This is a genomic window from Rhodopseudomonas sp. BR0G17 (assembly GCF_010907025.1).
Taxonomy (GTDB): domain Bacteria; phylum Pseudomonadota; class Alphaproteobacteria; order Rhizobiales; family Xanthobacteraceae; genus Rhodopseudomonas; species Rhodopseudomonas palustris_H.
Map to the genome: position 1 here is coordinate 340,153 of NZ_QUML01000001.1, position 53,840 is coordinate 393,992.

Below are 53,840 nucleotides of genomic sequence, written 5' to 3' on the forward strand. Positions count from 1 at the left end.
GTCCTGAAGCGCGGTGATGTGACTGGCGATGGCCGAGTGCGTTGCAAAGACGAACATGACGTCGTCGGACACCACCTGGCCTTCGGTCGAGCTCGCGAACTGGCCGCCGTTCTTGGCCAGATCCTGCATCGCTTGCGCATTGTTGTAGAGCTTGGCGCCGGCTTCCAGGATGGCGATGTTGTCCGCGTTGCCCTGTTGCTGCCAGAGCGGCGTGCCCGACAGCACACTGTCCCCCGCACTGGTTTGGTCCTTCGAACCTTTCAGCCCGTTTCCGAGATCGTGGATCTGATCGAAGATCGATTTGTTATTGGACGACGCTTTGTCCGACTGAGCTGAGCCCTTGTTGCTGGACCTGAAGGCATCGACCTGGGCCGCGAGCTTCTTGGCCGCGACCTGATCGGACGCGTTCCTCGCCAGCATTGCCTTGGCGTTGTCTGACAGATCCACAATCGTCGCGGGGCCGGACCGCGAAGACGCCGCTGCGCTCGGAGCCGCAAAGCTCCCGCTGCTGAGCCCGGAGATCACGCTATCACTGGTGGCGTTCTGCACGCCGATCACGGACTTGATCGCCGATAGATCCGGAAGCGTGGGAGCGATCGTCGTCATGATGGGCCTCCCTGGCCGCGCCGCTGACCCGGTAGATGAAACGGGGTCGACTCGCCAAATTCGAGTATCAAATGATATGGGTATCTTCAGGCGCGCATTGTTAAGAATGAATTAATGCCGCCGTTTTCGAACGGCTCGACGCGACCCGGCTTGCCTAAGAATTGTTCTAGATTGGCCTGGGGCCGCGCGACCTAGGACGCTGAACGCACCCGCTTGTTCTTCGCATTCAGCGCATTGACGACGCGGCTGACCGGCGGGCGGCCGAGCAGTGCGGCGACGCTGTTGGTCGCGGCGATCAGCCTGTCCATGTCGACGCCCATCGGCACGCCCATGCCTTCCAGCATGTACAGCACATCCTCGGTCGCGACGTTGCCGGTCGCGCCCGGCGCATAGGGGCAGCCGCCGAGGCCGCCGGCGGCGCTGTCGATCACGCGGGCGCCCTCTTCCAGCCCGGCATAGAGATTGGCGAGCGCCTGGCCGTAGGTGTCGTGGAAGTGCATGGCGAGCGACTGCATCGGGATCGCCTCGGCACAGGCGCGCAGCAGCTCGCGAACTTTCTTCGGCGTGCCGACGCCGATGGTGTCGCCGAGCGAGATCTCGTAACAGCCGAGGTCCCACAGCGTGGTCGCGGCATCGACCACCGCCTGCACCGGCACGTTGCCGTCGAACGGACAACCGAGCACGCAGGAGATGTAGCCGCGGACCTTGACGCCGTCGGCCTGCGCGCGCGTCAGCACCGGCCTGAACCGCTCGATCGACTCCGCCACCGAGCAATTGATGTTGGCGCGCGAGAATCCTTCGGAGGCCGAGGCGAACACCGCGACGACCTGCGCACCGACGGCGCGGGCGGCCTCGTAGCCCTTCTCGTTCGGCACCAGCACGTGGAATTCGCCCGGCAGCTTCAGCGATGCGCGTAGCACCTCGTCGGAGCCGACCATCTGCGGGATCGCCTTCGGCGACACGAACGCGCCGACCTCGACGGTCGACAACCCCGCCGCCACCAGCGCCTCGACGAAGGCGATGCGGTCGGCGACGCTGACCGGCGTCTTCTCGTTCTGCAACCCGTCGCGCGGGCCGACTTCGACGATGCGGATGGTGTCGGTCATGGACGAACCCCAAAGTCGTTCGTCATGGCCGGGCTCGTCCCGGCCATCCACGCCTTCGGCATCGCGCCGCAAGAAGGCGTGGATGCCCGGCACAAGGCCGGGCATGACGGAGAATGAACTATTCTTCCTCGGCCTCGACTTCCGCGAGCTCGGCGCCTTCCTGAACGATGTCGCCGACCTTGCATTTCACCGCCGTCAGCCTGCCGGCGAACGGCGCGCGCAGGGTCTGCTCCATCTTCATCACTTCGAGCGTGAGGATCGGCGCACCCTTGTCGAGCTTGGCACCGGCCTCCGCAAGCAGCGCCACCACGGTGCCGGGCAGCGGCGCGACGATCTTGTCTTCGCCGGTCTGCTCCTCGCTCTCGCCGCCGAACGGATCGACTAGGTGTAGCTCGAACCGGCCATGGCGCGTCCGCACGTACAGCTCGGCACCATCGACCACCGCCTGCACGCGCGAGCGCGTTTCGCCGAGGGCCACATCGATGCCGTCGCCGGCAGCGGTCCAGGCGAAGGCAAGCTCGCGGCCCGCGATGTTCAGCGCCGACCTGCCGCCGCCATAGGTGAGTTCGATCTTGTGCTCGGTGTGCTCATGCCCCTGCCCGCGGCGGAACAGGAACGCGCGCTTGCGCCGGCCGACCGGCATCCAGCCGGATGTCCGCCACGGCGACGCACCCTCAGCTTTGGCGGCTTCATCCTCGCCGCGCAGGATCGACGCGACCGCGGCGGCGAGTTCGAGATCGCCGAGCGCGTTCGGGGCCGCGGTGAGCGCTGCGAGATGGCGCTCGATGAAGCCGGTGTCGATCGCGTTGGCGCGCACCTCGGGATGCGTGATCAACGCCGACAGGAACGGAATGTTGGTGACGACGCCGCGGACGTCGGTCTCGTTGAGCCCGCGGTCGAGCCGGTCGATCGCCGCCTGACGGGTCGGCGCCCAGGCGATCACCTTGGCGAGCATCGCATCATAGTACGGCGATACGCTGTCGCCGCCGCGATAGCCGGCATCGATCCGCAGGCCATCGACCTCCGCCGGCGTACGCCAGGTGGTGATCTTACCGACCGATGGCATGAAATTCTTCGCCGGGTTCTCGGCATAAACCCGCGCCTCGATGGCGTGGCCGTTCAGCTTCAATTGGTCCTGTGTCAGCGGCAGCGCTTCGCCGAATGCGACGCGAAGCTGCCATTCGACCAGGTCGACACCGCTGATCAGTTCGGTCACCGGATGCTCGACCTGCAGGCGGGTGTTCATCTCGATGAAGAACACGTCCTTGCCGTCGGAGACGAACTCGATGGTGCCGGCGCCGACGTAGTTCACCGCGCCTGCCGCGCGCCGCGCCGCGGCACACACCGTCTCGCGCTGTGCGGCGTCGAGCGTCGGCGACGGCGCCTCCTCGATCACCTTCTGGTGGCGGCGCTGCAGCGTGCATTCGCGCTCGAACAGCGACACCAGATTGCCGTGGCTGTCGCCGACGATCTGCACCTCGATATGGCGCGGATTGTCGACATAGCGCTCGATCAGCAGCGTATCGTCGCCGAACGCCGCCTTGGCCTCGCGCTTGGCGCTGACGATCGCGGCGGACAATTCGTCGGCTTTGCGCACCACCCGCATGCCGCGGCCGCCGCCGCCGGCCGAAGCCTTCACCAGCACCGGAAAGCCGATCTTGTCCGCGGCCGCGGCGAGCGTCGCTTCGTCCTGCGCCGCGCCGTGATAGCCCGGCACCAGCGGCACGCCGGCCTTTTCCATCAGCGCCTTGGAGCCCGATTTCGAGCCCATCGCGGTGATCATCTGGGGCGTCGGCCCGACGAATACGAGACCAGCATCCGCGCAGGCCTGCGCGAACTCGGCACTCTCGGACAGGAAGCCGTAGCCGGGATGCACCGCCTCGGCACCGGTCTGCTTGGCAGCCTGGATGATGCGTTCGATGTTGAGATAGCTGTCGCGGGCTCGCGCCGGGCCGAGCAGCACGGCCTCGTCGGCCTCGGCGACGTGCTGGGCGCCGGCGTCGGCCTCGGAATACACCGCGACGGTGCGCAGGCCCATCGCACGCGCGGTGCGGATGACGCGGCAGGCGATCTCGCCGCGGTTGGCGATCAGGAGCGTGCGGAAGCGACGATACAGTGCGGTGCTGGTCATCATCAGATCCTGATCATCACATCCGGAACAGGCCGAACTTGGTCGGCTCGATCGGCGCATTGCTGGAGGCTGAAAGCCCGAGCCCGAGCACCAGGCGGGTATCGGCGGGATCGATCACGCCGTCGTCCCACAGCCGCGCGGTCGCGTAGTACGGACTGCCTTGCGTCTCGTATTGCGCGCGGATCGGCGAGCGGAATTCCTCCTCCTCCTCCGTGCTCCACGCGCCACCTTTGGCCTCGATGTTGTCGCGGCGGAGCTGGCTCAGCACCATCGCGGCTTGCTCGCCGCCCATCACCGAGATGCGCGCGTTCGGCCACATCCACAGAAAGCGCGGCGAGTACGCGCGGCCGCACATTCCGTAATTGCCGGCGCCGTAGGAGCCGCCGATCACCACGGTGAATTTCGGCACATTGGCGGTGGCGACCGCGGTCACCAGCTTGGCGCCGTCGCGGGCGATGCCGCCGGCTTCGTACTTCTTGCCGACCATGAAGCCGGTGATGTTCTGCAGGAACACCAGCGGAATGCCGCGCTGGCAGCACAGCTCGATGAAGTGCGCGCCCTTCAGCGAGCTTTCGCTGAACAGGATGCCGTTGTTGGCGATGATGCCGACCGGAAAGCCCCAGATATGCGCGAAGCCGCACACCAGCGTCTGGCCGTACAGCTTCTTGAATTCGTCGAACTCCGAGCCGTCGACGATCCGGGCGATGATGTCGCGCACGTCGAACGGCTTGCGGCTCTCCGCCGGCACGATGCCGTAGAGCTGCTCGGCAGGATACAGCGGCTCGCACGGGGTGCGCATGTTCAGCGGCGGCCGCTGCGGCGGCTTCAGGGTGCTGACGATCTTGCGGGCGATGCCGATCGCATGAGCGTCGTTCTGCGCGTAGTGATCGGTGACGCCGGATTGCCGCGAGTGCACGTCGGCGCCGCCGAGTTCTTCGGCCGACACCACTTCGCCGGTCGCGGCCTTCACCAGCGGCGGGCCGCCAAGAAAGATGGTGCCTTGATTACGGACGATGATGCTCTCGTCCGACATCGCCGGCACATAGGCGCCGCCCGCGGTGCATGAGCCCATCACCACCGCGATCTGCGGAATGCCTGCAGCCGACATATTGGCCTGGTTGAAGAAGATCCGGCCGAAGTGCCGCTCGTCGGGAAACACCTCGTCCTGCTGCGGCAGGAAGGCGCCGCCGGAATCCACCATGTAGATGCACGGCAGATTGTTCTGCCGCGCGATGTCCTGCGCGCGCAGATGCTTCTTCACCGTCATCGGGTAATAGGTGCCGCCCTTCACCGTCGCATCGTTGGCAACGATCATGCATTCGCGCCCCATCACGCGGCCGATGCCGGTGACGATCGAGGCCGAATGCACGTCACCACCGTAGAGGCCGTTGGCGGCGAGCGGCGACAGTTCGAGAAACGCGGTGCCGGGATCGAGCAGCAGGTCGACGCGCTCGCGCGGCAGCAGCTTGCCGCGCGCGGTATGTTTGGCGCGGGCCGCCTCGCCGCCACCGGCAGCGACCGCCGCCAGCTTGTCGTTCAATTCGGCGACCAGTGTCCGCATCGCATCGGCATTGCGCGCGAAATCGGCCGAACCGGGATCGATCTTGGAGTGCAGCGACATGGCGTTTCCGGCAGGTTCTGACTCGCTTCGGGACCGAAGCGTTGAAGACATCGTGTCATCGCCAGGCCGCCAGGCGCAACCCTAACCTGACCCGGCGCAGCGCAGGACGCGCATAGCCGTTCGGCGCAGCCTCAGGCTTGCGCCGAGCGGTCGTCGAGGCCGCCGCAGCACCTCACGGAGCCACGGCGGATGCCGGATCAGTGGGTCCAGGGCTCGGGACGGCGGAAGGCAAAATTGTCGGCGTAGGCCGCGCGGCGGCGCGCCGGCTCCTTCGGCTCGATCACCTGATACGGGATGCCTTCCCGCTCGCAATAGGCCACCGCCTCGTCGCGGGTGTGGAAGCGCAGGCTCACCTGCTGCTGCATATCGGACGACGAGGTCCAGCCCATCAGCGGCTCGATCATGCGCGGTTTCTCGGGCTCGTAATCGAGCTGCCATTCCCGGGTCTTGGCGGTCCCGGATTGCATCGCGTTCTTGGCGGGCTTGTAGATCCGTGCGGTCATGGAAGGGTCGAGCCTGTCGGGGTGCGGCGCTGCGCCGGTTTGGTGGAAGCGGCGATCTTGGTGTATTGTTCCGCCGCGTAACGGATCAGGTCGGGATCACGTAAAGTTTTGAGGTTGGTCCCGGCCACTTGTGATTCCGTCGCCTGCGGTTTCGTTTCCTGATTTCCTATATTCCGTCCCCGGCACCGTGACAATCGTGGGGCCCGGCGGGCGACCTTCGCAACAACACGGACGATCGGCTCCATGGAAATTCAGGCCATTCTGCCCAGCAAAGGGCGCGATCTGCGGCTCGACCTGTTCCGCGGCGTCGCCAACTGGGCGATCTACCTGGATCACATCCCGAACAACGTGGTGAACTGGATCACAACCCGGAACTGGGGATTCAGCGACGCCGCCGATCTGTTCGTCTTCATCTCCGGCTACACCGCCTCGTTCGTCTACGCCAAGATGATGCTGGAGCGCGGCTTCATCGTCGGCGGCACCCGGCTGACCAAGCGAGTGTGGCAGCTCTACGTCGCGCACATCGTGCTGTTCGTGATCTATATCGTGGCGATCGGCTACGTCGCGCAGCGCTTTTCCGATCCCGAGATCATCAACGAGTTCAACGTCGCCGGCCTCGTCGCCAATCCGATCGAGACGCTGCGACAAGGCCTGCTGCTGAAGTTCAAGCCGGTCAATCTCGACGTGCTGCCGCTGTACATCGTGCTGATGGGGCTGTTCCCGCCGGTGCTGTGGCTGATGCTGCGCCGGCCGGACGCGGTGATGATCGGCTCGTTCGTGCTGTATTTCGCCGCGCGCTACTTCGAATGGAATCTGCAAGCGTTTCCGGAAGGCACCTGGTACTTCAATCCGTTCTGCTGGCAGCTGCTGTTCGTGTTCGGCGCGTGGTGCGCGCTCGGCGGCACGGTGCGGTCGCGCTCGATCATCGACTCGCGCGGCATGCTTTGGTTCTGCCTGGCTTATCTGGTGTTCGCGCTGGTGATGACGATGGCCGGCCGCTTCCAGGAGTTCGGCGACCTGTTCCCGCGCTGGCTGTACGACGCCTTCAATCCCAACGACAAAACCAACCTCGCCCCGTACCGCTTCCTGCATTTCGCGGTGATCGTGGTGCTGGTGATCCGGTTCGTGCCGAAGGACTGGAAGGGGCTGGAATGGCGCGGCTTCGATCCCTTGATCAAATGCGGTCAGCAGTCGCTCGCCGTGTTCTGCGTCGGCGTGTTCCTGTCGTTCGTGGCGCATTTCGAGTTGACCATGAGCTCCGGCTCGCTGCTGGCGCAGATCCTGGTCAGCGTGATCGGCATCGCTCTGATGACGCTGGTCGCCTACTACATCTCCTGGTCGAAGCAGCAGGACAAACCCGCCCGCCCCGCCGCCAAGCCCGCCACTCAAGCAGCTCCCGTTGCTGCTCCGGTCGCAGCCTCAGGTGCCGAGCCGCAGCCGGCGCGGTCGCAGCTTCAGGACAGCGGCGTGCCTGCCGTCTCGCCGGCGATGATCGCGGCGGCGCGGTCGAGCCCGGAATAGAGATCGTGGCTGGCGCCGTAGCTGGCGCCGTTCTCGCTCCATGACGCGCGGCACCCAGGCGCCGACGCCTGACGCAGCGCCTCGATCAGATTGCCGGGACCGAACGGCTCCGGCAGCACCACGCCGGCATCGGCCGCCGCAACATGGCGCGCATAGCCGCACACCGCGGTGGTGATCACCGGCAGGCCGTTGACCACCGCCTCCAGGATCGCGGTGCCGGTGGTGTCGACCCGCGCCGGATGGATCAGAACATCGGCCCCCGCCATCAATTCGGGAATGTCGCGGCGCATCCCGAGCAAGCTGATCCGGTCAGACACCTTCGCATCGCCGGCGAGCCGGCGCATCAGCCGCCCCTGCTTGCTGTCGTCGGCAACCCCCGCCACCACCAGCCGCGCCTCCGGAAATGCCGCCAGCGCCGCCACCGCGCGGTCGAGCCCCTTGGTCAGCGGATGCGCTGCCACCGCGAGCCAGACCACGGGATCGCCGACCACACCGAGCTCGCCGCGGATGCGCTCGCGGGTGCCGTCGGTGCGAAACTCCGGATGCCGGCGGCCGGGATCGATCGTCGGCGGCATCAACGCCAGCCGCTCCGGCTCGGTGCCCCAGGCGAGTTGGAAACTGTCGAGCTGGTTCTGGCTCAGCAACAAACACTGCGTCGGCCGGCCGGGTGCGAAACTCGCCGTCTCCAGCTCAAGCTTGATCCGGCGCCGCGCGGTGAAGCGATCGGACCACCGCGCCGGCCGCGCCTTGTCACAGCCGTCGGCGCAGTACAGCACGTCGAGATCGATCAGCTTGCCGAAGCCGGCGAGCCGGTCGAACTCGGATTTGCGCTGCGCCGCCGCTTCGGCAAAGCGCTGGTCGCGGCCGTGATTGCTCCAGGCGCTGACCGGCAGCAGCTCGATACTCAGGTCGGTCGGCAGCTCACCCTGCAGCCGCGAGGCCAGAATGGTGACGTCGTGGCCGCGCGCCATCAGCCGCCGGGCGATGCCCATGCAGTCCCGCTGCAGCCCGCCGCTCGGGAACAGCGACACGATCGCCAGCGCGATCTTCATCGGCCAAGCTCCGCAGCAGCCTCAGATACGGCGCAATCTGCACCGGCCGCGCGACCTGGGAGCCCGCGGCGAAACCATCGTGAAATGAAGGAAGACGGGTGGTCGGGGCAGCTGGATTCGAACCAACACCAAGTCATTGATTTCGCTTATCCTGATTCTGACGATCTACCCACAACCTGGGCGAGTCCCGCGCATTTGTCCCCGCGATTCTGACCTGCTCAAGCCCTGCCATCGCCGGGCTGCATTGTGCTGCGTGCCGCGTTCCCAGCGCCCGGACAGTGGCGGCTCGAAGGACCATCAATGGCAAAACTCCCTTTCCCGCGGAAAGTGCTCGAGCAGCACACGATCGTGCTCGGCAAGACCCGATCCGGCAAATCGTCGACCATGCGGCTGGCGGTCGAGGATCTGCTCGATCGCAGCGAGCCGGTCTGCATCATCGATCCCAAGGGCGACTGGTGGGGCCTGAAATCCTCGGCCGACGGCAAGAGCCCCGGCTATGAGATCGTGATCTTCGGCGGCAAGCACGGCGACGTGCCGATCAACGCCGCCAGCGGCAAGGCCGTGGCCGAGCTGGTGGCCCAGGGAAATCGCCCCTGCCTGATCGACCTCGGCGGCTGGATGGTCGGCGAGCGGACGCGGTTCTTCATCGACTTCATGTCGGCGCTGTTCAACACCGCGCGCGGCAGCCGCTGGATCGTCATCGACGAGTGCCACAATTTCGCGCCGCAGGGGAAAGCCTACGACGTCGACACCGGCAAGATGCTGCATTGGGCAAACCGGCTCGCCAGCGAGGGCGCCGGAAAGGGCATGATCCTGATCAGCGCCTCGCAGCGACCGCAGAAGGTCCACAAGGACTACGTCACCTCGCACGAAACGCTGATCGCCAAGCGGGTCATCCACCCGCTCGATCGCAGCGCCATGAAGGACTGGATCGACGGCTGCGGAGATCCCGCACTCGGCAAGGAGGTGCTCGATACCCTCGCCGGCCTGCAGCGGAACCAGGGGTGGGTCTGGTCGCCGGAAATCGGCTTCGGCCCCAAGCTGGTCGAGTTCCCGATGTTCGCCACCTACGACAGCTTCGCGGCGCCGAAGAATGGCGCCTCGGACAAGAAGCTGAAGGGCTGGGCCGACGTCGACCTCGAAGAGGTCAAGACGAAGCTCGCTGCCGCGATCGCCGAGCACCAAGCCAACGACCCCAAGAGCCTCAAGGCCGAGACGGCAAAGCAGAAGACCGAGATTGCAAAGCTGACGGCGGAACTGGACCGTCTCAAGAACGCGCCGAGCCCGGCGCCGGACAAAGCCGATGTAGCCGCGGCCGAAGCACGCGCCAAGGCTCAGGGCAAGGTCGAAGGATATCGCGAAGCTGTTGCCGCGCTTAAGCCGGTTCTCGGCAAGCTCAGCAAGTTTGTTGTCCCGCTGAAGGACGCCTCCGACATGATCGACGGCGTGACGATGATGGCCGAGGCATGGGGCGAAAAGGCAAACCAGCTGCAGCTCCTGCTCAATGCAGGCAGGCTGCCGTCCCAGGCCATCGCGGCGCCCCGAGCCGCATCACCGCCGCCTTCGCGGCAAGCCCCCCCGCTCAACAAACGTCAGAGCCCGCCAAACCGCTCATGGGCAGCGGGCGTCGACGTGCCGCTAACCGGCCCACAGCGCCAGCTCCTCGAGGCGCTTGCCTGGTGGAAGACAATGGGACACGACGCGCCGACGCGGCCGCAGGTTGCAGCGATTGCCGGTTGGAAGCCGAAAGGATCGAACCTGCGCAACCGTCTGTCGGAGCTGTCGAGCAACGGGCTCGTCTCCTATCCGGCAGACGGTAAGGTCAGCCTCACCGCGATCGGCGAGGCTTCGGCTCCCGCACCCGACACCAGCCGCACACTGATCAATAGCATTCGCGCAGTCTGCACCGGCCCGCAGCAGGCGATCTTCGATCAGTTGCTCGCCTTCCGCGATCAAGGCCACTCGCCCGTTACGCGTGCCTATCTCGCGCAGGCACTCGGCTGGGAGCCCGGCGGCAGCAATCTTCGTAACCGTCTGTCCGAGCTGAGCGCGATCGAGGTCGTCGAATATCCGGCGAGCGGAATGGTCCAGCTGCAGGATTGGGTCGTGGGATGAGCAAGATCTCCCTCACCTCACAAATCCAGGAAGTCGCGAGCGAGCTGAACAAGCGCCGCTCGGTCTATCCGCGGATGATTGCCGCCAGGCGCATCAAGCAGGACCTGGCCGACTACCAGATGAAGCGGCTCGATGCGGTTCTCGCAACGCTGCAATGGCTCAAGGAAAACGAGGCGGCGATCAGGCGCAAGGTCGACGTGATGACGACACTAACCGCCGCGGCGCACGCGCTGCGGTCCTATGAGCACGGCAATGCTTCGCCCGAGCTCGCCCGCGAGATCGCGGAGAAATGCGAAGCCCTCATTGGAAAGGACGCGGCATGACCGTCGCACTGCCATTGCCCGAGACGCTCGCGCGCCATCGGGACGTTTACCAGGAGATCGCCGCCAGCCACCCGTCACTGTTGAACGGAAAGGTCTGGTGCCCCAGCTGCGGCCGCTCCCGCGTCGTCGATGCCGCGCGATGCCTGCGCGAGGGCTGGCCGAAGTGCTGCCACGGCACAATGTCGCTCGACCAGCTCCGCAACGAAGTGGTGAAACCGTAAGGTTCGCGTCGATGGTCGAATCGACTGCGGGAATTATCCCGCTTGGATTGATGTCGCGGGCAAGCCCGCGACATTTGGTCAAATCTTTTCTCTAACCGCAGTCTCTCCGCGGCGATCAAGAAGCTCGATCAACTTTTCGTAGCGCACATTCAAAGCTGCCAGAATCTGCTTGGGCGAGCTTCCTTTGTAGACTGCTTCGGTGATGGCTGTGAGGATCAATATTCTAGCACCCAACAACACAACTTTGACTGCCGAAAAGTTGCCCTTCAGCACGTTGCGCGAAACGCTTGGCAATAGAGTGGCCCCAACTGCACCCCACAGAACTACTTCTGCAATCATTGCACGAGTTCGATAATCCGACCTCGATTTAAATCGCACTCGCCGGATCGATCGTGCGGCTTTGAAGTAACATCCTGCGCTGTGGAGAAGTTTACTGAGTTGCCCGGGAAGCTCATCGGAGTGAGCCTGCCACTCCTCTCGATAACGCTCCTGATCGCCCGCTGGCAGCTTCCGAACGGCCCCGTCTAGCAACCGCTTCGTCACTTTAGGAAGATGCGCTGCTAGCTCATCAGCCGCGAGTGACGTGACTAATGTCCACAGTAGATCTGTCAGACCTGCCATGCTGGGGTACCTCCCCACTGCAGCGGCTCCAGAGCTTCTCGCGCGGCGCGTTGTCCCTCCCCGGTAATGCTGTAGTACCGACGACGCGGTCTTCCTTCAGCGGATGGATCAATAGTCTCCCATTCGCTCACCAGCCATCCAGCTTGCTCTAGACGCGCCAGTAGCGGGTACAGCGTGCCAGAACCGATCTTCGTCTCAAGATGTATTTCGGCGCCTGATCGGGCGCGTTTTACGTCAGCCATGTAGAGCCTCAACACTTTAAGCGTTGGTCCAGAAATTCTGACAGATCCCATGCGCTGCTTCTCCTCACGCTCTTCGGGGCCTTACCGGCCTCTATTGAAAATCGATATAGACCCTATGTCGACTTTCGTCAATCGGGTGAGTGACAGTGCGGCTTCTCCCCTTTCCCTAGACCGCGGGCTGTAAAATGCCCCATGGCCGATTCCCGCACGGTGGCCCAGCTTGAGGCCGAGAACTATCACCACATCTGCTGCGAGTGCTGCAAAGGCTACGTGTGGGTGCCCTTCCGGATGATCCGCAGCAGGATCCCGAACCTCGACTCGATGACGCTCGACGAGCTGGGCGCCCGCATGCGGTGCGATCGCTGCGGCGGCCGGCCAGAGCGATACTACGCCGAGCGGCAGAGCGACGCGCCCGGCTACGCCAAGACGTTCACCCGGCTCGATTAAGGCCGGCCTGAAACCTCCCGTTAAGACAGATTATGGAACATTTCGTTCCGCGCGCGGGCCCTTGTATCGCATTCCCGCGCCGTCAGGAGCGTTATGGCCGCCATCGCTGCCGTCCGTAAGTCCGCCAAGCCGGCGAAGCCGCCGTCGCGGCGCGACCTCTGCCAAGAGCTGCTCGACATCGCCCGCAAGCCGGAGATCGCCGAGGCGCTCAGCCGCATGGAGGCGATCAAGAGCCTCCTGAAAGAGCAGTCGAAAACCGACGGGAAGTTCCGAGAGGAGTTTCCCGGCATCGGCTACGTCTCGGCGAGCCCCCCGGCGCCGTCGCAGATCAACGGCGAAGAGCCGAAGCTCTCGGTCGCAAACTGGATGCTGATCCGCGAGTCGCAGCGCGTAAAGCTCCTCGAACAGGGCTTGGTGACGATCGAGCCGATCGTGAAGGCCGCCTTCTACGGGCGCGTCGACGTCAAGCTGCACACCACCCCCGCGAGCTGACCATGTCCGATTCGAACATCATCCTCCCGTCGATCGGCCGCGTGGTCTGGTTCCACCCCGCTGCCCAGGCAAACCCGAACGGTCAGCCCCACGCGGCGCTGATCGCCTACGTGCAGAGCGAGCGGCTGATCAACTTGGCCGCCTTCGACGAGAACGGCACCAGCTACAGCGCCACCTCGGTGCCGCTGCTGCAGGGCGATGAAGCGCCACCGACCGACGGCACCGCCTACGCCGAGTGGATGCCCTTCCAGAAGGGCCAGGCCGCCAAGACCGACAACGTGGCCGCCGGTGTGCGGGACCGCCTCGACGCGTTCGAGAAGTCGGTCGACGATCGTTTCCGGCAGACTGGCGACTTCTTGACCAAGAAGTTCGCCGAGGTCGACGGGAAGCTGGCTCAGCCCGCGGTCACTGTCACCGGCGATACGGCTGTGGAGCTCGTAGGCGTTCCGTCGCCCATGCCGGCCGAGCTGGCGCAGCCCTCCGCACAGCCGTCTGGACAGTGACCACCGCCCTCGATCTCATCCGGACCAAGCGCGATGCGCTGGTACTGAAGCGCGACCAGATGTCGGCCGGCGTCAACGTGCTCGCCGGTGCGATCTCAGTGTGTGAGGAACTGATCGAGCAGATTGCGTGCGTCTCGACGGAAACGAACCCCGTGCCGAACCCGAATGCTTCGAATTCGGAGGTCCGCTAGACGCTCAGGGCAAGGTAAGTACCTGACTACCTTGGCAATACTCCACCCCCTGTGCAATATTGATCTGCATCAACTTTATTACTCGCAATGGTTGTATAGTTCCTTTTTCAAGCTCAGGGCTTGCTGTGCCGTCATTTCAGTCAGCCGATTACTACTTCCACCCCTGCCAGGCGTGCGGTGGCGCGGCCAACCTCACTCGACGATCGCCCTCGGCCGATGGCGGCGAGACACGAACCTATGAGTGCCGGAAGTGCGGCCAAGTGGACGTCTATGACGTAAGTGCGGCCCCTCAGGCCGAATGGACCCGGAAAAATCAGCTGCCGGTCAAATAGCGGATCACCGCGATCGTCGCGCCGACCGTTGCGGCCATGGTGCCGACGAAAGTCAGCAGCGCGACAAACAGCATCTTGATGCCGGTCAGGCGTTCCACGATCGCCAATAGGCGCTGCAGGCTTTTCTGGATCTCGACGAGCTGCTCGCCCTGCTTGTCGGCGCGCTCATCGTTACCGACCTGCTGCTGCTCGAGCGTCGCCACCCGCTCGGCCAGTGTAGTGCCACCGTCGCGGATCTGCCGCGGGAGCCGTGCCGCCCGTGCGCTCATTGTGCGTCCCCCTGCCCTGCATAAGCCTCGCGCTGCTGGACGACGCACGCCCGGCCGGCCTTGATGCGCTCGTTGCCGATGATCACCTCGGCGTCGCGTTGCAGATACGCGGTGATCGCGTCGTCGTCGGGCCCGAACGGCCGCGCGTCGACCGGCTGCAAGATCTCCTCGCAGATCTGCGACGGCAGCTCGGCGCGCAGCGGCGCCGGCAGCTCACCGCTTCTGTGGACGCAGCTGGTAAGCAGCATCGCCGAGACGGCACACATTGCCGCCGGCGGCAGCCTTCGGCCGGGCGGCCGCGGCCGCCGGAGGATGTTTCGCATAGTGGTCCACCTTCTTCTGCAGGGCTTTGGCCTGGTCGGCCAGGCGTGCCAGCCTCGGCCGATAGTCGCTTTCGAGATCCACGCGGATTTCCCTGTCACGCGTGACGCGCGCCTGTTCGGCCGCCGCACGATCGGCGGCGCGCTGCGCCTCGCAGGAGTCGCCGGCGAGCCGCAGCGTGAGCAGCGCCGCCAGCGCGCCGAAGCTGAGGAAGGCGACGAACCGTGCCGGGATCACATAGGGGCCGATCACCGGCAGGCGGCTGCCGAACGGGATGTAGCCAACCACCAGGCCGACGATCAGCAGCAGGCCGGCAACGCCGATCGCGAGGGTGAGCGCCACCGCCTGCAGGCCTTCGAGGATCGCGCCGAGCGTGGCGGCCGCGCCGCCGAACAGAAAGCCGCTCATCGCTGCCACCACCGTTTGGTGGTCGCTTCCGCGACGCCTTCGAGGCAGAGCTGGCGCTCACTCATGCGGTAGTCGCCAGGACCACGCCGCTTGATCAGCCCAGGTCGGACCTTGCCGGCACCGGTCACGCGCCAGCCATCGAATGCCTCACAGGCACCGCGCAGATCACCGGCGTTGATCTTGCGCATCATCGGCGATCTGCAGACCGCTGCCGCGCCGGCGTTGTAGCTGGCATCGAGAAAGGAGCCGAGCACCTTGCCCGGCACCTTGCTCAGGTCGACCGTGAAACACGGCTCGATCTTCGCCCAATAGCGCGGCAATGACTCGGCCAGCTTGGCGTCGCATTCAACCTTCGTGAAACGCGTGCCGACCTTCACGGTGCCGAACTCGTCGGTTTGGCCGTAGCAGTAGGTCACGGGATGGCCGGTGCCGATCATGTCGCGGCGAGCGACCGCGTCCATGCCTTCCCATTGCGGCGTGATCAGCATCGCAGCAGCAACCGCCGCGGCGGCAAATCCGCCGGTCGCGCCGGCGCCGGCGCCGATTGCAACCTTATTCGTTGTCGACAGAGCCATGACCGCGATCCTGTTTCACGAAGCGAGCGGCGAGCGCGCACACACTGGAGAGCGTCGTCGACGCGCCCCCGATGATCGAAAGCGTGATGGGGCCGATCGGGAATGCGACGTCCCTCAGCAGCAGAAAGCCGACGAAGGCGGAGACGCCGCCGAACACCGCGCCGGCGACGTTGAAGCGGACCGACCAGGCGCGGCGGGCCACCCAGCCCGCATCGTCGATCAGGCACAGGCGTTTGCGCGGCGCGCGCGCGGGCGCGCCCGCAGAAGCGGGTTCTTCCATCTTGGACTCCTGTGAGGCTTAGAGCTGGGCCTTGAAGTAGATGCGCGCCGAAGCGGACAGCGCTTGGAAGAAGGCGGGATGACCCGCTGTGCCGCCGCTGATCGTGAACTGGAGCTGGGCGACGTCGGGGCTCGAAACGTACGCAGCGAGCGCAGAGATCACGAGAGCGGAAGCTGCAGGATCGTCCGCCTGGAAATGGGACGGTGAGCTGATCGATACTGCAGGCCCGGCGCGCATCGGATCTCCGAGCGGGATCACAGTCCTAAAAATCGTCGGACTGAAGATGAAGCCGAGGCTCAAGTACATCGTGCCGGGAAGATTGATGCCGGTGGTCCGCAAATAGCGCTTGCAAAGCCCCATCTCATCCTGGGCCGAGCGAACCGCAAAAGGCGTAGGTGCGAGCCCCGCCTCGAGCTGGGCCTTGCCGATGTCCAATGTGACGTTCTGGGCCTGCGCCGAGTCCGTCCAAAACAGGACCGCAATGTTCGCCGCCGCGCTGCTCACCGTGCCCGCAAGCGAGATCGAGGCAGCGGTGTTTGCCGTGAGGGTGATTGACCCGGAGGCGGTTATCACCGTCGAGGTCGCGGTGAAGAAATTCCCGGGCGAAAAGATCGAGCTGGTCCAGTCGTTGACGAAATCCTTGGTCGGGACGTCGGCGGTCCCCGTCCATTCGATGATAGCAAAGCGGAGAGTAGTCGCCGCCGACATCCGCACGCGTGCTGACAGGACCACCGACTGGCCGCGCAGATCCGTGCAATTTACGGCTTCGATCACCTGGGCGAGGCCGAACCGCTGCGCGGTCGCGTTGGCTTGGGTCAACCTCATCATGAACGGTGTGCCGTCTTCGACGTTCACCAGAGCAGAAGCGGTCACGCCGGCGCTCTGCGTGAGGCCGTACCATTGATCCCAAGCGTAACTGCCGTCGGTGATGGCGGCCGCGCCCGAGTTCTCCAGCTGCCAGATCTGACCGCTGGGGTTGATCAGCCGGTTGTGCAGCCCCGGATTGCCCGCCCCGGCATTCGCACGCGCCCTCGCCTGTTGCGCGGAGCTGAGCGCCTGCGCCGCGTCGTACCGGAGCAGCGTCATCACAGTGCTCGCCATCGAGCCGCCGTCGAATGTGAGCGCGCCCGACTGCCCGCCGAGAGAAGCGACGCCGGCAACAGCGGCGGCAACGGCATTCTGGACGAACGCCGTCGAAGCGGCTTTGGTGCTGCTGTCGCCCAGCGTCTGGGTGCCGACCACCGGATTGACCAGCGTCGGGCCATTGGCGAACACAAGACTGCCGGTGCCCGTTTCGTCGGACATCACGCCGGCGAGTTCTGCCGAGCTCGTAGCAGCGAACGCAGAGAGCTTGTTGCTGAGGTAGGCGACCGTTCCGCCCGCCCCAAAGGCGACCGAGCTTCCATCGGTGCCGTTCAAGGTCAGCGAATTGTTCGCCACCAGCGTCTTTGCGGCCGCAATCGTCAGAGTCCCGGTGGTGCTGGTGATGGTGAGACCGTTGATCGTCTTACCGGTCAGCGCTTGCACGTCGCTGGTGCCGACGATCGCACCTCCGGGCAACGCCTTCCCGCTGTCCTGAAGCACCGTGCCGCCGGTGCCGTTGAACGTCGGGATGTTCCCCGACACCGACGACGCCGGGCCGGTGACAGCACCGACCAAATTGGCTTGCACGATGTTCCACTGCGCGCCGACTGCCGCCTGCGTCCCCGACGCCGTGCCGTCGGTGAGGCACATCAGAGTGTCGCCGTTCTCGACGCTTACGCCGGAGGCACCGCCGATCTTGCCGCCGACGCTCACCTTGTAGGTCCAGCCTCGATCGGCCGCGGGATAGTTGGGGTTGGCCGAGCAGTCGATGCTCCCCTTGAACACCATCGCGTCGTTGGCGGCGATCAGCTGGTCAGCGTAGGCCTTCACCGCAGCCTGCGTCGGGATCCGGGTCGAACTGTTCGCGGCGAGCGCGCTATCATTGTCGACCACATTGGCGGCGAACATCGCGGCCGTGAGGTTCGAGATCGTGTTTGCCGATGCGTTGATGGTCTTATTGGTCAGTGTCGCAACAGCTGCGTTCTTGGTCGCGTCCGAGGTGTTGTCGACATTGCCGAGTCCGACATCGCCCTTCACGATGCCCGTCGGCGACGAGATCGCCGGTCCGGTGAAGCTACCGCCGGTTACAGTCTTGCCGGTGAAAACCAGCGACGCAGGTAGGGACAGCGTCGGGTCGCCGGCCGCGCCGCTGCCGTTGCTCACCGAGATCTCGTTCGCGGTGCCCGTCAATGTGCGTTTGACGAAGCTGTCGGCAGAAGTCTCGACCAGTAGTCCGGCGCTCGCATCGAGCGCAGCGAGCGCCGTCAACGTGGCGTCCTTCGGCTGCACCGGGGCGAGGAAGTCGGTCACCAGGATGCTACGCACGGTGTCGCCGTCGAGCAGCAGCTTATCACCCGCTGCCGGCGAGGTGACGGCGGGTTCGTCCTTGGGGCGGATCGTGGCCATCGCTCAGGCTCCGGCGAACAGAAGGAAATTGCAGACGATGGTGTGCTGCACCAGCGAGAACGGATTGCCGCCCCCGCCTTGCGGGTCACCGGCGAAGCTGAAGGACGAACCGTTGATCGTTAAGACCTGGGGGGAACCTGGGTAGGACGAGGAATATGCTCCCGCGTCGAACAGGAGTGTTCCACGATCGTTGATTGCAGCGAACGAAGCGCTGCCGCCGATCCTTCCGCTGGGCGTGTAGGGCGGCAGGTGGGACAAACCGATGACGCCCCACTGCGCGCCGCCAGTGGCGCCAATCTTGGTGGCGTCGCCCCCGAAATAGCCGGCGGACAACCGGCCTGCCGCTGCGCCGCCCATATTGTCCCTGCCCGCGAGCACGCGGCCGCGCAGGTCGCCGATACCGAACGTAAGCGCGCCGTCGCCGTTGTTGTAAAACGTGTTCCCGGCTGCGATTTCGGCCTGGGCCAAAGCCCACAGCTCCGGATAGGCCGCGCGGCTGAGGGTCTGTCCGGCGGGGATGACCGTCAGCGGCAAAACGGTCGACGTGGTGACCGGGATCAGTTCACCGATGAACCTGCCACCGCTCTTGAGCCCAGCGCCGGAGAATTCCGCCACCTTGGCGCCGTTGACGCTGACGCCGATCCCGTCCGGGGTCTTGTAAAAGCCGGTACCGGGCCCTGTTGCCCAGGTCAGCCCCGGCAGGCTTTCGGTGCCAGCAACGAGCTTCATCGGACCGGTCATCGGCGCCGAACCGTTCTTCGTCAGTCGGCCGTTCACACCATCGGCGAGATCTTCCAGAGCCGGATTGTGCTGGCTCGGCAAGATCGGCGTACCGGTGATGGCCAGATACCCCGGCGGTAGCGCGTAATTGCCGTTTGCGTCTGTGGGCATGGGTGCTCCAAGTGTCAGGCTGGAACGGGTGAAAAACGGGATGTCCACACGCGCTGAGAGCGCAGATTTGGAACAAAACCGGAATCGCGCTATGGGTGCCGGGCTATGACCCGCTGCAAGCTCTCGACCGGTCTTTTGCTGCTGATCGCGCTCGCGGTCTCGCAGGCCTATTGGTCAGCAGCACGCGCCGATGAAGTCGGCCGGTACCAGCTTGCTCAAGGAACCTATAAGTTCATCAACCTAAAGGGCGAAGCGTTCACCGAGTCGGTGATCTTCAAAATCGATACCGCTACGGGGAAGACCTGGACCGCCAGTGTGATCCAGGTCTGCGCTAGCGGACCATTGAGTTGCCGACAGATCTCACAGTGGTCGGAGTTCGAAGGCGAGGTGAAGTTGCCTCCACCAGGCTCGACAGGCCGATGACCCGTCCCGAGCTGATCATCGCGTCCGCCCTGCTCATCGCGTTCGTCGTCTTCATGCGATGGGCGCTCTCTGGCGTTCTGGAGACGTTCGGGTTCGAAACTTTCATGGCCGTCTGTGGCAGCGGCATCATCGTGGTTCTCACCATCGCTTACGTCGTAGATCGTCGGCGAGGACATTTGCCGCACTGGCTGCAGCCAAAAGACCGGCATCCACCGTCCCGCGACTGACATTGACGTTCTGACCCCGGCGCCGCATCGCGTCCGCGATCGCTTTGACCGCCTTCTCACGCTCGGCCCCCTGCTCCGACAGGATGCGGGCGAGCTCTGAGCCTGCACGAATTCTGTGCTCGCCGGCGGCGACAGCGCCGATCTTGTTCGCGCCCAGCTTCAACCCGGTTGTCAGCATGCCAGCAAGCGTGCTGTTGGGCGAAAACACGTCGCCCGGCTTGAGCACTGTCGGGTCGAGCGCTTCTTTCGCACTGAGCCGCTGCGCGGTCTGGCTGTTGCGCACGATGTCGTTGAAGCTCTCGCGGAACAGAGCGTTTCGGTCGACGGTGTCGAGCAGATCCCGGGTTGCCTCCTCGCCATGAACGGTCGCGAGCTTCTGCGCGTTCCAGGAGCCCTCGCCGCGCAACGCGTCCCGCAGTCCGACCAGGTTGTTTGCCTTGGTGCCGATCAGGCGCTCGATCTCGGCGCGGGAGCCCTTGTTGAGCGCGATCCGCTCGCCCGCCTCGAGCTGCTCGAACTCGTCGAGGAAGCGCCCGGGCGACGGCGTCGTCTTCTGATCGCCGAGATAACCGGTCCCGGTCTTGACCGCGTCCGCACGCCGCGCCAAGCGCGACGATACGGCGTTCGCCTGCGCGTAGCCAGGCACCTGGTTTTCCAGCGCCTCGTTGAGCAGAAAGCGGAAATGCTTCAGCGCGTGCTGCTGGTTCTGCAGCCCGCCCTGCGGCACGCCAAGGGCCGGCGCCTGGTGCTCGATCAGGCCGTCGAGCGCCACCTTGGCCTTGTGCAGCACTGTCGGATCATTTTGGCTGACGTACACCTTGTCGAAGGCAAGGTCGCCGTTGCTGTTGAGAGCCTGTTTGCCCGTCCAGGGATCGATCCGCGGCCGCATCTCTTCGACCACCAGCATTTTGCGCAGGTTGGTCAGCGCCTTCTGCTCGAGATCGACGGACTGGTGAATTGCATCGTCTAGTTCAGTGAGGATAGGCGCCGTCTTGACCGAGCGGACGCGCTCGAGCACGCGCGGGTAGTTGATGCCATCCACCATGCTCCGGTAGTCGAGGATGTTCTTGGTCGCGGTGGCGGCGTCCTCGCCCGGGCCGAGGATCCGATCGACGTCGTCGCGGATCCGCGTGTTGGTCAGATCGTCACGCGCCTGCAACCGAGCAGACGTCAACGCCCGAGCCTCGGGCGCCAGCAGGTTAGCGCCCTGGGCCACACCCTTCAGCGACTGCCCAGCGTCCAGCAGCATCGCCTCCGGCCCCAACCGGTCCAACTCAGCGCGAACCGCCGGGATACCGCCATCGGCCTCGATCGCCCGCGCCAGATGGCCGGTCGCCGCCCGCGTCATGCCATCGGCGCGGCCGCGCAGGGCATCGGCGACGCTGCGGACACCCCACCCGACCGCCTGACCGGCGCCTGGAAGGGTCGCACCTATCAGGCCTCCAAATCCGCCGCCGATCGCCGCGTCCTTCGCGGTCTGCGGGATGTCGGTCCAGTCCTTACTGGAGAGCCCGCCTTGCACTGCGCCGATCGCGCCACCGGCGCCGGCACCCAACAGCGACTTGGCGACAATTCCGGCCCCCTTTGAAGCGGCCCCGATGGCGCCGATCGGCGCCACCGCGCCGCCGACCAGGCCGGACGCGATCGCCGCGGCGGGATGGTCGCGCTCATAGCTGGCGGTCTCGGCCTGCTCCCGCTTGAGGTTGTCGCCGTAGGAGCCGTTGCCGATGATCGCGTCCATGCCGGCGCGCGCGCGATCGCCGAGGCCGAGCAGGATGCCGTTCTCCAGTATGCGCGTCGGCGCGTGCACGGCCTCGCGGATCCGCTGCAGCACGCCCGGATTGCTGGTGGTCGGCGCCGGTTCGGGCGCCGCCGGGGCTTCCTGCGGCACAGCAGCGGCGGACGAAGGCACGGCGGCCGCCGCCTCGCTCGGCTGCGCCGGCGCCGCCTCGGCAGGCTGCGCGCTACCCAGCGACTTGGCGATCTCCTCCACGGTGGCGTTCTGCTGCTCGGGCGACAGCTGCAGGAAGCTGTCGTCGACGCGGATCTTCCGCCCTTCGATGTTGAGCGTCGGCATTTATTCCACGCTCCACTTGATGCCGCTCTTGGTGGCGCCGGCCGGCGGCGCGCCCGGCTGCGGCACCCGGACGCCGAAGAGCGCGCGCTCGCGCTTGTTGGCGACGGGATCCGGATAGATCGCGTCGAGCTGCTCTTGGTGATCCTGCAGACGTGCCACTGAGGCCCGCTCCATGATGTCCAGCAGCCGCTTGATCGAGCCCTCGTCGAGGGTGATCGAGCCGCCGGCCGCGCGCTCGGCGAACTCGCGATCACTGTTGGAAATGTTGGCCGTGCCCACCGTGTTCTTGAGCACCGAGGAGACCTGCGGCGCGATCGCTGCGCGGAACGTCTCGGTGTTCTGGATCGCCGCCGGATCTGAGACCCCGAAGGCAGCGCCGATCTTCTGCAGCATCAGGCGACCATCGGCGCCGGCGCCGGTGATCACCCCGCCCTTGCCCTCGAGCTGCGCCCGCGCGTTCCGCAAGCCGGCAAGGCCCTCGGCCGTTGCCCGGGCGGTTTTGGTGCGCTCGTCCATCGCATCGAAGATCTGCTTGTCCGAGCCGCCGCCGGCATTGGTGGTGACGTTACCGACATTGACGGCCCCCGCCCGCGCCTTCGCGGTCGCCCAGGTGTCGTAGGACATCGGCTCCGTGCGATCACCCACCGGTTTGAAATTCTTCTTGTAGTATTCGTACTCGCGAACGCTCGAAGGCTCCGCCTCGGGCTTGTCGGCCTTCAGAGCAACCGTACGCTGGCCGTTCTGCTTGTTGACGTTCCAGATGTTACCCGCCGCATCCGTCTCCTGAACGAACTGCTCGCGCGGCTTCATCTGGGATACGAGCGCGCTCGCGAGTGCCGGCGGCGTATAGGGGTTGGATAGCACCCGGACGACCTGCTCGATCGACGGCGACACGGCAGCCGCCCGCGGCGTCGCCTGGGCGACGGTTGCGTTCACCGGGGTGATCCCGGCAGTGCCGCTGGCGGCCGCTGCAGGGCCGCTGGAGGCCGTTGCGGGATCCTGGACCGTTGTGCCGGCCGGAGCGAACGGCAGCGCCGACGCCACGCGAACGGGCGCCGCGGGGGCGGCATCGTCCGGGGAATAGAACACGTGGTCGCCGATCGTGGTGCTCTCGCCCTTCGCCCAGGCCGGCATCGCGCGCCCGAGGGCAGCCTGCGCCTTCGGCGCCACGAAATGGGTTGCTCCCTCGGTCGGGTCCTCGCCGAAATACGCGGCATCCAAGGCCTTCCCTGCCGCGATGTAGCGCGGATCGTTTGTCGAGATCGCCGCCATGCGGTCCCGGCCGGCCTGGGTGTTCCAGGGTTCGAAGGCGTACGGCTTCTGGATCACGCCCGGCAGGGTGTCTCCGCCATAGCCACCGTCGACCGCCCGATTGCGCATCACCGCTGCCACCGCCGTCTGCCCAGCAGGAGGCTGATCGCCGGCCTCCGCAATCATGGTGCGGATCGCCATGTCGCGATCGGCGCCGGACGGCGGATCAAGCGGGCTCGGTTCGTCGGCATTGTAGATCTTGCCGCTGGTGTCGATCGGCGCCGCGACAGGCGAGGCCGCTGTCGCAGCAGCGGGCGCCGCGACCGTCGGCGCTCCGGTCACCGAGCCACCGTTTTGCCCCCGCAAAAGCTGTGTGATCTCGGTGATCGCGTCCTTGCGGGCTTGCTCTTCCTCGCGATCGGCAGCACCAGCCTGCCAGCCGCCGAGCAGCGCTTGCGCCACGCGCGCCGCGCCCTGCCAAGGCGACTTGATCGGGCTGTAATCGGTGCCCTGGGCGAGCATCGCCTCGGCGAGCTTGCGCCGGCCGGCGACCTGGCCGGGCGTGAGCTGGGCTCCGCCTTCACCCCAAACGAACGGCGTGCTGACATCGAGCGCCATGGCGGTCAGCCTCCCAGCATTCCGTAATCGACCATCTTGAAGCCGCTCGGGTGCATAAGCACCGCCTCGGGCATCACCCGTTCAACTTCGTCAGCCATGACGCCACGCTCGCGCCGGCCGAAGATCGTGTACTCGTACACCGGCAGCCCGCCGAGCCGATCACCGGTCGGGACGATGTTCGACTTCAGGCGACGGTCCGAGAAGAACGCGGCAAGACTGCCAGCCTTTCCTGCGCCCTGCAGCAGACCGCCACCGAGCGCACCGGCGAGGCCGAACATGCCGCCCATCGCGGCGTTCTGATTGCCGACCTGCGTGTTGTATTGGCTGGTGGCAGCATTGTAGTTGTTGTTGACCATGCCGGAGTAGTCCACGCCGCCGACGCCCGTCGTTGGCGTCGAGGTGAAGGACGGATTCGACACCTGCGATCCGGACAGAAGCGCGGTGATCTCGTTGATCGGCGCGTTGCGCTCCGCCTGCACCTCGGTGTCGGCCAGCTGGCGCCCGCTCAACAGCAGCTGGTTGTAGGCGTCGTTCCTGCCCTGGCCGAATTGCGTCATCTCGGCATTCCACGCCGCCGAGCCCGGCTGGATGCCCTGGTTCGCGAGCCGCGTACGCAGCGCGTCCTCGTCGCGGGCGAACTTCGGATCGAGCCGAGCCGAGCCGAGCTCCATGATACGCGCCTCGGTGGCCTCGTTGCCGAGCTTCAGGTTGCTCCCCAGCAGGGTTCCGATCTTTGCCGATTGGTCGACGCCGATCTGGCCGAGGTTCGCCTTGGTCTTGTTGGTGAGGTCGAGCAGCTGCTGCTGCGCCGGCGTGAGCGACGTCGTCGCCGTGAACCGCGGCACCGTATAGGTCTTGCCGTCGGCGCCGGTGAAGCTGGTGCTGCCGTTCTGGCTGTAGGTCAGCGAGCCGTTCGGGCCGACCTGGTCGACCATGTTCAGCAGCTGCTGGGTGGTCGCGGTGTTCTGGTTGATCTGGCCCTGCGCTTCGGCAGTTTTGACCGGATCGGGCGCGACGGGCGCCTGCGGAGTGTCCTTGCCCATTATTTGCCCCTGTTGAAGCGGCTCGCGCGCCATTCGTCGTCGCCGAGTGTGAGGATGTGCTCGGCTTCGTCGCGACCGAGGAGTCTCGGGATTACGTACTCAGTGAAGCCGTAGGCGCGCGCGATCCGCAGCATGCTCGTGTTGCGCTCGGAAACGCGAAGCACCACCAGCTGGCAGCCGAACACGTCGAACGGGATCTCGAACATCGCGCGCAGCACCGGGCGCGTCAGCCATCGCTTGTCGACCGCAGCGGCGCTCAATTCCATCACGCCGGAGCGGGGATAGAAGTGGTGATACAAAACGCCGGCGATCACGAAACCCGCATCGCAGACCGCCAGCGAGCAGAAGTCACGAAAGCGACCACGCTCGCCGTACACCAGCTCCGACACGAAATTCCCGACAGCCTCGTTGAAGGCCGCATTATGCTTGCTATCTGCGAACTGGACAGTGATCACGAGCCGATGTCGCCTTGATCGTACGTCATATCGATCCGAATGATTTCGACATCGGGCGGCACGGATTTGCCGCTGGTGATCTGCGCCGCCGGCGCGATCGCGTAACCACTTCCGCCGACCGATTGCCAGCGCTGGAAGGTGTTTCTCACCGCGGGCTCACTCCAAAGACTCGTGCCCCAGATCGCGCTTCCCCAGTTGTTGCCCGCACCGACGATCAGATCATCGGGAGACGAAGGCAGATTGACCGAATAGTCCGACTGCAATGACAGCCGCGGCACCACCTCATAGGGAGCCATCAGCGTGGCGCGCATGGTCAGCGATGTCTTGAGCGAGGCCGGCGCCTTCAACGAGTCCATCAGAGGCACCACAACGGCGGTGTAGGAGGATCCGCGATCGGCGCCCGTCACCTCTCCCTCGATGATCAGCCCCTCACGCGATCCGAACAACAACCGATCGCGGAACACCTCGACGCACGTCCCGTCCCATCCGGTGTAACGCCCCCACGCGCCGGTGCGAGCATTGGCGCAGAACATCGCCGGCGATCCGCCGATCGGCGTTGGCGGAGCGACTACGACCATATGCCCCGTCGGCCACACCGCGCAGTGCCAGTTTCCCGTGGCGGAGGTCTCAGCAACCTTCTCGTTCCAGGCCATTTCGATCGGGTACGAGACAGCCGACGGCGAGAGTGCGGTGAAGTCCCGCTGGACCGCCTGGGTGAGCGGAACGAACCCGACGTCGGTACCGATCACCAGGTCACCGCCGGCGCGGATGAAGGCCTTCGGCCCCAACGGGCGCCCAATTCGATACACGCCGACCTTAGACCAAGTCGAAGCGTTCGCTGGATCGGTACCCTGGAAAACCGCAACCTCACCTTCGGTGGTGACGAATACGCATTGCTCAGACAGGCCGCCGGCGCCGCTCTCCAGCGACCAAGACGCGCCATAGAGGAGCGATCCGCCACGTTCAAAGACGCCACCGAACGGCAGCTCGACAGCGGCACCCCCGATGCTATCCGCCGGAAGGTAGTAGGCACTCAGGGAGCCGCCTTTGATGAAGAAGAGGCGTCGCCGGAAGATCCAGACGTGGGACAGCAAGGCGGGATCGACACCGGTGATCGCCGGCGACGTCGACCAGTTCGCACCGTCGAACACCAGCGGTGTATCGACGCCGTTCACCGCCCGAAGAAAGACGCCGCCAGGGGTCGCAAATTGCACGACCGACCACTGACCTCCGAGCAGCTCGTCGACGTCCGGCGTAGGGACCGAAAGCCGCGAAAGAAAAGCCCGGCCCTGATCGTCGACCAGAGTGGTTCCGTTGTGATCAACGAGCACCTCATTCTCGGGCAACACCGGGCTGCTGATGTCGTAAATCGCGGTCGCGGTTGCGGCGAACAGCTTGGCATTGAGGCCGTTGATGTAGGACCACATCGACACCACCGGCTGGCTGCCGTCGACGCCGATCTGGGCAAAGGATTGCGACCCCCTTCGCATCCGCACACCGGTTGCCTCAGGAAAAAAGTTGTCGAGCACGAAAGCACCGGAGACTTTCGATCCGTCCGGCAGCCTGGCGCCAGGAGTCGCAAGGTTCTGGTTGCGGATCCAGCCGCCCACCGGCGCCGGAAATGTCGCCGACTTGGCAACTCGCGGCTTGCTTTTGGTCAGCGCTGCGGGGCGGCGCATCGTCAGGATCCAAGCGTGCCCGGGAACGCCGGCGAAACGCCGGTGGGGAGCCGCGTGCGGCCAACGACCAGCATCTGCGAGCCCTTGTCCGCCGTAATCGCCCGCTGCAGCGCAATCTCGTAGTTCGTCATGTCCTCCGAGTATTCGAGGCGCTTCTGCGACCGCCACCGCCAGATCAGCCCGAGCTCGAGCAGCCGCTGCGGCAGCACGAACTCGTCTGTGTCTGCGGTGAAGGCCGGCTTTGCTGTGCCGCTGGCATCGGTGACGATCCCGTTGCGGATGTAGTAGTAGAGCGCCGCCTCGCCGATCGGCATCGGCGGATTGATCTGCAGCTTGCCGTCGAGCAGGATCCACTGGCCCGGGGCACCGATCAGCGGGTACTGCAGAAAGTAGAGCCACTCGTCGAGATCCCGCGCGAGCCGGAAGTTCGCCGTCTTCCAATGCCGCGAATGGACCTTCTGCTTCTTCGGCATCCGGCCGTAGTCGTCGGCAAGAGCGTGGGCAATGCTCGTCCCGTCGCCCTCGATCGTATGCAGCTCCGTAAGCAACCGCCAATCGTGCGCCTCGGCGATCTCTCGCGCGACGTCGGTCGCCAGCTCCGCCAGCTCCAGCGCGAACGGATCAGACGTCGAGAACAGGCTGCCGGGCTTTTGGCCCAGCAGCCGGAGCCCAGCCGTTTGCGCTGCAGCCAGCACGGTCATGTCAGGCCGCCTGGTCCGACGCGGTGGCTAGCTCGGTGGCACGCTCGATCAGGCGCTTACGGCCGGTGTTCGGCGGCATCGCGGTCCCGGAGGCCTCCTTGATGTAGGCATGCAGCTCGGCGTCGGTGCAGTCCTCGATCGACTTGTCGTTGCCGTCGTTGCCGTGCTCGGCCTGCGGCGAAGCGCCAGCGGCGGCATCGCTGCGGCTGCTGTTGCGCAGCGCCAAGTCGGCCTGCAGCGCTTCGATGGTCTCCCGCATCTTCTCGATCTGCGCGGCCATCGAAACGACGTCGGCCGAGCCGGCAGCGTTCTCGAGGTAGGCCACCGCCTGGTTCTTCAGCTCGCGGCCGCCCATGCCCAGCATCTTGAGATTGGGACCGTCGACCGCCGCAAGGGCCTCGATCGAGTGGACGTTGAGGGCGCGGAGCTCGCGGCGCTTGGCCTCGGTGAGGAACGGCGCCTCGGTGAGCGGCGTGCCCGAAACGGCCTGCTGTTCCTGCGATTTGAAGCGGCGATACTGCTCGGAATAGACTTCGGCGTAGCTGACCGGGAAGCCCTTTTCGCGGGTGGCGTTCGGCTCCGCTTCCAGCGCCGGGAAGACGCAGACGCGCTTAGTGTCGCCGGCGAAGGCGATCACGCAGATCTCGACGTCGTCGAAGATCGGCCGGCTCGCCTTCAGCGACTTGCCTTCGTTGAGAACAGCGTGATTGGCGAAGGTGACGACGGTCAGGTCCTCGGTGCGCGATTGCGCCATGGTGTGTCCTTTCTGAGAGGGTGCAAAGTCAGGGGAAAGCCCGCCGCGGTGACACCGCAGCGGGCCGGCCGGTTATCAGCCGTTGCCGTTGAGCGAGGGCCGGTCGAGCATCGCGAGCGCGAAGCCGGCCGACGGCGTGCCGTCGGCAGTCTTGAAGTTCATGCCGTCGATCTTGTCGCCGGCGACCACCGCATCGTCGATCGTGCCGGCCGTGGCGGTCAGGTACGGCTTGGCGTTGGCCGCGACCGTGCCAGTCTTCACCACCGCGAGACCGCTGATCTGGTACCAGCCGTACTGGCTGGCGACGTTGGCCGACATCGCCACCGCGCACGGACCGCGATCACCGGCCACGGCCCGCTTGGTGGCCATGGCGTTGAGGTCGTAAATCACGGTCTCGCCGACCGCAGTCGCAGCGAGGCCCGGCAGATAGATGAACTCGCCGACGCCGAGAACGGGATCGACGGCCTTGACGATATCGCCGAGCTTCCAGGGCGAGCTGCGGCCCGCCGAGGTCGACGCCGGCAAGGTCGAGGCAATCGGCGGCATGCCGATCGCCGCCTGCTGAATGACGTAAGCCATGTAGGACTCCTGATTGTTCGGGATGGCCAGCACCTGGCGGCCGCGATCAACGCGGCCGCCGGGGACAAGCTATGAGGTTGGTCAGGTGCGCAGGGCCGATCAGGCCGCGGGATTGCTGTCGGTGAGCTTCCACTGAAACAGCGGATTGGTCATCGTCAGCTCGCCCATGAAGCCGATGTACTGGACAACGGCGTCCTGGTTGATCGGCATCATCGAGCGGCCGATCTTGTCGAAGTTGCGCTCGGGGTGGTACCGCATGGTGAGGTTGTCGGTGTCGAGGCCGTAGGTGGTATTCGACGGCATGTTCGAACCGATACCGCCATCCTGCACGATCTCCAGCGAGCGGCCGGCGCCGTAATACTTCAGCGACTGGAAACCGAGCTTGCCGAGCCCGGTCTGGTCGTTGATGCGCTGGATCGCCACGGTGGCAGCGTCATAGGCGCCGTAGTGTTCCTGAGACATCAGCAAAAGGTCCGCGGATTTGCAATCTGTTGCTGGAGCTGCTGCAGTTGCGACTGCGCCGCGCCGATGATCTGCTGGGCCTCCTGCGGATTGGCCTTCGCCAGGCGGGCGATCTCAGGATCTCGGGCAGCAAAAGCAAGCTCCTGCTGGATCTTCGCCGCTTGCTGTTGCAGCGGCTTCATCTGCGCGGCGATCGCCGCATCCGTCGGAATATCCAGCTGCGACATTTCCAGCAACGTCTTCGGCTGGAAGTTCTCGGCCATGATCTCAGCCGAGATCCGGACGATGTCCCGAGCGATGCGGGCCATCTCATCCTGGCGATCGCGGATCCGCACCGAGCCATACTGGCTCTTAAGCTGCTGGGCGCCGAGCGTCTCGCTCGCCTCGGTCTGCCCGCGCATGATGTCCGACAGACCGGTGATCTGGTACACGTCCTCGATCAGTTCCTTACGCAACGCCACCAGCTGGGTGATCGTCGTCGCGACTTGGTCGAGGGGCAGCCAGACGATCGTGTCCTTTGCGGCGCCGTTGCCAAACGCCGCCCAATTCGAGATCGGGACAAGGACCTGATTGTCATCGACCGCCTTGATCGCGGTCTCGATTGCGTCGCCGATATCGCCGGCGCCGGCGGGATAGAACCCCCTCACCCGAAGCGCGTCAGTCAGCGCAGCGATGCGCGCCGTCGCCTCGTTAATCTCCTCCAGCTGATCCTTGTAGAACATCACGTCCGGCACCGGGATCAGCGTGCGGCGCTGCACGGTGGCATAGGCCGGCCGGGGGCACGGGAAAAACCCCTCGAGTTCGAGATGCGGCTTGTCTTCGTCGAGGACCGTCACGCAGCCCTCGGAGACCCACAGCACCTTGCCGAGCGACTTCGACCAGATCTCCCAAACGCCCGCTTTCAGCCGTCCGTCATCGGCGTCCTTGTCGTCCTTGCGCTTCGAATAGGCGCAGTCGAGATAGGCCAGGCCGGAGATCGGCTTGAACCGCTTCGACATCTGGCGCTTGGTCAGCCAGGAGCGCTTGGCGACCCAATCGACCTCCTTCCACTTCCGCGCAGGATCGTGGACGAAGTCCCTCCGGTCCGTGTGTTCGACGCAGACCTTCTCGGTGAACGAAGCCCCCTTCCCCTTCGCCTCGTATCTGAGCCACGGGACGCCCCGGCCGACGATCGCCAGATCGTCCCGGATCAGCTTCATCTCGCCGTCGATGTCCTCGGTCTCCAGGCCGACAGCCGCGCTGCGCTCGAGCAGTTCGGACGCGACGCGCGGGAGAGCTTTGCGGTCCTTGAAGCGAGGCACCACCACCGGAACCGGCGGGCGCGAGTAGATCGACGGTGCGACGACGCTGACATTGGCCCAGAACAGTTGGTATTGCCGGTCGCGATTGAGCTGGGCAAGCGCACTGAGATTGGCATACAGCCGATCGATGTTGTCGCACCGCGTCTGATAGTCGTCGTAAATGCGCTCGGCTTCGGTGATCAGTGCCAACCAATTGCGCGACGACGACAGCCGCCGGCGCGCACCGCGCGGCTTCTCGGCCTCATCATCGGCGTCGTTGTCGCCGGGATCGAGATGCCGATCATCTAGATCGTCGTCGTCGGGTTCGTCGTGCATCAAACTCTGATCCTCACGCCGCTCTTGGCGGCCGCCGGCGGAAGCGGCAGCGGAACTTGTCCAGGCTTCGGCTTCGGTCTTTCAGCCTCTGGCGGCTTGCGCACCCAGGGCCGCGAGTTGCACGCGTAGCGGACCTCGTCCGCTGCATGGTCCTCGGCGCTGGTGTCGAGATCTTCGGGCCGTGTTTCGTCGTGCATCAGCGCCGGGATCGTGCGCAGCGCGTGAATGCAGATGTCGAAGAACACCAGCATCGGCCGGCCGTCCTCGTCACCGATCAGACGATCACGCATCTGCGACCATCCGCTTATTGCGCCTCGGCCGGCTACGCGGGTGTTGTCGGCCGGGGTGAAAGTCGCACCCTTGCCACCGGCCTGCATCTGTTCGGCGATCGACGGGCCGCCCGATACACTGAAGCATGCAGGATCGAGCTTGGCGTAAGCGATCGTGTCGTCGCCATCGCGAAGCCGGACGCCGCGGCCGATCGCTTCGTTGCTCATCTTCAGGCCGACGTTCGGCTTGTACTTCCCCTGCCCGTCGGTCTTGATCCCGTACCATTCGCGGTAACGGACGAGGCATCCGCGCGGAAGCAAATGACCATCCGGCGTCAGGAAATCGTCGTCGACAACGGCATACCAGCCGAACGAAAACGGCTTTGCTGAACCCCAATCGCCCGTCCGGAAGCGCAGCCAGTGCGCCGGCAGCGTGAACGGCTTGACGACGTGCCGCTTGCGGTCGAAGCAGTCGAAAAACGCGCCCTCGATGATGTCCCAATCGCCATCCCGCATCGCGCGGACCAGCGCCTCGGATCCCAGGCCGGACAGCCTCGCCTCGTAGCCAGGATCCTGCTCGGCCATCGATGGATTGTCTTCGAGGCGCGCCGGGATGTACTGCCGCAGCATTCCGCCTTCATCCGGCGGGGTCCGGTAGATCTGCAGCGGCTGCACGCCGTCGATGAAGGTCGTCTTGACGAACTGGTGTCCGACGTGACCCGGGTTCGCACCGCAAATGATCCGCGGGAATTTGCCGACGTACTGCGGTGGCAGCGTAATGCCGACCATGCGAACGCGGTTGCGGAGAAACCGGTAAATCACCTCGGTAAAGTGCGTCAGCTCGTCGATCAGCAGCACGTGGATCTCGGCGCCCTGATACTTGAAGCGATCCTTCTCGTCTTTGCAGTGGCAAAGGAAGATCTTCGACCCGTTCCAGAACCTGATTTCGTTCTCGATGATGTCGACGAAACCGCAGAGCACCCAGCCGGCGAGCAGCGCGCGAAATCCGTTCGGGCCCTCCATGTGGTTCTTGATCAGATCGTCCCGCAGCCGGCGGAACAGATAGACCTGCAGGCCCGGGATCATCGAGCACCAGACGATCGCGGCGAGCCGCATCAGGTGCGATTTGCCGCCGCCGGCGGCGCCTCCGTACAGGATCTCGGTGGCCGACGAGTTGAAGGCCAGCAGCTGCTTTGGATGCAGCTCGGCCCTGATCTCCGCGTCAGCCGGGACCGGAAGCCGAGCCATTGATCGTCACGATCGGCACCAGGTCCTTGCCGTCCTTGCCCGTGACCTCAACCTTGCTCTTGAACATGCCGAGATGGTTGCCGATGTCGACCAGGGCCGCCCGCTTGTCGTGCAGCTTGAAGGTGACTTTGCGGACGTCTCGCGCGTCATCGCCGCGGCCATCCTTGAAGTCCTCGACCACCACCTGGGCGATCGCCGCGGCCTGCTCCCGTGTCACGCGTGACAGGTCCACGAGCGGTGATCCATCGACCATCTGGACGTAGTCCAGCATGTTGGCGAAGCCGATCTTGGCGAGCTCGGCGAGGACGCGGGCGATATCGATTTCCGCCCTTTCCGCCCCCGCAGCCTGCAGCTCTTCAACTCGGGCCGCGACCTTACCATTACGGGCCAAACGAGAGGCGTGGCTGTCGTTGCGGGCATACCCGGCGGCCACGTAGGCGTCGCTCTGCGATGCGCCTTTAGCCAATTCCTGCGCATATTTCTCGTGTCGGGGGTTGTCCAGAATCGGCATTGGTCCCGCGGGGTCTGAGCCCGCGCCCCCTGGTGTCGGTTCTTCCGGAAATCACAATTGCGGAAGGGAAAAACCGTCGATCGAGGCCTCGGTGAGATCCTCGATGTCGACCTGGGCGAGCGCGACATTCCGCGTGATCTCGGTGCAGCGGCTGCTGTACGCGGTGTAAGCCTCGATCGCCTTGGCCTGCGCCGGCGAGCGGCGTTCCTCGGGCACGGTCATCGCCTCGCCGGCATCCAGGGCCAGCAGTTGGGCCCGCGCCGGCGAGACAATCGCATCGCGCGCAGCCTGCGCGGCCGCGTGCAAATCCATTACCAGGAGCGCCTTGCGCTGCTCCAGTGTCGGCGCCGGTACCGGTGGCGCCGCCGGCGGCGTGTCGTCGACGATCTCGAAGTCGAGGACGACGAACTGATCCGGTCCGCGGGTCGCCACCGGCCCTTCCTGCGGAATACGCCGCACCACGGCTTCAACGGCCTGATCGTACATCGGCACCGGGGTGTTCGCCGGGCCAAGGCAGTGCGCCTCCAACGCGTCGCGGCACTCGATCACCGCGCGGCGAAAGTCGTCTTCGCTGGCAATCCGAGGGCTAAGGATCGTGCTGCGCGGGATCTGGATCATGAGGCCTCACGACAAAATGCCCCCGCGCGATCGACCGCGCGGAGGGCAATTGGCTGGGATTGTTCTGGTGTCCGTGAAGGGCGGTTATCGGACGCAAACAGTGCTAGGATCGAGGAGACAATAGACAAGGGACCAATCGTGACATCCCGCCAATACCAACGATATCTCCAACGCCAAGCGGAAAAAGCCGCTCGCCGCAAGGGATTGCGAGAAGATGAACCAACGGCGATGCCCTGGAATCTTGTAAAATCGTACCTGAAGCTCGTTCTAATGATGGCTTCCATCTGCGGCGTGTTATTTTCGATCTACACCCATCTGCCAACGCTTGAAATTAGCACTCGACCTTGGGATAGCAGCAGTGGACCGGCAGATGCCCGCTTTGAATTTAGAAACCCTGGACTGTTGACCATCCGGAATGTTCGCTTCGATTGCGAAATCGAAACTAATTACAACAAGCAACTGAAAACGGATGGAAATTCAACAACCGAGAACGTCATTGGAAAGCGAGGCCAAGTACTCGGAGATATGGCCCCGGGTCAGTCTGTCACGAGGACGTGCTTCGGTGCTGCTGGTCAGGTGAGCCTTGGTCCTCACCCCTCAACCATCCGATTGGTAGCAACGTTTCTGTGGCCGATCTTCGACCGGCAAGGAACCGTGTCGGCATATTTCGTCAGCGAAACCGATGGCCGGCGGTGGTGGATGGTACCCGAAAAGTCGCCCCCTTAGTTCACAAGAACTCGTTGCGGGAATTGTCCTCACCGTATCGAGCCTCAAGAGGTCATTCGACTCGTTGGTCGCGGCAACCATTAGCCAGCTATGGGTGAGCTCGAAAGGAATAACCCATGCTGACCGCAAGCAAATTCGAACTCATCGTCAGGTTCTTCGAAGCTATCCGCGATCTGCTGATCTTGGCATACTTGCTGCTTCTATAGAAACTCCCCGCCGGCGTGATCGTCGAAGCCGTTTTCGCGGCGGTCGTAGTCCTTCACCGTGTCGACCTTCACGTGGCGCGTCTGCTGCATGATCTTGAACACGTCGGTGCCGTGCTCGAGCGACGTGGTGACGAAGCCAGCCCGCATCGAATGCCCGGAATACAGCATGGCATCGAAGCCGGCGGCCCCCAGCACCTTCTTCACGATCCGCGCCACCGACCGGTCGGACAGGGCCGCGGTACCGAGGCGACCGTGGCGGGTGATCTCGCGGAAGATCGGCCCCTCGGTGATGCCGGCGGCCGACAGCCAGGCCTCCAGCGCCGCGACCGGCCGGAGCTTTCTGCCGCGGGGGATCGGCAGCGTCGCGCCCTCGCCGTCCTGATCCGTCTTCGAGCTCCGGATGCAACAAAAGCCCCTTCGGACGCCATTCCAGGTCCGAGATCTGCAACGCAACCAGCTCCGAGCGCCGCAGCGCGCCAGCAAAGCCGGTCAGCAGCAGCGCGCGATCGCGCAGCGCCGTCAACCGTTCGGGTCCGTCCGTCAACCGCGCGAGCTGATCCGACAACCGGCCGACGCAGACTGACAACACGTCCGCCGTCGCCGGCGCCTTCTGCGTCTTGGCCTGGCGCTTGGTACGGCGGATGCCCCGCATCACCGCCTTCACGCCCTCGGCGCCGGTCGGCGGCTCGTGGCCCGCGCTCCTATGCACGTAGCGGATCGCTGCGACGCGCCGCTCGATCGTTGCGACCTTCCGTCCCTCGTCGGCCAGCTGCGCCAGGTACCGCGCCACATCGACCGGACTGGCCGGCAGCTCGAGCACGCCGACTCGTCCGCACCACTGCGAGAAGTCAGCCCAATCCGAAGCGTAGGCGCGCCGGGTGTTGGGCGACTTCTCCGCGGCCAAATACGCCCGCACCGAGGCCATCGGATCGACGATCTGGGTGGACACCAATTGTTGACCCTATGTCGACGCTCCGATATAGCCTATGTCGACATCGCGACATAGGAGTCTTGCAGCGTGCCCGGCAATCTAAAACTCAGCACCACGGGGCTCAAATTGATGCGCCAGTTCGTGAACGATCCGCGCAAACGGTGGTCCGGGACCGAGCTAACGAAGACGACAAAGATCGGCTCAGGCACGCTTTACCCCCTCCTGGCGAAACTGGAATCTGCGGGGTGGCTCTCTGCCGAATGGGAAGTGCTCGATCCGAGCGAAGCCGGGCGACCTCGGCGTCGATACTACAAGCTGACCGCACTCGGTGTGAGGAGCGCACACGGTGCTCTGTCGGAATATCAGGTAGCTCCGGGCTTGGGAGAGGTCGCATGGACTACCTGATCAACCTCGGGCTTGGCGTGTTGGGAAGTCTCCTAGCGGCAGAGCTCGTGTTTCGCCATAAGCTGTGGTGTACGAAGATCATTCGCGCGGCATCGGATCGGATCGCAGATGCCCCCCTCCGCGCGATAAAGCTCGAAGAATGGAATGCCGCGCTTAACGAGACGGTCGGCCTGACCGCATCCTTTTCGCATGCAATTGGCTGCTGGATCGGTGCCCCTGCGGTCGCGCGGGAAGCAAAGCTCGTGACTGTGTCTGCGGAGGAAAAGTCTGCGGAGGAAAATCCGACTAAATCACAACAGCCTGAACCTAGAGCCTGGCGCATCTACAACGTGATTGGCGTGATAATAGTTTGCTATAAGTATTCTATCCGCTGCGCGATTGATTGGATTGCTCGAGAAGGTAGAGCCATCGAAGGCGAGCGTGGACGAGGCCCGGGAGACGATCAGGAGCGTTGAGAAATGGGCTCTTTTTGCGGGGCTTTCGCTTTTCTTGTCTTTGGTGGCAATCTTACGATGCATAACCGCTGAGCTCGGAGCAACGCTTCGCGCCCAGCGAACCTTGTGCAGGTCCGGATCATGGCAGCGGTCTGAGCGCTGCGCCGGCGACGTCGGCTTGTGATCGCCTCGATCGAGCCAGGCCCGCGCCGGCTCACGGCGCGTTCATCTGAGGCACATCATGGCGCCGCGACGCTGGCATGTGCATCACACCGAAACTCTCCGCAGTTGCTTCGGCTCGACCGACCAGGCGCGCCGGCCGAAAACGTCTTCCTCGAGCAGGATCTCGATCCGCCCGCGCGGATCCTTGGTGGCGCCGATCTTCGCGAGCAGGGGCGAGAAACCCGGCACCAGGTCCACCCACACATCGCCGCCCGGCTGCCACTCGCTCTTCCCGGCCGCCGCAAGGCGCTTCTCGCGCTTGTTGTTGGCGCAGCGCTCGGCGTAGCGCAGGCGTTCCACGCTGGCGTCCGATAATGTGGCCGGGGTCTGGCTCCCGCTCCGGTGCAAAAAGCCCTCGACGCCACGCGTGGCGAGCACCGCGCGCCATGTCCAGTCGAGATCTGGCAGCCCCACCAGCACATAGCCCGGCAGCATCGGCACCTGCACCTCGCGCTTGCGGCCGCGGCCACCTGGGACGCTACGCCACTCTTGTGGGACGTACGGCAAAAGCCCGAGATCCTCCTCGAGGCGCTTCGCCACGGATCTGTCGGTGCAGGGGTCCACCATCACCACATGCCAGCAGCGATGAACGAAGTCGGGAATGTCCAGGCGGAACGAGCTGGCCCGGCCAGCGAAGTCGACGACGTCACCTTTCTTGAGATGCAGCGCGCTTCTCATCCTGCACGGCCTCCAGTCCGAACTCGATCAATTGCCGGGTCTGCTCGGCGATGCTGACGCCGGCGCGCAGCGCGAGCGTCCGCACCTCGTCGAACGTCTCGTCGTCGAGCTGGCCGGTGAAGCGCCGCCGCTCGGGCCGCCGGTGGATCGATCCCATGCCGGGCTTCTTCCATCGCCGCGTCACGCGTGACCCGCCACCAGGCGCGGCGCGCGCAATCGCACGCCGATCGCGACGCCGGCGGCATCCAGCCGCAAATGCTTGAAAGCGGGGCGCGAACGCATGACCATAACCCCTTGCAAGCAAAGGGTTACGGAAACACGCTTAGGGCCGGGTTAATGGCCGGACAACGTCCCGCCGTTTGCCGCAACGCCCAGCTGCTCGGGGGCTGCGATCTCGCTCAGCGGCGCGAAGGTGGTGATCGTGAAAGCGCTGTTCGGGCCGTCGGCGATCCGGATCATCGCAACGCCCTTGGTTCCGGCGATGCGGGCGCTGGTCAGCTCCAGCATAGTGGCGCGAACCAGCACCGTTTCGCCTGGGTGGTACGTGCGATCACTCAAAGGCAGTCCCCCGGTTCAGGAGCCGCCACCATACCCCGAGTTGAAGCCCGGGCAAATACAAGCGCTTAGGCGGATAAACTCGCTTAGACAGCGAGCCTCCTATTCGCCGCGCGCCGCCCTGAGAGCATCCCAGCTTTCGCCAATGGTACTATCGTCCGACAGCTTGTACGGATCGAGGTCGTCCAGCAGCCGCACCAATTTATAGATCTCATGATCGGAGCGCTTCGGCGGATTCTGCTTCGGTGCCGTGACCATCTCGATATGAGTAGCAACCTCGACGTGCGAAACCGTGTTGAGGAGCCTGTGTTCGCGGCTGCCATCCGCGAGATGCAAATGGATGAGAGGACCGAGCTTGTAGTCGTGAAACATTTCAAGCTGCCCGGTCGGCACGCTAACCTTCTCGCCGCTCGTCCCGCCCACAAGCTTGGTGAGCGACGTGGCGTAATGATCGAGCCTCTCTCGATCTAAGACGTCCAAGTGCTTCTTGATGATCTCCTGGACGATTTGAGTGGTATCGGCGCCCTTCCGAGCCATCCGTGCCTTGACGGCAGCTACTACATTCCGAGTTTCAGGGTACCGCTTTCTTCCCATGGCGATGCCACTCCTCAACGAATCGGTTGAGGTAGCATAACGCGCGATCCATGTTCCCTTCAATTTCGTCAACGTTAAAAAGCACGCTTCCCACGGCAATTAGTTCAGCAGGATCGTCCTCATTCTGAGCCAAAGCCGCTATTGCTTGCCTCAGTCTCAGAATTTGCTGATAGCGCTTAGCTGCGGCGCGCTGTTCTCTATCGATCTCACGTCGACGATTGCGCTCCGCAGCCGTAAGCGGCGGCTGCAGGGTACCGTCAGCCGCCCTTACTCGACCTCCGATCAGCTTCCCCATTATTGCGGCAGCTGCCGGCTCGGGTAGCTTTCCGTGTTCCCGCAGGTACTTCGAATACGGGTTAGCTCCAACCCGAGCCTCAATGGCGTCGGCGGATACCAGGATCATTCGCCTTTCGAACGCTCGCTTGGCCGGCTGCTCGAGCACGACCACATCCGCCGATCGCGAATTGTCAATTTCAACCAATCGGAGACTGGTCCCGGCTGCTCGTGGTTTCATGTTCATCTCCAAGGCGTCGCACCGTCTAACGAAACGGCGACGGTCGCTAGTCGTGCCGGGCAACAGCGAACGTCCGTCGCAGCGCTGCACAGCGATGTCCACACCAACGCAAACCGCGTGCCGATAAAACTATCCAATATTTCAATTACTTAACGACGCGATCCCCGCAATTAAGGCGGCCAAATCGTTCTCAGCACCTTTTCTGCCGGGCATTTTTTGCCGCCGGCGCACGCGCATCAGAACGCCTTCGCGATGTCGTTGACGGATCCGTCGATGCTGGTGAGCTGCTCTTCCATCCGGTCGGCCAGCAGCCGCAGCGCCGGAAGGAACTGCGACACCTCGCGGCCGCTGGCCGGCGCCCCGCCTGCGCAGCCCACCACCGGCAGGCCGATCGCGTGTTTGAGGCTCTGCAGCTGGCCGCCGACGATGCCCATGTGCGCGCACACGGCAAGCAGCCGCTCGAGCACCAGCTGACCTTCGGACTTCTCGACCGCCTTCTCGCTCGCATCGTCACGCGTGACATCGGCCGCCTGAGAGCCCAGGCGGGCGTCTATCGTCGTGTTCGCCAGGGTAAGCGCAATCGTGTACTTGCGCTTCTCAGCGAGCGCCGCGATCTCCGCGGGATCGCGCTCGTCCGCTTCCGGCGCCGGCTTCATTTCTGAAGCGGCCTCGTTCGTGTTCGGCTCTGGCATCTCAGCTCCTTGGTGGCTCACGCCGCGCCGCCCGCGCGGCCGGGGATCGGCGTCATCAGCGGCAACTGCGGGCCGCGCGCTTCCTGCTGCCGGCGCTGGATCGCGTCGGCGACCATCACGTGGAAAAGCCCGGGCCTGGTCGGATCTGCCGCGGCGTTGACGGCGCAGAGCAGTTCGACCGCCTCCGCGGCCCCGCCGGGCAGCTTGCGCACCCATTCGGCGATCTTCATTTCGGCCTGGGCGGGGGTACTCCCCATTCGGTCGCGGACGAGTTGCACGCCCGCGGTTGCGAGCCACTGCTCGGCGCCGACGTTCTGATCCGCTTCGCTCGCGGAAGCTGGCTTCGATTGTCCGACACTCCCGGCCACCGCAACGCTTTGCCAGCCAGCAGGATCGACCCGAGCACCGTCCCCGAAATTATCACCGGAAGTAACTATTTTGCTCTTCTCTGGCGTGACGGTCACGATGTCACAATGTGACTTCGTGACGTCACGCGTGACATCTGGAGGCGCCCCGCTCGCAAAATTGTCACGCGTGACATCCGTGACATGACCGCGCCCTGTGGAAAACGGCTGGCCGAGCTCGACCCGCGCCAGGCGCTCCTGCAACTCGCGTAGTTCTTCCAGCGTGCCGCCGATCGCGCCCTCGACCGAGCGCCGCTCGCCCTCGCCGATCTTGCCCTGTCGCGCGAGCTTGCCGAGCTGGTCGCAGATGCTCTCGCGCAGCCGTTGCCGTCGCTTGCGGTCGGCGGCGCCCTCGTCGATCCTGTCCGGGTTGCGATCGTAGAAGTTGGCGACATGGTCGTAGGCGATCCAGCCAACCTCGGGGCGCTCCAGCTCCGCGAAGATCCGCGCCGCGTCCTCCGCCGGCATTCCGAGCGCCATGCCGAACTCTTCGGCGTTGAAGCGCGAGACGTTGCCGCGTACCTCGCCATAGTTCGCTGCGGCGTTCGCGAGCTCTTCGAGGCGATTGGCGAACGCCACCACCTGATACAGCGGCATCGCAAGCCGCGTCGCGACCAGGCGCCACACCGGCAGATCACAGAAACCATTTTCCCGCCGGCACCAGTGGAACTTCCGGGAGCGCGCTGCCTTGCGCGCAGCCTCACCAACCTGAGCGAGGCGCCCGCCACGATTCATGATGTCACTGCCCGCAGCGCCGCGATCGACACGGCCAGCAACACGGCGGCGCAGGCCGCAATCGCTCCCGCTGCCGTTGGCAGCACCACCGCCTTAAGACCCGCGCGCGTGATCATCGCCGTGCTTCCTGCGTCTCGATCCACACCACCGGCGCCGGCGCCGGCCGTGCTTTCGTCGCCGGCGCCGGGATCATCTGCCGCAGCGCCGTGCCGACGCCGATCACGACGGCGAGCACTGCGGCGATCACCGCGATGACTGTCAGAAAGGTCGGAATGAAGAGGCGCCGGTCGGTATCACGCGCGTCGATCGCGGGCGGATCGGGGCGAAACAGCGGATCGCGCAGAGATTGCATAGCGTCCTCATGGACTTGGCGGGTAAGGGACGCAAACGCAACTAAACCAGTGATCCGAGGCACAATCGTTATCCACACACACCAGGACGGCGAAGAGAGCGAACTACTCGTCGTTTTTGACGACGCACTCAACTAATCGGATCACGCACTCAACTAATTAGATACGCTGCTGGTCGGCACCGAGTTATCCACAGGTGCCGAAACCGGCCTTGCGGGAGGATTCGACTCTGAGGCAGCCGCCCCCGCACGGTCGGACCGTGAACAAAACGAGTCCCGTCATGCGGCTTCCACCTTCCGTTGCTGATCAGCGATTGCGGCTTGAAGCGCCAGCTTCCGCTCCTGCGGGGTCACCTGTCCCCAAAGAGCGGGCGGCGCGTTCAATCGGCGCCGCCGCAAAGCATGTGTCATCAGGAGGAAGTAGCGCGCCGGGAAGGTGTCGTCCCTGCCCCACCCGGACACAAGCTTGTAGCGAGCGCCCGTCAGCGCGGACACGGCCCGAAGTCCCCCAAGGGCCTGGATCACGGCCGACGTGCTTTCGAGAGTTTTCGAATCACGAGGCATTCGGACGAGTTAATCCGACTTTGCCGGATTTGCAACGAGACGTATATGCTCGATAGCCTCGAATCCCCTGCCCCGGCAATTTCGCGGCCAATGGCGCGAAAGAAGATTGCATCCGAGGACGACGAGCTACTTGCCGGGCAGGCCGGTCAGGCTGAACGCCTGAAGCTCCTGCGCCGCACGCTCGGCTATGAAACGGCAATCTCCTTCGCCGCCTTCTTAGGGCTGGGGTACACCACCTACCATCCTTTTGAGAAAGGCCAGCCCCTCAGCCGAGACGCTGCTTTCCGACTGGTGCGCAAGATCCCCGGACTGACCCTCGATTGGCTCTACTTCGGGAAGCCTGACGGCCTGCCATTGGAATTTGCCCGGAAGCTGGGCGTGTTCGGGAACGGCAGAACAGACTGATCATCGCGCCCACCCGGCGGCGGAGCCTGCGGAGGCTGGTCGAACGGGATGGTGAGAAGACGAGCGGCATAATCGAGGATCGCCAGGGCGTCGGCTGTCTCCTCCGGCAGCTGGGATGCGATCTGAAACGCTTGTCGTTGCAACCAGGCCTTTGAAGCCTTTGTCATTTTCCGCAATACCTCGAACGCTACTCCATATTTGCTGAGGATAACTCGCCGCCCCATTTGGGCGCCTTGCGTCTAGCGTCTGCACGCAAAATCCGTCTTTTCCGGATTTTATCAATTGCGAATCCGAGTTTTACGGATTAACGTCCTCTTCACCACGCGAGATTCGCGAGGTGACGCGAAGCGGCTACCGGGTCTCCAGCCCCCGCTGCTCGCGTCCGGTTCTTCCCGAACGTTCAACTTGCGCCGCGACCACCGGCGCACCGCGGGGCCGGCTCGGCATCGAGCTTCCGGCGTACCGGCCCCGCGGGATTTTTCGAAAGGCCACGCCCATGGCGACCCGCTGGCAGTTCGGTACTAAGCATCGCGATTACTTATACTCACGCTGCAGGAACGAGGCTGGGATTGACGGCCTCGGCAACTATCCGATCTGCAACATCTGCAATCAGCCCGTTCTGCCGACCGACGCGTGGGACGAAAGCCACGCGCCGGAGCATCCGAAGGCGCTCGGAGGCAAGTCGGTCGCCATCGCGCACCGCACCTGCAACCGCGATCACGGCGCCAAAGTCGTCGCGCCGCTGATCGCGAAGACCGAGGCGGTACGCAAGAAGTATCTTGGCATCACCGGCCCCGGCCTCGGCAAGTCCCCGATGCAAGGCGGTCGCCGCTCTGACCTCTCGCGCGGTGTCGATGGTCGCGTAAAGCCCCGCCTCACCCTCGCGCAGAAGCACGCGCAGTTCCTGCAGCGCCGCGCGATCATCGCTCTTCCCGTCGAAGACTTCTCCGAACCGCTAGAGGTGCATCAATGATGGCTTACTGCTGGGCCTCGGGCCTGATCGAATTTGGCCAGCGCACGCCGAAAGGCGCGATCCTCATCGCACACGGCAAAGCGGGCGCGCTGCGCGAGTACATCGATGGCGTCGCACGCCACGGCTATCAGACCCGTATACACAAGGGCCGCCGGATCAAGATCGAGGGCTCTGACCATCTTCTTGTGCCAGGCGTTGCCGAAGCCGGCACCGCCATCAGCAAGCACGCATCGGGCGAGCTCGCGCTCGCCGAGTGGCTCGACTGGATCAGCAAACGCCCGCCCGCCGGCGTCAGCATCAGCCCACCCGCCCGTTCACTCCCGCCCGAAGGAATTGCCGCATGAGCGCCGTGCATCTTGCTCCCCAGGCGACCAGAGACCGCGCCGTCACCGTGAAATTCGTCGACAGCCGCATTGCGTCACGGCTGCGCATCGCCCGGCACGAAGCCGGAATGTCGCAAGAAGCCGTCGGCAAAGCGATCGGCCTCACCTTTCAGCAGGTGCAGAAGTACGAGAAGGGCTCGAACCGCATCAGTCCTGGCAAGCTGGCGGTGCTGGCCCAGCTCTACGGCAAGCCAATCAGCTGGTTTTATCAGGGCCTGGAAGACACCACCGCGGCAACGCCTCCGGGCCTGATCGAGCTCGTGCTCGAGAACCGCGGCGGCAAGCGGCTGCTCGAGAGCTACCTCGCCGCCAGCCCCGAAGACCAGGTGATCGCAATCGACGTCGTCGAGTGCCTCGCTCGCCGCGCCGCCCGCCGCATGGCGCAGGCCGCGGAGTAGCAGCAATGGCCGCGGCCGACGATGCCCGCACTGCTGTCTGCCGTGCCTTCGTCGCCGGCCTCGCCATCGATGAGACGGCACGCGCTGCTGGTCGCGCGGACGGCGAAGCCGGCCGCCCGTTCCAGCCCGGCGATCACGACATCCTTTCGTATGCGTCCGGATATCAGGCCGGCCGGCCCCTTCGGCCTGGGACTGTGAGCACACCATGACCCTGAAATGTCGCAGCTGCGGCTGCACCAACGATCGCGCCTGCCCGGGCGGCTGCAGTTGGGTTTCGATCGACCCGCCGATCTGCTCGGCTTGTGTCAGTGACGACGAGGCATTCGAGCTCGGCTTTGCCGGCATGTTCGGCGACATCTCCGAGCCGCAGCCCGAAGACGCGCCTCTCTGCAACGCGGGGCCCGTCCCGGCGCCGCACAAGCCGATCTTCACATCCGCCGAAGCTGGCTACTGCGCGGCGTGCAAGAAGCCGTTCTTCGCGACCGAGGCGGCATGAGCGAGTTCGCCGACGATTGGATTCCGCAGAAGCTTCGGCGCGAAGCGAAGGACGTCGCCGAGGCCGTTGCCAGATCGGCGATCGCCGGCCGGATGGTGGTGGCGGCGACCACCGCGGCGCCGCTGATTGTCGCCGCCGTCAGCAAGGCGGGTCATGGCCCTGAACAGCTGCAGCCGCACCAGCTCGCCGAGGCGATCCGCCTCGCCAAGCAGCTCGTGGTCGATCTCGAAAATGCACAGCTCGCGCTCGGCTGGAATGCCGGCGCGAAGGTAACCAATCCCGAAAGGTAGGACAGAATGAGCGACACCACTCCCCGCATCCGCGCAGCCGTCATCACTTTGAAGAACCCGCAGTGTCTGCACTGCGTCGTAAGTTACGCGGTCGGCTTGTGGGCAATCACCTATGCGCCGAAGATCGCCAGCCTGCCGGCGATCGCGCCACGGGATATCGCCACGAGTTTGGCACAGGTGACCGCCGACTTCATACGCGGTGTTCCTGATGCCGCCGAACGGGCAGCGCTGCAGGCACACGCGCGCAACGCGCTCGATGCGGCCTTCATCGCCTATGGCTGCGACGTTGCGCACGGTCAGCCGGATCTCGCGACGCCCTGCCCGCCCTCCGGGCTGCACTGAGGGTCCGCATGGCGCCGGCGCGCAGCCCCACCGAAGACGATCGATCCGGCTGCGCGCTCTACGTCGACGACGACGAACTGCGCCGCCGAATCAATCCCAAGATTGGCCGGGATCGCTTCCGCGCGATCGTGAAGCGAGCCGAGCTGAACGGTTTTCCAAAGGCTAACCCGCTGTGGGGAGGGCGCTACTGGCCCAGCGTCAAGGCCTGGCTGGACAAGGACAACGAGGTCACCAACGATGCTCCACTCATCGGAGGAGCCCAGGACGGGCCGGAGTATTTCGATGCCGCCCCGCGGACGCGCCCCAGGCCTCAAACGCGGCCGTCACAACCTGCCCTATTGGATGGCAAAGCAGGTGGTGCGAGATCCCATGGGATTTCCGGACACTTGCGTACCGTTGCCTCCGGACGCGACTGACGACGAGCTGGCCGAGCTCTGCCGCGATTGGACCGCGCGGCTGAAAGAGCATATCGCCGCTGAACAGCAACGCCTCAGCAATGGCGACGACGAGCGTCTGACCAAGACGCGGTACGACGGCACGATGAAGTCCGCCTGCCAGATCTATCAAGAACACCCGCTGTCGTCGTTCCACGAAGTCAGCCACAAAACCCGGCGCGGCTATCTGGCCGACCTCAAGGTGATCATCGGTTCGGTCGGCGCGCGCCGGATCAAGAACGTCACAGTGCTCGACGTGAAGAACTGGTACCGCCAGTGGCGCAAGGGCGTCGAGTATATCGATGACGATGGCGAGCGCTGGTTTGGTCCGGAGCGCGTCGCCCGCGCCCATAACGCGGTCGCGATGGTCCGCACCGTGCTGCGCTTCACGGCGGCGCTGCGCCATGCCGATTGCAAGCTGCTCGCCGACGAGCTTGCCAAGATCCAGTTCGAGCGCGAAGGCGCGCGGGACCAGGAGCTGAGCTACCGGCATGCCGTCGACTTCCTGCGCGGCGCCAGCGAGATGTCCGCGAAGGGCCTGATCGCGCCGGACCGGGCGCTGGCGATGTCGATCGGAGTGGCGGCGCAGTTCGAGCTGATGCTTCGCCAGGGCGACATCATCGGCAAATGGGAGCCGCGCCGAGCGGATGCGAAATTCCCGGCCGGGGTCTCGGTGCTTCACCTCGAGCAGGAAACCTGGTCCGGCTTCTTCACCTGGGAGAAGATCCCGGGCTGGCGCTGGCGCACCCGCACGTCGAAGTCGAAGTACCGCGCCGCGGTCGAGTTCGACCTGGCCAATTACGACCTACTGTTCCCGCTCCTCGAGCAGGTGCCGATGGATCAGCGCACCGGCGCAATCGTGAAGGGCGAGCACGGCCTCCCGATCCGGTACCGGACCTACGCCAAGACGTTCCGGAAGATCGCCCGCTACGCCAAGATCCCCGACGAGGTCTGGAGCATGGACGCCCGCGCTGGCGGCGCCACCGAGGCCGAGGAAGCCGGTGTCGATATCCAGGTCATCCAGCAGGGCATGACCCACACCAACACACAGACGACGGCGCGCTACATCCGCAAGCGCACCAAGAAGATCGCCACGATCGCCGAGGCGCGCAAGCAGGCTCGCGCCGGCGGCGACGACGGCGGAACAGCGTAAGAACCGCCCGTCAGAATCGCGTCAGAATCGCAGGGAAAAAGTTGAGGAGATTCAACAGATGAAGTGGTCGGGGCAGCTGGATTCGAACCAACGACCTGCAGTACCCAAAACTGCCGCGCTACCAGGCTGCGCTATACCCCGATCCATGACCCGATCCATGACCCGGATCTCTGGGCCGACGGCCGTCGATACACGGTTCACGTCAGCCCAGCAAGCCGGCCTCAGCGCGACTTGAACAACGGATGCGCCACCCGGTCGCCGGCGGCGATGCCGAGCTTCTTGGCGGTGCCGCCTGAGACCTCGAGCACGCCCGCGACTGGGCCGCCGGATGCGATGATCCGGGTCGACAGCGGCTCGGTATTCTCGGCGATCCGCAGGATGGTGCCGTCGCCGCGGATGAAGATCATGTCGAGCGGGATGTAGGTGTTCTTCATCCACATCGAAACCTGCTGCTCGGGGCGGAAGTCGAACAGCATGCCCTGCCCGTCCGGCAGGCTCTTGCGGTACATCAGGCCGACTTCCCGCTCCTGATCGGTGGTGGCGATCTCGACGGTGAAGACGTGCACGCCGGTTTTGCCGACGATCTCGAGCGACTGCATCTGCGCCGCGACCGCGCCTTGCAGCAGAAGGCCGCACAGCACCGCCGCCATCGCGAGCGCACCCAGCCACCGCAGCCGGCGGAATTTGAACATTTCAAAAGCCTGCATGGAATCGAACCTGTGTTTCGCGGGCGCCACGGCGCGCATCGCCGCCGGCGGTCATGCCGAACGCATTTCCGCCGCGCAAACAGCATGCGCGGCGGGCGTCAGCCGATTCACACACTGGCGATCAAGGATGGCGCGATCAAGAACGGCGCACGTGCTGTGCGCCGTTTGCGGTCCGGCGGCGGTTCAGTGCGAGGACAGCCCGGGAGCGCCGTTCTCCGGCTGGATCTCGGCCGCCATCATGCCCTTGGAGCCCGGCCCGAACCGCACCAGCACATACTGGCCCGGCCGCAGCTCGGTCATGCCATAGCGGCGCAGCGTTTCCATGTGCACGAAGATGTCCGGCGTGCCCTCGCCGCAGGTCAGGAAGCCGAACCCGCGCAGCCGGTTGAACCATTTGACCTGGGCGCGCTCGAGCCCGCTGGTCGGCGTCACGCTGACATGGGTGCGCGCCGGTAGCATCTGGGCCGGATGGATCGCGGTCGACTCGTCCATCGAGACGATGCGGAATGCTTGGTAGCCTTTGGCGCGCTGCACGCATTCGACGACGATGCGGGCGCCCTCATAGGCGGTCTGGTAGCCGTCGCGGCGCAGCACCGTGACATGCAGCAGAACGTCGGGCCAACCATTGTCCGGAACCACGAAGCCGTAGCCCTTCGAAGCGTCGAACCACTTGATGACACCGCTGATCTCGACGAGGTTCGCGGCTTCGCCGAGACCCGTAAAGGCATCGCGCGGATTCAGATCGCGGGGAACTGAAAGGTCGCCATGCGCGCCGACCCCGAAGTCCCGCGGCGAGAAATCGCCTGCCGGAAACTCCGCTGCTCTCGGCTTCGCAGCGCTGGCTGCGGGCAAAACGCCCGGCCTTTTGGACTCAAATCCGTCCGACCCCATGACCCCGGACCCCGCACGTCATCAACAAATTCGTCGCATCCGCGACGAGGATGATTCGCCGAGCATTCCCTCAAACTACTCAGGATTGCGCCGCCGCGAATCTGTTGATTCGAAGATAACACCGTGGTCCAAACGGCAAAGACAAAAAAATCGTTACGCGACAACTATAAACAGCCTTGAAAGCCTGCGAATCTTACGAGGTTTCAGTTACCGACGAACGGTCCAAGCGTTTCTCCGATGTCGTGACGGATCACCAGATCGGCCATTTCATCTTGTTCAGTCGGCTCTCTATTGATGATCACGAGCTTGGCGCCGCATTCTTTGGCCAGCATCGGAAAGCCCGCTGCAGGCCACACCACCAGCGACGAACCGATCGCAATGAACAGATCGCAATGCTGCGCCAGATCGGTCGCGCGGCGCATCGCCTCCGGCGGCATCGACTGACCGAACGATACCGTCGCGGTCTTCACCGGCTCGTCGCACGCGGTGCAATGTGGCGCATGCCCAGTGCGGAAGAACCATTCGCGCACCCACTCCAGCTCATGCCGTTTGCCGCAGCCGATGCAGCGCGCGTAGGTGGTGTTGCCGTGGAGCTCGACGACGTCGTGTTCGGCGAAGCCGGACATTTGATGCAGATTGTCGATGTTCTGCGTGATGATCGCCGGCACCTTGCCGGCTTTGTACAGCGATGCGAGGGCACGATGACCGCGGGTCGGCCGCGCCTTCGCAAAGGTCTGCTCCATCGCGAAGCGCCGCCGCCAGGCTTCGTCGCGCGCATCCTGGCGCGCCACGAACTCGTCGAACGGAATCGGCTGATTGCGGCTCCATAAGCCGCCCGGCGATCGGAAATCAGGAATGCCGGACTCGGTCGAAATGCCGGCGCCGGTGAAGGGCACGATCGACGAAGCGTGCGCGATCATGTCGCCGAGCTGTTCGACCCCGCTGGAAAGGCTGGGTGCGATCATGGTTGGATCATTTCAAACTTACCCTGTCGTCGCGCGAGCGTCCGCGCGCCGCGAGCGAACCGGGGCGACAAGGCTGCGCCGACATCGACGCATCCGCCGCGGAGAAGTTGCCGGTTCCCGTGCTCAGATTCGAAGCCACATTTTTTTGAATTGCAAGAGGGCTGGCGTGGTCGGATAGTTGAACCCGTCTCAACGGATGACCTCCTCTGAAAGAGCCCCGCGCGACCTCCAAGGCGGGGCTCTTTTTCGTCGGTCGTCCGCCCGCGATCGGATGCGAAGTCACGATGTTCAGTGCCCTCGCCTCTCGTTCGCCACACCTCCTCGAGCGCGCATAAGGTCCGGAGCCTCGGCTCCGGACCTTCATCGTTTTGACGTCCGGTCCGGACATCATGGCCGGCGCCGCGAGCGCGCCGCCCGCGCTTTTCATCGCGGCCATTCCGTCGCAGAATCCCCGGCACCTTTCTCAAGGAGACCACCCGCACATGCGTTACCTGCACACCATGCTCCGCGTCCGCAATCTCGACACGGCCCTGAAGTTCTTCGTCGGCGCGCTCGGCCTCAAGGAGGTCCGCCGCATCGACAACGATAAGGGCAAGTTCACGCTGCTGTTCCTGTGCGCGCCGGAAGACGAGGAACTGGTGAAGCAGTCGAAGGGCCGCCCGGCTCCGACGATCGAACTGACCCACAATTGGGACGAAGAGACCTATGGCGAGGACCGCTTCTTCGGTCATCTCGCGTTCGAGGTCGACGACATCTACGCAACCTGCGCAAAGCTGATGGAGCTCGGCGTCACCATCAACCGCCCGCCGCGCGATGGGCAGATGGCGTTCGTGCGCTCGCCGGATCTGCAGTCGGTCGAGCTGCTGCAAAAGGGCGACGCGCTGCCGCCGCAGGAGCCGTGGGCCTCGATGCCGAACACCGGCCATTGGTAAGGCGCTGGCGGTCCCCTCCAGCAGAGATCGCCCGCATCCGCGTCGTGATGCGGAACGACGCGCAGGACCTCGCGTTGGTCGAACAACCAACGGAGGACATCAATGGCACGAGGACTGCTGCTTTGGCTGATCGGCGTTCCGATCCCGATTATCATTCTGTTGTGGCTGTTCTTCGGCCACTGAGCTGACGTCGCTCACCACGCTTTTGCCGGTCACAACGGGCTCCGCGAACAGTGGAGCCCGTTGTGGTGTCGGCACTTCAGCGCGTCGACGTGGCCTCAATTGACGAACTTGACGCCGAGCGTCGTGCCGCGTCGCCACACCACTTCGCACTGCCGACCCTGACGCGCGTCGCGCGAGAAACCGAGCCGCAGCCGTGAGCCGAGCGACTCCGCTTCGCCGAGCACCAGCTTGGCCCCCGAACTCGACAGATCGAGCACCTCGCACGGCCGCGCGGCAAAGCCGCCGTCGAGCGTGATCCAGCCGCTCTGGCGTACCGATTTGCGCGCCTCGCGCTTGGTCTTGTCCTTGGCCATGATGTCGTCCTCGGCCTGCTTGGATCGCTCGCCGGAGGGCACAGCGCCGCGGCCGGATCGAAGCAGAAAGTGAGCGTTCGCGAGCCCCGATCGCTCAGGACCGTCTCTGCTCTAGGTCCCGGGCTGTTGAAAAATCGTTGCAAGATTTAGCGAAAAGTCGGGGTATCGGCAGATCGCTGCGGAGAGCGCTTGCCCCTCCGGAAAAACGCCACTATACGTTCGCCCGCTGCTTCGCCGCGGGCCCGTTCCGGCGCCTGCTGAAACAGCCGTTTCGGGTTAGACCGTGCGTTTCCGCCTGCTTGCGATCCTTGAAGGATCGCGCCAGTCCGGCGGCTTCGCTCCCTTCGTCTATCGGTCAGGACGCCACCCTTTCACGGTGGAGAGAGCGGTTCGATTCCGCTAGGGAGCGCCAAAACTAACCTCCTGAAATCATTGAATTTTGAACCACGTTGGCCTGTGAAACGGCAGACGTCCGCGCTGACCGCGTGGAAGCCCTCGTCATCCTTGAATTGGGTGTAGAGCAGATGCTTGGCGAGATTGAAGCTGATCTCGGAGGGGCGCAGCCGCTCCAGCACCTGCGGCGTGATGGTGACACCAGCACCAACGATGCCTTCCATCACGACGGATGTCGGGCCGATGTCCAGCGGCGTGATCTCCAACCGGCTGTCCGGCGTAAAGGCTGCTTCGAGCTTGTCTGACGGAAGGTCGCGCCGATAGCCACTCACCCGAGGGAAAACGATTTCGAGCTCGGATCGCTCCTTGATGGCGTGAACGCGGGTCACCGGCTTCGGTGCGACCGGCTTGGCGACCTGCGGCGATGAAGCGAAGTCGAATGGGATGCCCATGATATCGGCATATTCGACGTCGAACAGGCCCGTCGTCGGGTTGAGATCGTAGGACTGCCGACGCAATCCGCGGCCGACCACCTGTTCGCACAACAGCTGCGTCCCGAACGCCCGGACGCCAAGGATGTGGGTCACGGTGTTGGTGTCCCACCCCTCGGTCAGCATCGAGACCGAGACGACGCAGCGGATCTGTTCGCCGAGCCTGCCGACGCGGCCGACAGTGTTCATCACCTCACGCAGCAGTTCGCTTTCGCTGACTTCGCCCTGGGCGCTGCCCGCCCCCTGACGGTCTGCGAGTTCACGCTTGAACTGCTCAATCTCGGGACCGGCGGCGTCGCGAAACCCCTTGTCCAGCGCATCCCCGGTCTCGATCTGCCGGGAGTCGATCAGAAGCGTTCGTGGCCGCGGCAGCCGCACGCCGTTCTCGTCGTAGTTGCGGAACAGTTCGAGGTGCCCGGCATGGAACGCCGCGCGCTCGCCCTCCTCCGCATCGCCGCGTTCAAAACCGGCGATCCACTCGAACACCAGCTTGGAAATAGCCGTGTTTTGACAGACGACGATGAACACCGGCGGGACGCCAATCCCTTCGCGCTGCCAGCGCTCGAACTCGCCTTCGTAATGGCTGTACAAGGCGTTCAGTGCCGTGCGCAGCATGTTGGGTAGATCGAACGGGCTCAGCTTGGCGGCACCTGCGGCCGTCTTCGGCAGATCCTTGCCGACGTGCTTCCATAGATGCCGATAGACCACGGAATCGGTCTGAACCAGATTGTCCGTCACCGGCACGCGCGGCAGTTTGACGATGCCGCTTTCGATGGCGTCCATCAGGCTGAAATCGGACACCACCCAGGGGAAGAGAACACCTTCATCATAGCCCGAGCCGCGAAGGAAGAACGGCGTAGCCGAGAGGTCGTACACGGCGCGCACGCCCTTCGACAACTTGTTGTTCAACGCCTCTATGCCCGTAATCCACAGACGGGCTGCTTCCTCGTTCTCGGCTGCCTCCTTCTTGTCGTCACCCGTCAATGGACCTTCAGCATCGCCGCCGGCCTTATGCCGATAGCAGTGATGCGCTTCGTCGTTGATGACATTCACACGGTCGAAGTTCAGCAACTTGCCGCAAGCTCTGGCGAGCATTTCGGCGTCGTTCTCGGTCGTGACTACGGGTTCAGGCGCATTGCCCTGTAGGAAGCTGCGCGCGACCTTCGGCAGGGACAACGTCTCGCGATGTTGGAACGCGTGGTAGTTCGTGATCACGATTTCGGCTCGGCGAACTTCCGGCAGCATGTCCGGCGGCACGATTTCGCGTGTTTCGTAGTAGTTGCTGGGTTCACTCGGGAGCAGCACGCGAAGCCGATCCTTGATCGTGATGCCGGGCGTGACGATCAAGAAGGCGCGCGAGAAATCCTTGGAGTCCTTGCGGGCGGCATTCACCGTCTGCCAGGCGATCAGCATCGCCATCACGGTGGTCTTGCCGCTGCCCGTAGCCATCTTCATGGCCAGCCGGAAAAGCTCAGGATTGGCTTCCTTGTTGTAGTTGCGGATCAGATCCAGCAGCGCCTTTCCCTTGGCGTGCTTCGGCGCAACTTCGGTCAGCCAGATGATCGTTTCGACGGCTTCAACCTGACAGAAGAACGGCGTCGGGCCGTTGAACTGGTGATGACGCCAGTGCTCCAGGAGCCGCTGGGTCGTACCGGTGACCTGCCAGTCAGCGGGATTGTGTAACGCCCGCCAACTGTCGACATAGCCCCGGATTTCATTGATCAGGGCGTTTTCGGTGTAGGTTTCGAGGTCAAGGGTCCCCTGATCCTTGGCAGCCTTCTTCCGCGATGCGGGAACCGGGACGATGAATCGGGATGGCCGGCGTCCCGGTCGAGGATCGCCCGGTAGCGGCTGACCGTTGTTATCCAATGGATGGTGAAATTCCGGAGCGCGGTACGGCGAGTTCAGAATCGGCCGATCGTAGAAACTGCTCAATTTCCAAGCTCATGCAGCAATTTGGACGAATGGATCGATTCAACTGACTACACCGGCTCCCGCGATTCCAAAACCTATAGTTGGCCCCTGCCTTCTCGCTGAAGTGTCCCAGGAGCCCGGCGCCGCGGCGGCCAAACCGGCGACTGGCTGTCGCAACTCTAAAGTCGGATTCTTGCGACGCGCCGGGGCCGTTCTCAGGACTTGCGGGTCATTGTGGTTGATGGTTTGTTGAGGTTGTTCGCACAAGTTTCAACACATCGTCCAACACATAGGCCGACGGTTTAATCAGCGATTTCAGTGGTTTAAATGAATTGC

The 53,840-nt window shown here is 64.5% G+C and carries 64 protein-coding genes, 2 tRNA genes and 2 pseudogenes (1 of these 68 running past the window's edge); 23 read left to right on the plus strand and 45 right to left on the minus strand.

Going from position 1 to position 53,840, the window contains the following annotated elements; genetic code table 11:
- The 6 genes from DY467_RS01630 to DY467_RS26670 all read right to left on the minus strand — a co-directional run.
- A protein-coding gene (locus tag DY467_RS01630) for a hypothetical protein (RefSeq protein ID WP_164633770.1) crosses the window boundary here: on the minus strand, positions 1 to 606 show its 5' portion. Its footprint begins 252 nt before the window's first position; the window shows 606 of its 858 coding nt (coding positions 1–606); the start codon lies at positions 604 to 606; its stop codon lies off the left edge, out of view.
- 191 nt (positions 607 to 797) lie between these two features.
- Positions 798 to 1,712 (minus strand): hydroxymethylglutaryl-CoA lyase, encoded by a 915-nt coding sequence (locus tag DY467_RS01635; protein WP_164633771.1) that lies wholly within the window; start codon positions 1,710 to 1,712, stop codon positions 798 to 800.
- A gap of 118 nt (positions 1,713 to 1,830) precedes the next feature.
- Positions 1,831 to 3,843 carry an acetyl/propionyl/methylcrotonyl-CoA carboxylase subunit alpha gene (locus tag DY467_RS01640; RefSeq protein ID WP_164633772.1) on the minus strand — a complete coding sequence of 671 codons (2,013 nt, stop codon included), beginning with the start codon at positions 3,841 to 3,843 and terminating at the stop codon, positions 1,831 to 1,833.
- Positions 3,844 to 3,859: 16 nt separating this feature from the next.
- Positions 3,860 to 5,464, minus strand: a complete 1,605-nt coding sequence (locus DY467_RS01645) for a carboxyl transferase domain-containing protein (protein WP_164633773.1) — start codon at positions 5,462 to 5,464, stop codon at positions 3,860 to 3,862.
- 197 nt (positions 5,465 to 5,661) lie between these two features.
- On the minus strand, positions 5,662 to 5,967 hold the full coding sequence (locus DY467_RS01650; RefSeq protein ID WP_107344521.1) for an ETC complex I subunit: 306 nt from the start codon (positions 5,965 to 5,967) through the stop codon (positions 5,662 to 5,664).
- Complete coding sequence (locus DY467_RS26670) at positions 5,964 to 6,095, minus strand: hypothetical protein (RefSeq protein WP_283811771.1); 132 nt, start codon at positions 6,093 to 6,095, stop codon at positions 5,964 to 5,966. The genes DY467_RS01650 and DY467_RS26670 overlap by 4 nt, the downstream gene beginning before the upstream one ends.
- Positions 6,096 to 6,210: 115 nt before the next feature.
- Between DY467_RS26670 and DY467_RS01655 the strand changes: the two genes are divergently transcribed.
- Positions 6,211 to 7,488: an OpgC domain-containing protein gene (locus tag DY467_RS01655; protein WP_164633774.1), complete on the plus strand. Its 1,278-nt coding sequence runs from the start codon at positions 6,211 to 6,213 to the stop codon at positions 7,486 to 7,488.
- On the opposite strand, the gene DY467_RS01660 is transcribed toward DY467_RS01655, so the two are convergent.
- Complete coding sequence (locus tag DY467_RS01660; RefSeq protein ID WP_164633775.1) at positions 7,422 to 8,540, minus strand: glycosyltransferase family 4 protein; 1,119 nt, start codon at positions 8,538 to 8,540, stop codon at positions 7,422 to 7,424. The genes DY467_RS01655 and DY467_RS01660 overlap by 67 nt on opposite strands.
- Positions 8,541 to 8,840: 300 nt before the next feature.
- Between DY467_RS01660 and DY467_RS01665 the strand changes: the two genes are divergently transcribed.
- The 3 genes from DY467_RS01665 to DY467_RS01675 are packed head-to-tail and all read left to right on the plus strand — an operon-like array spanning position 8,841 to position 11,199.
- Entirely contained in the window at positions 8,841 to 10,655 is a 1,815-nt protein-coding gene (locus DY467_RS01665; protein ID WP_164633776.1) for a helicase HerA domain-containing protein, read from the plus strand.
- On the plus strand, positions 10,652 to 10,978 hold the full coding sequence (locus DY467_RS01670) for a hypothetical protein (protein WP_164633777.1): 327 nt from the start codon (positions 10,652 to 10,654) through the stop codon (positions 10,976 to 10,978). The genes DY467_RS01665 and DY467_RS01670 overlap by 4 nt, the downstream gene beginning before the upstream one ends.
- Complete coding sequence (locus tag DY467_RS01675) at positions 10,975 to 11,199, plus strand: hypothetical protein (RefSeq protein WP_164633778.1); 225 nt, start codon at positions 10,975 to 10,977, stop codon at positions 11,197 to 11,199. Before DY467_RS01670 ends, DY467_RS01675 begins: the two co-directional genes overlap by 4 nt.
- A gap of 78 nt (positions 11,200 to 11,277) precedes the next feature.
- Here the strand turns inward: DY467_RS01675 and DY467_RS01680 are convergent, their stop codons facing one another.
- A complete protein-coding gene (locus tag DY467_RS01680) occupies positions 11,278 to 11,820 on the minus strand; it encodes a hypothetical protein (RefSeq protein WP_164633779.1) in 543 nt (180 codons plus the stop codon).
- Positions 11,808 to 12,113, minus strand: a complete 306-nt coding sequence (locus DY467_RS26825) for a PadR family transcriptional regulator (protein ID WP_205501918.1) — start codon at positions 12,111 to 12,113, stop codon at positions 11,808 to 11,810. The genes DY467_RS01680 and DY467_RS26825 overlap by 13 nt, the downstream gene beginning before the upstream one ends.
- Positions 12,114 to 12,254: 141 nt before the next feature.
- Here DY467_RS26825 and DY467_RS01690 point away from each other — a divergent pair, with 141 nt between their 5' ends.
- From DY467_RS01690 to DY467_RS01705, 4 genes are all read left to right on the plus strand, one after another.
- A complete protein-coding gene (locus DY467_RS01690; protein WP_164633780.1) occupies positions 12,255 to 12,509 on the plus strand; it encodes a hypothetical protein in 255 nt (84 codons plus the stop codon).
- 93 nt (positions 12,510 to 12,602) lie between these two features.
- Positions 12,603 to 13,001: a hypothetical protein gene (locus DY467_RS01695; protein ID WP_164633781.1), complete on the plus strand. Its 399-nt coding sequence runs from the start codon at positions 12,603 to 12,605 to the stop codon at positions 12,999 to 13,001.
- A gap of 2 nt (positions 13,002 to 13,003) precedes the next feature.
- A complete protein-coding gene (locus tag DY467_RS01700; RefSeq protein WP_164633782.1) occupies positions 13,004 to 13,504 on the plus strand; it encodes a hypothetical protein in 501 nt (166 codons plus the stop codon).
- Entirely contained in the window at positions 13,501 to 13,695 is a 195-nt protein-coding gene (locus DY467_RS01705; RefSeq protein ID WP_164633783.1) for a hypothetical protein, read from the plus strand. Before DY467_RS01700 ends, DY467_RS01705 begins: the two co-directional genes overlap by 4 nt.
- Before the next feature lie 313 nt (positions 13,696 to 14,008).
- Here DY467_RS01705 and DY467_RS01710 read toward each other — a convergent pair whose 3' ends face one another.
- From DY467_RS01710 to DY467_RS01740, 7 genes are all read right to left on the minus strand, one after another.
- Positions 14,009 to 14,296 carry a hypothetical protein gene (locus tag DY467_RS01710; protein ID WP_164633784.1) on the minus strand — a complete coding sequence of 96 codons (288 nt, stop codon included), beginning with the start codon at positions 14,294 to 14,296 and terminating at the stop codon, positions 14,009 to 14,011.
- Positions 14,293 to 14,457 carry a hypothetical protein gene (locus DY467_RS01715; RefSeq protein ID WP_164633785.1) on the minus strand — a complete coding sequence of 55 codons (165 nt, stop codon included), beginning with the start codon at positions 14,455 to 14,457 and terminating at the stop codon, positions 14,293 to 14,295. The genes DY467_RS01710 and DY467_RS01715 overlap by 4 nt, the downstream gene beginning before the upstream one ends.
- Positions 14,458 to 14,509: 52 nt before the next feature.
- Positions 14,510 to 15,025, minus strand: coding sequence for a hypothetical protein (locus DY467_RS01720; RefSeq protein WP_164633786.1), 516 nt, complete (start codon positions 15,023 to 15,025; stop codon positions 14,510 to 14,512).
- Positions 15,022 to 15,600 carry a glycoside hydrolase family protein gene (locus tag DY467_RS01725; RefSeq protein WP_164633787.1) on the minus strand — a complete coding sequence of 193 codons (579 nt, stop codon included), beginning with the start codon at positions 15,598 to 15,600 and terminating at the stop codon, positions 15,022 to 15,024. The genes DY467_RS01720 and DY467_RS01725 overlap by 4 nt, the downstream gene beginning before the upstream one ends.
- Complete coding sequence (locus tag DY467_RS01730; protein WP_164633788.1) at positions 15,578 to 15,880, minus strand: hypothetical protein; 303 nt, start codon at positions 15,878 to 15,880, stop codon at positions 15,578 to 15,580. The genes DY467_RS01725 and DY467_RS01730 overlap by 23 nt, the downstream gene beginning before the upstream one ends.
- 18 nt (positions 15,881 to 15,898) lie before the next feature.
- Complete coding sequence (locus tag DY467_RS01735) at positions 15,899 to 18,274, minus strand: hypothetical protein (protein WP_164633789.1); 2,376 nt, start codon at positions 18,272 to 18,274, stop codon at positions 15,899 to 15,901.
- Positions 18,275 to 18,373: 99 nt separating this feature from the next.
- Positions 18,374 to 19,261 carry a phage tail protein gene (locus tag DY467_RS01740; RefSeq protein ID WP_164633790.1) on the minus strand — a complete coding sequence of 296 codons (888 nt, stop codon included), beginning with the start codon at positions 19,259 to 19,261 and terminating at the stop codon, positions 18,374 to 18,376.
- 105 nt (positions 19,262 to 19,366) lie between these two features.
- On the opposite strand from DY467_RS01740, the gene DY467_RS01745 reads away from it, so the two are divergent.
- Positions 19,367 to 19,684 (plus strand): hypothetical protein, encoded by a 318-nt coding sequence (locus DY467_RS01745; RefSeq protein WP_164633791.1) that lies wholly within the window; start codon positions 19,367 to 19,369, stop codon positions 19,682 to 19,684.
- 138 nt (positions 19,685 to 19,822) lie between these two features.
- Here the strand turns inward: DY467_RS01745 and DY467_RS01750 are convergent, their stop codons facing one another.
- From DY467_RS01750 to DY467_RS01810, 13 genes are all read right to left on the minus strand, one after another.
- The gene (locus DY467_RS01750) at positions 19,823 to 21,988 is read right to left on the minus strand and encodes a hypothetical protein (RefSeq protein WP_164633792.1); all 2,166 of its coding nucleotides are present in this window, start codon (positions 21,986 to 21,988) and stop codon (positions 19,823 to 19,825) included.
- Positions 21,989 to 23,761, minus strand: coding sequence for a cell wall hydrolase (locus DY467_RS01755; RefSeq protein WP_205501921.1), 1,773 nt, complete (start codon positions 23,759 to 23,761; stop codon positions 21,989 to 21,991). It lies immediately after the preceding gene.
- A 101-nt stretch (positions 23,762 to 23,862) separates the two neighbouring features.
- On the minus strand, positions 23,863 to 24,900 hold the full coding sequence (locus tag DY467_RS01760) for a tail fiber domain-containing protein (RefSeq protein ID WP_164633794.1): 1,038 nt from the start codon (positions 24,898 to 24,900) through the stop codon (positions 23,863 to 23,865).
- A complete protein-coding gene (locus tag DY467_RS01765) occupies positions 24,900 to 25,289 on the minus strand; it encodes a GNAT family protein (protein WP_349627593.1) in 390 nt (129 codons plus the stop codon). Before DY467_RS01765 ends, DY467_RS01760 begins: the two co-directional genes overlap by 1 nt.
- Positions 25,290 to 25,351: 62 nt before the next feature.
- Positions 25,352 to 27,034 (minus strand): hypothetical protein, encoded by a 1,683-nt coding sequence (locus DY467_RS01770; RefSeq protein ID WP_164633795.1) that lies wholly within the window; start codon positions 27,032 to 27,034, stop codon positions 25,352 to 25,354.
- Positions 27,035 to 27,036: 2 nt separating this feature from the next.
- Complete coding sequence (locus tag DY467_RS01775) at positions 27,037 to 27,735, minus strand: hypothetical protein (protein WP_164633796.1); 699 nt, start codon at positions 27,733 to 27,735, stop codon at positions 27,037 to 27,039.
- A gap of 1 nt (position 27,736) precedes the next feature.
- Positions 27,737 to 28,489: a hypothetical protein gene (locus tag DY467_RS01780; protein WP_164633797.1), complete on the minus strand. Its 753-nt coding sequence runs from the start codon at positions 28,487 to 28,489 to the stop codon at positions 27,737 to 27,739.
- A 75-nt stretch (positions 28,490 to 28,564) separates the two neighbouring features.
- The gene (locus tag DY467_RS01785) at positions 28,565 to 29,068 is read right to left on the minus strand and encodes a hypothetical protein (protein ID WP_205501922.1); all 504 of its coding nucleotides are present in this window, start codon (positions 29,066 to 29,068) and stop codon (positions 28,565 to 28,567) included.
- Between the two features lie 99 nt (positions 29,069 to 29,167).
- Positions 29,168 to 29,530: a phage major capsid protein gene (locus tag DY467_RS01790; protein ID WP_246701425.1), complete on the minus strand. Its 363-nt coding sequence runs from the start codon at positions 29,528 to 29,530 to the stop codon at positions 29,168 to 29,170.
- Positions 29,530 to 31,146 (minus strand): hypothetical protein, encoded by a 1,617-nt coding sequence (locus DY467_RS01795; RefSeq protein ID WP_164633798.1) that lies wholly within the window; start codon positions 31,144 to 31,146, stop codon positions 29,530 to 29,532. Before DY467_RS01795 ends, DY467_RS01790 begins: the two co-directional genes overlap by 1 nt.
- Positions 31,146 to 32,663, minus strand: coding sequence for a terminase large subunit domain-containing protein (locus DY467_RS01800; RefSeq protein ID WP_164633799.1), 1,518 nt, complete (start codon positions 32,661 to 32,663; stop codon positions 31,146 to 31,148). Before DY467_RS01800 ends, DY467_RS01795 begins: the two co-directional genes overlap by 1 nt.
- Positions 32,638 to 33,174: a terminase small subunit gene (locus DY467_RS01805; RefSeq protein ID WP_164633800.1), complete on the minus strand. Its 537-nt coding sequence runs from the start codon at positions 33,172 to 33,174 to the stop codon at positions 32,638 to 32,640. The genes DY467_RS01800 and DY467_RS01805 overlap by 26 nt, the downstream gene beginning before the upstream one ends.
- 51 nt (positions 33,175 to 33,225) lie before the next feature.
- Entirely contained in the window at positions 33,226 to 33,792 is a 567-nt protein-coding gene (locus DY467_RS01810; RefSeq protein WP_164633801.1) for a hypothetical protein, read from the minus strand.
- Positions 33,793 to 33,930: 138 nt separating this feature from the next.
- Here DY467_RS01810 and DY467_RS01815 point away from each other — a divergent pair, with 138 nt between their 5' ends.
- Positions 33,931 to 34,518, plus strand: a complete 588-nt coding sequence (locus DY467_RS01815; protein ID WP_164633802.1) for a hypothetical protein — start codon at positions 33,931 to 33,933, stop codon at positions 34,516 to 34,518.
- A gap of 200 nt (positions 34,519 to 34,718) precedes the next feature.
- Here DY467_RS01815 and DY467_RS26425 read toward each other — a convergent pair whose 3' ends face one another.
- Positions 34,719 to 35,177: a site-specific integrase gene (locus DY467_RS26425; RefSeq protein ID WP_246701435.1), complete on the minus strand. Its 459-nt coding sequence runs from the start codon at positions 35,175 to 35,177 to the stop codon at positions 34,719 to 34,721.
- Positions 35,178 to 35,478: 301 nt separating this feature from the next.
- Positions 35,479 to 35,649 (minus strand): annotated as a pseudogene (locus DY467_RS26430) (integrase); the annotation flags it as partial.
- Between the two features lie 135 nt (positions 35,650 to 35,784).
- On the opposite strand from DY467_RS26430, the gene DY467_RS26830 reads away from it, so the two are divergent.
- Entirely contained in the window at positions 35,785 to 36,060 is a 276-nt protein-coding gene (locus DY467_RS26830; RefSeq protein WP_164633860.1) for a helix-turn-helix transcriptional regulator, read from the plus strand.
- Complete coding sequence (locus DY467_RS01830) at positions 36,048 to 36,515, plus strand: hypothetical protein (protein WP_164633803.1); 468 nt, start codon at positions 36,048 to 36,050, stop codon at positions 36,513 to 36,515. The genes DY467_RS26830 and DY467_RS01830 overlap by 13 nt, the downstream gene beginning before the upstream one ends.
- 246 nt (positions 36,516 to 36,761) lie before the next feature.
- Here the strand turns inward: DY467_RS01830 and DY467_RS01835 are convergent, their stop codons facing one another.
- From DY467_RS01835 to DY467_RS01870, 8 genes are all read right to left on the minus strand, one after another.
- Positions 36,762 to 37,394: a transcription termination/antitermination NusG family protein gene (locus DY467_RS01835; protein WP_164633804.1), complete on the minus strand. Its 633-nt coding sequence runs from the start codon at positions 37,392 to 37,394 to the stop codon at positions 36,762 to 36,764.
- On the minus strand, positions 37,363 to 37,551 hold the full coding sequence (locus tag DY467_RS01840; RefSeq protein WP_164633805.1) for a hypothetical protein: 189 nt from the start codon (positions 37,549 to 37,551) through the stop codon (positions 37,363 to 37,365). The genes DY467_RS01835 and DY467_RS01840 overlap by 32 nt, the downstream gene beginning before the upstream one ends.
- 176 nt (positions 37,552 to 37,727) lie before the next feature.
- Positions 37,728 to 37,952: a hypothetical protein gene (locus DY467_RS01845; protein ID WP_164633806.1), complete on the minus strand. Its 225-nt coding sequence runs from the start codon at positions 37,950 to 37,952 to the stop codon at positions 37,728 to 37,730.
- A 99-nt stretch (positions 37,953 to 38,051) separates the two neighbouring features.
- Entirely contained in the window at positions 38,052 to 38,486 is a 435-nt protein-coding gene (locus DY467_RS01850; RefSeq protein ID WP_164633807.1) for a hypothetical protein, read from the minus strand.
- 34 nt (positions 38,487 to 38,520) lie between these two features.
- Positions 38,521 to 39,057, minus strand: coding sequence for a hypothetical protein (locus DY467_RS01855; RefSeq protein ID WP_164633808.1), 537 nt, complete (start codon positions 39,055 to 39,057; stop codon positions 38,521 to 38,523).
- Between the two features lie 236 nt (positions 39,058 to 39,293).
- Positions 39,294 to 39,749, minus strand: coding sequence for a hypothetical protein (locus DY467_RS01860; RefSeq protein ID WP_164633809.1), 456 nt, complete (start codon positions 39,747 to 39,749; stop codon positions 39,294 to 39,296).
- 17 nt (positions 39,750 to 39,766) lie between these two features.
- Positions 39,767 to 40,888 (minus strand): hypothetical protein, encoded by a 1,122-nt coding sequence (locus DY467_RS01865; protein WP_164633810.1) that lies wholly within the window; start codon positions 40,886 to 40,888, stop codon positions 39,767 to 39,769.
- Between the two features lie 112 nt (positions 40,889 to 41,000).
- Positions 41,001 to 41,240: a hypothetical protein gene (locus tag DY467_RS01870; RefSeq protein WP_164633811.1), complete on the minus strand. Its 240-nt coding sequence runs from the start codon at positions 41,238 to 41,240 to the stop codon at positions 41,001 to 41,003.
- A 606-nt stretch (positions 41,241 to 41,846) separates the two neighbouring features.
- Here DY467_RS01870 and DY467_RS01875 point away from each other — a divergent pair.
- The 9 genes from DY467_RS01875 (at position 41,847) to DY467_RS01915 (ending at position 46,675) form a co-directional block, all read left to right on the plus strand.
- Positions 41,847 to 42,206, plus strand: coding sequence for a hypothetical protein (locus DY467_RS01875; protein ID WP_164633812.1), 360 nt, complete (start codon positions 41,847 to 41,849; stop codon positions 42,204 to 42,206).
- Between the two features lie 337 nt (positions 42,207 to 42,543).
- Entirely contained in the window at positions 42,544 to 43,179 is a 636-nt protein-coding gene (locus tag DY467_RS01880) for a hypothetical protein (RefSeq protein ID WP_164633813.1), read from the plus strand.
- On the plus strand, positions 43,176 to 43,523 hold the full coding sequence (locus tag DY467_RS01885; RefSeq protein WP_164633814.1) for a hypothetical protein: 348 nt from the start codon (positions 43,176 to 43,178) through the stop codon (positions 43,521 to 43,523). The genes DY467_RS01880 and DY467_RS01885 overlap by 4 nt, the downstream gene beginning before the upstream one ends.
- Positions 43,520 to 43,960: a helix-turn-helix domain-containing protein gene (locus DY467_RS01890; RefSeq protein WP_164633815.1), complete on the plus strand. Its 441-nt coding sequence runs from the start codon at positions 43,520 to 43,522 to the stop codon at positions 43,958 to 43,960. The genes DY467_RS01885 and DY467_RS01890 overlap by 4 nt, the downstream gene beginning before the upstream one ends.
- Before the next feature lie 205 nt (positions 43,961 to 44,165).
- Entirely contained in the window at positions 44,166 to 44,456 is a 291-nt protein-coding gene (locus DY467_RS01895; RefSeq protein ID WP_164633816.1) for a hypothetical protein, read from the plus strand.
- Positions 44,453 to 44,746: a hypothetical protein gene (locus DY467_RS01900; protein ID WP_164633817.1), complete on the plus strand. Its 294-nt coding sequence runs from the start codon at positions 44,453 to 44,455 to the stop codon at positions 44,744 to 44,746. Before DY467_RS01895 ends, DY467_RS01900 begins: the two co-directional genes overlap by 4 nt.
- A gap of 6 nt (positions 44,747 to 44,752) precedes the next feature.
- Positions 44,753 to 45,088 (plus strand): hypothetical protein, encoded by a 336-nt coding sequence (locus DY467_RS01905; RefSeq protein ID WP_164633818.1) that lies wholly within the window; start codon positions 44,753 to 44,755, stop codon positions 45,086 to 45,088.
- 8 nt (positions 45,089 to 45,096) lie between these two features.
- On the plus strand, positions 45,097 to 45,504 hold the full coding sequence (locus DY467_RS01910) for a hypothetical protein (protein ID WP_164633819.1): 408 nt from the start codon (positions 45,097 to 45,099) through the stop codon (positions 45,502 to 45,504).
- On the plus strand, positions 45,458 to 46,675 hold the full coding sequence (locus tag DY467_RS01915; protein WP_164633820.1) for a tyrosine-type recombinase/integrase: 1,218 nt from the start codon (positions 45,458 to 45,460) through the stop codon (positions 46,673 to 46,675). The genes DY467_RS01910 and DY467_RS01915 overlap by 47 nt, the downstream gene beginning before the upstream one ends.
- Before the next feature lie 64 nt (positions 46,676 to 46,739).
- Here the strand turns inward: DY467_RS01915 and DY467_RS01920 are convergent.
- From DY467_RS01920 to DY467_RS01935, 4 genes are all read right to left on the minus strand, one after another.
- Positions 46,740 to 46,816 (minus strand) — tRNA-Pro (locus DY467_RS01920).
- Between the two features lie 80 nt (positions 46,817 to 46,896).
- Positions 46,897 to 47,325, minus strand: a complete 429-nt coding sequence (locus DY467_RS01925) for a DUF192 domain-containing protein (protein WP_246701432.1) — start codon at positions 47,323 to 47,325, stop codon at positions 46,897 to 46,899.
- 240 nt (positions 47,326 to 47,565) lie between these two features.
- Positions 47,566 to 48,273: a cold-shock protein gene (locus tag DY467_RS01930; RefSeq protein ID WP_107344517.1), complete on the minus strand. Its 708-nt coding sequence runs from the start codon at positions 48,271 to 48,273 to the stop codon at positions 47,566 to 47,568.
- 203 nt (positions 48,274 to 48,476) lie between these two features.
- Positions 48,477 to 49,238 (minus strand): SIR2 family NAD-dependent protein deacylase, encoded by a 762-nt coding sequence (locus DY467_RS01935; protein ID WP_164573785.1) that lies wholly within the window; start codon positions 49,236 to 49,238, stop codon positions 48,477 to 48,479.
- Between the two features lie 482 nt (positions 49,239 to 49,720).
- Here DY467_RS01935 and DY467_RS01940 point away from each other — a divergent pair, with 482 nt between their 5' ends.
- Positions 49,721 to 50,170 carry a VOC family protein gene (locus DY467_RS01940; protein WP_164633822.1) on the plus strand — a complete coding sequence of 150 codons (450 nt, stop codon included), beginning with the start codon at positions 49,721 to 49,723 and terminating at the stop codon, positions 50,168 to 50,170.
- A 278-nt stretch (positions 50,171 to 50,448) separates the two neighbouring features.
- Here the strand turns inward: DY467_RS01940 and DY467_RS01945 are convergent, their stop codons facing one another.
- Entirely contained in the window at positions 50,449 to 50,706 is a 258-nt protein-coding gene (locus tag DY467_RS01945; RefSeq protein ID WP_107357501.1) for a PilZ domain-containing protein, read from the minus strand.
- Between the two features lie 337 nt (positions 50,707 to 51,043).
- Between DY467_RS01945 and DY467_RS01950 the strand changes: the two genes are divergently transcribed.
- Positions 51,044 to 51,118, plus strand: a tRNA-Glu gene (locus DY467_RS01950).
- Positions 51,119 to 51,197: 79 nt separating this feature from the next.
- Here DY467_RS01950 and DY467_RS26835 read toward each other — a convergent pair.
- Positions 51,198 to 53,525, minus strand: a pseudogene (locus tag DY467_RS26835) (BPTD_3080 family restriction endonuclease); the annotation flags it as partial.
- Positions 53,526 to 53,840 lie beyond the last annotated feature (315 nt).

Coding starts and splice junctions, on each gene's coding strand:
- DY467_RS01780 (WP_164633797.1), bottom strand. CDS start 28,489: ATGGCGCAATCGCGCACCGAGGACCTGACCGTCGTCACCTTCGCCAAT.
- DY467_RS01755 (WP_205501921.1), bottom strand. CDS start 23,761: ATGCTCGCCCAGGGCACCGATTACAGCCCGATCAAGTCGCCTTGGCAG.
- DY467_RS01720 (WP_164633786.1), bottom strand. CDS start 15,025: ATGAGCGGCTTTCTGTTCGGCGGCGCGGCCGCCACGCTCGGCGCGATC.
- DY467_RS01655 (WP_164633774.1), top strand. CDS start 6,211: ATGGAAATTCAGGCCATTCTGCCCAGCAAAGGGCGCGATCTGCGGCTC.
- DY467_RS01640 (WP_164633772.1), bottom strand. CDS start 3,843: ATGACCAGCACCGCACTGTATCGTCGCTTCCGCACGCTCCTGATCGCC.
- DY467_RS01875 (WP_164633812.1), top strand. CDS start 41,847: ATGCTCGATAGCCTCGAATCCCCTGCCCCGGCAATTTCGCGGCCAATG.
- DY467_RS26830 (WP_164633860.1), top strand. CDS start 35,785: ATGCGCCAGTTCGTGAACGATCCGCGCAAACGGTGGTCCGGGACCGAG.
- DY467_RS01940 (WP_164633822.1), top strand. CDS start 49,721: ATGCGTTACCTGCACACCATGCTCCGCGTCCGCAATCTCGACACGGCC.
- DY467_RS01725 (WP_164633787.1), bottom strand. CDS start 15,600: ATGGCTCTGTCGACAACGAATAAGGTTGCAATCGGCGCCGGCGCCGGC.
- DY467_RS01830 (WP_164633803.1), top strand. CDS start 36,048: ATGGACTACCTGATCAACCTCGGGCTTGGCGTGTTGGGAAGTCTCCTA.
- DY467_RS01675 (WP_164633778.1), top strand. CDS start 10,975: ATGACCGTCGCACTGCCATTGCCCGAGACGCTCGCGCGCCATCGGGAC.
- DY467_RS01690 (WP_164633780.1), top strand. CDS start 12,255: ATGGCCGATTCCCGCACGGTGGCCCAGCTTGAGGCCGAGAACTATCAC.
- DY467_RS01925 (WP_246701432.1), bottom strand. CDS start 47,325: ATGGCGGCGGTGCTGTGCGGCCTTCTGCTGCAAGGCGCGGTCGCGGCG.
- DY467_RS01865 (WP_164633810.1), bottom strand. CDS start 40,888: ATGAATCGTGGCGGGCGCCTCGCTCAGGTTGGTGAGGCTGCGCGCAAG.
- DY467_RS01775 (WP_164633796.1), bottom strand. CDS start 27,735: ATGACCGTGCTGGCTGCAGCGCAAACGGCTGGGCTCCGGCTGCTGGGC.
- DY467_RS01665 (WP_164633776.1), top strand. CDS start 8,841: ATGGCAAAACTCCCTTTCCCGCGGAAAGTGCTCGAGCAGCACACGATC.
- DY467_RS01635 (WP_164633771.1), bottom strand. CDS start 1,712: ATGACCGACACCATCCGCATCGTCGAAGTCGGCCCGCGCGACGGGTTG.
- DY467_RS01840 (WP_164633805.1), bottom strand. CDS start 37,551: ATGGGATCGATCCACCGGCGGCCCGAGCGGCGGCGCTTCACCGGCCAG.
- DY467_RS01700 (WP_164633782.1), top strand. CDS start 13,004: ATGTCCGATTCGAACATCATCCTCCCGTCGATCGGCCGCGTGGTCTGG.
- DY467_RS01895 (WP_164633816.1), top strand. CDS start 44,166: ATGACCCTGAAATGTCGCAGCTGCGGCTGCACCAACGATCGCGCCTGC.
- DY467_RS01915 (WP_164633820.1), top strand. CDS start 45,458: ATGGGATTTCCGGACACTTGCGTACCGTTGCCTCCGGACGCGACTGAC.
- DY467_RS01740 (WP_164633790.1), bottom strand. CDS start 19,261: ATGCCCACAGACGCAAACGGCAATTACGCGCTACCGCCGGGGTATCTG.
- DY467_RS01695 (WP_164633781.1), top strand. CDS start 12,603: ATGGCCGCCATCGCTGCCGTCCGTAAGTCCGCCAAGCCGGCGAAGCCG.
- DY467_RS01905 (WP_164633818.1), top strand. CDS start 44,753: ATGAGCGACACCACTCCCCGCATCCGCGCAGCCGTCATCACTTTGAAG.
- DY467_RS01750 (WP_164633792.1), bottom strand. CDS start 21,988: ATGCCGACGCTCAACATCGAAGGGCGGAAGATCCGCGTCGACGACAGC.
- DY467_RS26825 (WP_205501918.1), bottom strand. CDS start 12,113: ATGGGATCTGTCAGAATTTCTGGACCAACGCTTAAAGTGTTGAGGCTC.
- DY467_RS01650 (WP_107344521.1), bottom strand. CDS start 5,967: ATGACCGCACGGATCTACAAGCCCGCCAAGAACGCGATGCAATCCGGG.
- DY467_RS01855 (WP_164633808.1), bottom strand. CDS start 39,057: ATGAAACCACGAGCAGCCGGGACCAGTCTCCGATTGGTTGAAATTGAC.
- DY467_RS01785 (WP_205501922.1), bottom strand. CDS start 29,068: ATGGCTTACGTCATTCAGCAGGCGGCGATCGGCATGCCGCCGATTGCC.
- DY467_RS01935 (WP_164573785.1), bottom strand. CDS start 49,238: ATGATCGCACCCAGCCTTTCCAGCGGGGTCGAACAGCTCGGCGACATG.
- DY467_RS01930 (WP_107344517.1), bottom strand. CDS start 48,273: ATGGGGTCGGACGGATTTGAGTCCAAAAGGCCGGGCGTTTTGCCCGCA.
- DY467_RS01645 (WP_164633773.1), bottom strand. CDS start 5,464: ATGTCGCTGCACTCCAAGATCGATCCCGGTTCGGCCGATTTCGCGCGC.
- DY467_RS01835 (WP_164633804.1), bottom strand. CDS start 37,394: ATGAGAAGCGCGCTGCATCTCAAGAAAGGTGACGTCGTCGACTTCGCT.
- DY467_RS01900 (WP_164633817.1), top strand. CDS start 44,453: ATGAGCGAGTTCGCCGACGATTGGATTCCGCAGAAGCTTCGGCGCGAA.
- DY467_RS01745 (WP_164633791.1), top strand. CDS start 19,367: ATGACCCGCTGCAAGCTCTCGACCGGTCTTTTGCTGCTGATCGCGCTC.
- DY467_RS01660 (WP_164633775.1), bottom strand. CDS start 8,540: ATGAAGATCGCGCTGGCGATCGTGTCGCTGTTCCCGAGCGGCGGGCTG.
- DY467_RS01805 (WP_164633800.1), bottom strand. CDS start 33,174: ATGCCGATTCTGGACAACCCCCGACACGAGAAATATGCGCAGGAATTG.
- DY467_RS01710 (WP_164633784.1), bottom strand. CDS start 14,296: ATGAGCGCACGGGCGGCACGGCTCCCGCGGCAGATCCGCGACGGTGGC.
- DY467_RS01890 (WP_164633815.1), top strand. CDS start 43,520: ATGAGCGCCGTGCATCTTGCTCCCCAGGCGACCAGAGACCGCGCCGTC.
- DY467_RS01800 (WP_164633799.1), bottom strand. CDS start 32,663: ATGGCTCGGCTTCCGGTCCCGGCTGACGCGGAGATCAGGGCCGAGCTG.
- DY467_RS01910 (WP_164633819.1), top strand. CDS start 45,097: ATGGCGCCGGCGCGCAGCCCCACCGAAGACGATCGATCCGGCTGCGCG.
- DY467_RS01770 (WP_164633795.1), bottom strand. CDS start 27,034: ATGCGCCGCCCCGCAGCGCTGACCAAAAGCAAGCCGCGAGTTGCCAAG.
- DY467_RS01945 (WP_107357501.1), bottom strand. CDS start 50,706: ATGGCCAAGGACAAGACCAAGCGCGAGGCGCGCAAATCGGTACGCCAG.
- DY467_RS01670 (WP_164633777.1), top strand. CDS start 10,652: ATGAGCAAGATCTCCCTCACCTCACAAATCCAGGAAGTCGCGAGCGAG.
- DY467_RS01860 (WP_164633809.1), bottom strand. CDS start 39,749: ATGCCAGAGCCGAACACGAACGAGGCCGCTTCAGAAATGAAGCCGGCG.
- DY467_RS01885 (WP_164633814.1), top strand. CDS start 43,176: ATGATGGCTTACTGCTGGGCCTCGGGCCTGATCGAATTTGGCCAGCGC.
- DY467_RS01795 (WP_164633798.1), bottom strand. CDS start 31,146: ATGCACGACGAACCCGACGACGACGATCTAGATGATCGGCATCTCGAT.
- DY467_RS01730 (WP_164633788.1), bottom strand. CDS start 15,880: ATGGAAGAACCCGCTTCTGCGGGCGCGCCCGCGCGCGCGCCGCGCAAA.
- DY467_RS01760 (WP_164633794.1), bottom strand. CDS start 24,900: ATGGGCAAGGACACTCCGCAGGCGCCCGTCGCGCCCGATCCGGTCAAA.
- DY467_RS01850 (WP_164633807.1), bottom strand. CDS start 38,486: ATGGCTCGGAAGGGCGCCGATACCACTCAAATCGTCCAGGAGATCATC.
- DY467_RS01790 (WP_246701425.1), bottom strand. CDS start 29,530: ATGTCTCAGGAACACTACGGCGCCTATGACGCTGCCACCGTGGCGATC.
- DY467_RS01680 (WP_164633779.1), bottom strand. CDS start 11,820: ATGGCAGGTCTGACAGATCTACTGTGGACATTAGTCACGTCACTCGCG.
- DY467_RS01810 (WP_164633801.1), bottom strand. CDS start 33,792: ATGATCCAGATCCCGCGCAGCACGATCCTTAGCCCTCGGATTGCCAGC.
- DY467_RS01870 (WP_164633811.1), bottom strand. CDS start 41,240: ATGCAATCTCTGCGCGATCCGCTGTTTCGCCCCGATCCGCCCGCGATC.